This window comes from Acinetobacter sp. 1130196, assembly GCF_000588095.1.
GTDB lineage: Bacteria > Pseudomonadota > Gammaproteobacteria > Pseudomonadales > Moraxellaceae > Acinetobacter > Acinetobacter nosocomialis.
The window spans coordinates 57,672-101,323 of record NZ_JFWX01000010.1 but is presented as its reverse complement, the minus strand read 5'-3'; the positions used below and the strand labels follow the sequence as shown (position 1 = coordinate 101,323).

39 protein-coding genes and 1 pseudogene (1 of these 40 only partly in view) are annotated in these 43,652 nt (G+C 40.6%); 14 read left to right on the top strand and 26 right to left on the bottom strand.

Translation table 11 applies throughout. The annotated features are described in order from the left end of the window. The 5 genes and pseudogenes from J671_RS11535 to J671_RS11515 form a co-directional block, all read right to left on the bottom strand. Nucleotides 1-237, bottom strand: a 237-nt coding sequence (locus J671_RS11535) for a helix-turn-helix domain-containing protein (protein WP_230400570.1), incomplete at its 3' end; no start/stop codon positions are given. 112 nt (nucleotides 238-349) lie between these two features. Continuing rightward, a pseudogene (locus tag J671_RS11530) lies at nucleotides 350-1,264 on the bottom strand (MHYT domain-containing protein); the annotation flags it as partial. A gap of 328 nt (nucleotides 1,265-1,592) precedes the next feature. Beyond that, a complete protein-coding gene (gene ilvC / locus J671_RS11525; RefSeq protein WP_004698717.1) occupies nucleotides 1,593-2,609 on the bottom strand; it encodes a ketol-acid reductoisomerase in 1,017 nt (338 codons plus the stop codon). Nucleotides 2,610-2,641: 32 nt separating this feature from the next. Beyond that, entirely contained in the window at nucleotides 2,642-3,133 is a 492-nt protein-coding gene (ilvN, locus tag J671_RS11520) for an acetolactate synthase small subunit (protein ID WP_001215920.1), read from the bottom strand. Further along, on the bottom strand, nucleotides 3,133-4,857 hold the full coding sequence (locus tag J671_RS11515) for an acetolactate synthase 3 large subunit (protein ID WP_031982314.1): 1,725 nt from the start codon (nucleotides 4,855-4,857) through the stop codon (nucleotides 3,133-3,135). Before J671_RS11515 ends, ilvN begins: the two co-directional genes overlap by 1 nt. Nucleotides 4,858-5,360: 503 nt before the next feature. Between J671_RS11515 and J671_RS11510 the strand changes: the two genes are divergently transcribed. The 7 genes from J671_RS11510 (at nucleotide 5,361) to J671_RS11480 (ending at nucleotide 14,935) form a co-directional block, all read left to right on the top strand. Next, nucleotides 5,361-5,714, top strand: a complete 354-nt coding sequence (locus tag J671_RS11510; RefSeq protein ID WP_022575774.1) for a DUF4124 domain-containing protein — start codon at nucleotides 5,361-5,363, stop codon at nucleotides 5,712-5,714. A 187-nt stretch (nucleotides 5,715-5,901) separates the two neighbouring features. Further along, on the top strand, nucleotides 5,902-8,526 hold the full coding sequence (gene leuS / locus J671_RS11505; protein WP_004883283.1) for a leucine--tRNA ligase: 2,625 nt from the start codon (nucleotides 5,902-5,904) through the stop codon (nucleotides 8,524-8,526). Between the two features lie 27 nt (nucleotides 8,527-8,553). Further along, the gene (lptE, locus tag J671_RS11500) at nucleotides 8,554-9,063 is read left to right on the top strand and encodes an LPS assembly lipoprotein LptE (protein WP_002053498.1); all 510 of its coding nucleotides are present in this window, start codon (nucleotides 8,554-8,556) and stop codon (nucleotides 9,061-9,063) included. A gap of 20 nt (nucleotides 9,064-9,083) precedes the next feature. Next, on the top strand, nucleotides 9,084-10,073 hold the full coding sequence (holA, locus tag J671_RS11495) for a DNA polymerase III subunit delta (protein WP_002053357.1): 990 nt from the start codon (nucleotides 9,084-9,086) through the stop codon (nucleotides 10,071-10,073). Nucleotides 10,074-10,180: 107 nt separating this feature from the next. Then, entirely contained in the window at nucleotides 10,181-11,521 is a 1,341-nt protein-coding gene (locus J671_RS11490; protein ID WP_002053440.1) for a MacA family efflux pump subunit, read from the top strand. A 2-nt stretch (nucleotides 11,522-11,523) separates the two neighbouring features. Next, nucleotides 11,524-13,518, top strand: coding sequence for a MacB family efflux pump subunit (locus J671_RS11485; protein ID WP_004710652.1), 1,995 nt, complete (start codon nucleotides 11,524-11,526; stop codon nucleotides 13,516-13,518). 22 nt (nucleotides 13,519-13,540) lie between these two features. Then, nucleotides 13,541-14,935: an efflux transporter outer membrane subunit gene (locus J671_RS11480; RefSeq protein ID WP_081404876.1), complete on the top strand. Its 1,395-nt coding sequence runs from the start codon at nucleotides 13,541-13,543 to the stop codon at nucleotides 14,933-14,935. Nucleotides 14,936-15,004: 69 nt separating this feature from the next. On the opposite strand, the gene J671_RS11475 is transcribed toward J671_RS11480, so the two are convergent. The 3 genes from J671_RS11475 to orn form a co-directional block, all read right to left on the bottom strand. Further along, entirely contained in the window at nucleotides 15,005-15,808 is an 804-nt protein-coding gene (locus J671_RS11475) for an enoyl-ACP reductase FabI (protein ID WP_002027450.1), read from the bottom strand. Nucleotides 15,809-15,944: 136 nt separating this feature from the next. Next, complete coding sequence (locus J671_RS11470) at nucleotides 15,945-16,676, bottom strand: Bax inhibitor-1/YccA family membrane protein (protein ID WP_002053496.1); 732 nt, start codon at nucleotides 16,674-16,676, stop codon at nucleotides 15,945-15,947. A gap of 154 nt (nucleotides 16,677-16,830) precedes the next feature. After that, entirely contained in the window at nucleotides 16,831-17,397 is a 567-nt protein-coding gene (orn, locus tag J671_RS11465) for an oligoribonuclease (protein ID WP_002053300.1), read from the bottom strand. Nucleotides 17,398-17,522: 125 nt separating this feature from the next. On the opposite strand from orn, the gene rsgA reads away from it, so the two are divergent. The 4 genes from rsgA to secB all read left to right on the top strand — a co-directional run bounded on the left by rsgA (nucleotide 17,523) and on the right by secB (nucleotide 19,850). Next, nucleotides 17,523-18,581 (top strand): ribosome small subunit-dependent GTPase A, encoded by a 1,059-nt coding sequence (rsgA, locus tag J671_RS11460; RefSeq protein ID WP_006580428.1) that lies wholly within the window; start codon nucleotides 17,523-17,525, stop codon nucleotides 18,579-18,581. A 97-nt stretch (nucleotides 18,582-18,678) separates the two neighbouring features. Further along, nucleotides 18,679-19,095, top strand: coding sequence for a rhodanese-like domain-containing protein (locus J671_RS11455; RefSeq protein WP_000443006.1), 417 nt, complete (start codon nucleotides 18,679-18,681; stop codon nucleotides 19,093-19,095). Between the two features lie 11 nt (nucleotides 19,096-19,106). Beyond that, on the top strand, nucleotides 19,107-19,364 hold the full coding sequence (gene grxC / locus J671_RS11450; RefSeq protein WP_000729828.1) for a glutaredoxin 3: 258 nt from the start codon (nucleotides 19,107-19,109) through the stop codon (nucleotides 19,362-19,364). Nucleotides 19,365-19,391: 27 nt separating this feature from the next. Continuing rightward, nucleotides 19,392-19,850, top strand: a complete 459-nt coding sequence (secB, locus tag J671_RS11445) for a protein-export chaperone SecB (RefSeq protein WP_031982311.1) — start codon at nucleotides 19,392-19,394, stop codon at nucleotides 19,848-19,850. A 71-nt stretch (nucleotides 19,851-19,921) separates the two neighbouring features. Here the strand turns inward: secB and J671_RS11440 are convergent, their stop codons facing one another. From J671_RS11440 to J671_RS11375, 14 genes are all read right to left on the bottom strand, one after another. Continuing rightward, nucleotides 19,922-20,578, bottom strand: coding sequence for a 4'-phosphopantetheinyl transferase family protein (locus J671_RS11440; protein WP_006580429.1), 657 nt, complete (start codon nucleotides 20,576-20,578; stop codon nucleotides 19,922-19,924). A gap of 114 nt (nucleotides 20,579-20,692) precedes the next feature. Next, entirely contained in the window at nucleotides 20,693-22,102 is a 1,410-nt protein-coding gene (gene der / locus J671_RS11435) for a ribosome biogenesis GTPase Der (RefSeq protein ID WP_002053398.1), read from the bottom strand. A 188-nt stretch (nucleotides 22,103-22,290) separates the two neighbouring features. Further along, entirely contained in the window at nucleotides 22,291-23,436 is a 1,146-nt protein-coding gene (bamB, locus tag J671_RS11430) for an outer membrane protein assembly factor BamB (RefSeq protein ID WP_004883298.1), read from the bottom strand. After that, complete coding sequence (locus tag J671_RS11425; RefSeq protein WP_002053293.1) at nucleotides 23,436-24,134, bottom strand: YfgM family protein; 699 nt, start codon at nucleotides 24,132-24,134, stop codon at nucleotides 23,436-23,438. Before J671_RS11425 ends, bamB begins: the two co-directional genes overlap by 1 nt. A gap of 28 nt (nucleotides 24,135-24,162) precedes the next feature. After that, nucleotides 24,163-25,455, bottom strand: a complete 1,293-nt coding sequence (gene hisS / locus J671_RS11420) for a histidine--tRNA ligase (protein WP_017393917.1) — start codon at nucleotides 25,453-25,455, stop codon at nucleotides 24,163-24,165. Beyond that, on the bottom strand, nucleotides 25,452-26,567 hold the full coding sequence (gene ispG, locus J671_RS11415; RefSeq protein WP_031982309.1) for a flavodoxin-dependent (E)-4-hydroxy-3-methylbut-2-enyl-diphosphate synthase: 1,116 nt from the start codon (nucleotides 26,565-26,567) through the stop codon (nucleotides 25,452-25,454). The genes hisS and ispG overlap by 4 nt, the downstream gene beginning before the upstream one ends. Before the next feature lie 21 nt (nucleotides 26,568-26,588). Further along, nucleotides 26,589-27,380, bottom strand: a complete 792-nt coding sequence (locus J671_RS11410) for a helix-turn-helix domain-containing protein (protein ID WP_002053491.1) — start codon at nucleotides 27,378-27,380, stop codon at nucleotides 26,589-26,591. After that, a complete protein-coding gene (gene pilW, locus J671_RS11405) occupies nucleotides 27,371-28,171 on the bottom strand; it encodes a type IV pilus biogenesis/stability protein PilW (protein ID WP_004710659.1) in 801 nt (266 codons plus the stop codon). Before pilW ends, J671_RS11410 begins: the two co-directional genes overlap by 10 nt. A 15-nt stretch (nucleotides 28,172-28,186) precedes the next feature. Next, a complete protein-coding gene (gene rlmN, locus J671_RS11400) occupies nucleotides 28,187-29,419 on the bottom strand; it encodes a 23S rRNA (adenine(2503)-C(2))-methyltransferase RlmN (RefSeq protein ID WP_002053401.1) in 1,233 nt (410 codons plus the stop codon). A gap of 122 nt (nucleotides 29,420-29,541) precedes the next feature. Beyond that, nucleotides 29,542-29,973 (bottom strand): nucleoside-diphosphate kinase, encoded by a 432-nt coding sequence (gene ndk / locus J671_RS11395; RefSeq protein ID WP_000963851.1) that lies wholly within the window; start codon nucleotides 29,971-29,973, stop codon nucleotides 29,542-29,544. Nucleotides 29,974-30,086: 113 nt separating this feature from the next. Beyond that, nucleotides 30,087-30,287 carry a Fe-S cluster assembly protein IscX gene (iscX, locus tag J671_RS11390; RefSeq protein WP_000524329.1) on the bottom strand — a complete coding sequence of 67 codons (201 nt, stop codon included), beginning with the start codon at nucleotides 30,285-30,287 and terminating at the stop codon, nucleotides 30,087-30,089. Nucleotides 30,288-30,386: 99 nt separating this feature from the next. Next, nucleotides 30,387-30,938, bottom strand: a complete 552-nt coding sequence (locus J671_RS11385; protein ID WP_004710660.1) for a phosphatase PAP2 family protein — start codon at nucleotides 30,936-30,938, stop codon at nucleotides 30,387-30,389. Between the two features lie 24 nt (nucleotides 30,939-30,962). Then, nucleotides 30,963-32,261 (bottom strand): glycosyltransferase family 4 protein, encoded by a 1,299-nt coding sequence (locus J671_RS11380; protein ID WP_006580432.1) that lies wholly within the window; start codon nucleotides 32,259-32,261, stop codon nucleotides 30,963-30,965. A gap of 137 nt (nucleotides 32,262-32,398) precedes the next feature. Next, nucleotides 32,399-34,582, bottom strand: a complete 2,184-nt coding sequence (locus J671_RS11375; protein ID WP_006580433.1) for a carboxy terminal-processing peptidase — start codon at nucleotides 34,580-34,582, stop codon at nucleotides 32,399-32,401. A gap of 192 nt (nucleotides 34,583-34,774) precedes the next feature. Between J671_RS11375 and nagZ the strand changes: the two genes are divergently transcribed. Both nagZ and J671_RS11365 read left to right on the top strand, forming a co-directional pair. Continuing rightward, the gene (gene nagZ, locus J671_RS11370; RefSeq protein WP_031982307.1) at nucleotides 34,775-35,794 is read left to right on the top strand and encodes a beta-N-acetylhexosaminidase; all 1,020 of its coding nucleotides are present in this window, start codon (nucleotides 34,775-34,777) and stop codon (nucleotides 35,792-35,794) included. 325 nt (nucleotides 35,795-36,119) lie between these two features. Further along, nucleotides 36,120-36,962 carry a class I SAM-dependent methyltransferase gene (locus tag J671_RS11365; protein ID WP_031982306.1) on the top strand — a complete coding sequence of 281 codons (843 nt, stop codon included), beginning with the start codon at nucleotides 36,120-36,122 and terminating at the stop codon, nucleotides 36,960-36,962. Between the two features lie 51 nt (nucleotides 36,963-37,013). On the opposite strand, the gene J671_RS11360 is transcribed toward J671_RS11365, so the two are convergent. Continuing rightward, nucleotides 37,014-38,327 carry an alpha/beta fold hydrolase gene (locus J671_RS11360; protein ID WP_031982305.1) on the bottom strand — a complete coding sequence of 438 codons (1,314 nt, stop codon included), beginning with the start codon at nucleotides 38,325-38,327 and terminating at the stop codon, nucleotides 37,014-37,016. A 299-nt stretch (nucleotides 38,328-38,626) separates the two neighbouring features. Here J671_RS11360 and J671_RS11355 point away from each other — a divergent pair, with 299 nt between their 5' ends. Then, on the top strand, nucleotides 38,627-39,892 hold the full coding sequence (locus J671_RS11355; protein WP_022575781.1) for a glutamate-5-semialdehyde dehydrogenase: 1,266 nt from the start codon (nucleotides 38,627-38,629) through the stop codon (nucleotides 39,890-39,892). A 105-nt stretch (nucleotides 39,893-39,997) separates the two neighbouring features. Here J671_RS11355 and J671_RS11350 read toward each other — a convergent pair whose 3' ends face one another. The 3 genes from J671_RS11350 to J671_RS11340 all read right to left on the bottom strand — a co-directional run. Continuing rightward, on the bottom strand, nucleotides 39,998-41,626 hold the full coding sequence (locus J671_RS11350; protein ID WP_002053334.1) for an NADP-dependent glyceraldehyde-3-phosphate dehydrogenase: 1,629 nt from the start codon (nucleotides 41,624-41,626) through the stop codon (nucleotides 39,998-40,000). 172 nt (nucleotides 41,627-41,798) lie between these two features. After that, complete coding sequence (locus J671_RS11345; protein ID WP_006580438.1) at nucleotides 41,799-42,311, bottom strand: gluconokinase; 513 nt, start codon at nucleotides 42,309-42,311, stop codon at nucleotides 41,799-41,801. Nucleotides 42,312-42,328: 17 nt separating this feature from the next. Beyond that, nucleotides 42,329-43,652 carry the 3' portion of a gluconate:H+ symporter gene (locus J671_RS11340; RefSeq protein WP_002053229.1) on the bottom strand. The gene runs 35 nt beyond the window's last position, so the window shows 1,324 of its 1,359 coding nt (coding positions 36-1,359); its start codon lies beyond the right edge, outside the window; it ends in the stop codon at nucleotides 42,329-42,331.

Below are 43,652 nucleotides of genomic sequence, written 5' to 3'. Positions count from 1 at the left end.
CTGAGGAGACCATAAACAACGGATCGCTTCAACAATAAATTTCCAGAGGATTGAATCGATTTTGAGTTTTCTGTGACCACGTCTACGTCTAGCGAAGGTGTTATCAGAAGCATATCGAGCTTGATAAACGTCATTGATGCTATTTCTTTTAAGCTCACGATAGATCGTACTAGGATGTCTTTTAATGAGTTCAGCAAATTTTCTGGCTGAAAAGCCTTCTTTTCTTGACTCAAGCATTAATGCAGTACGATCTTCAAAGTTAAGATGATGGTATGACAATTTTATATACTCCATAAACCCTTTAAATTAATTAGGTGGTTTATGTCGCACTTCAAGTTTTACTCTGCCCATCATTTACCGATTTAAAACGGTCTAAATCAATATAGAGAAAAGCAATTTTCTGGTCTTTATAACGATGATCTGACAAAAGAACTTCTGCGTAATCAACTAAATAAAGTCGGTTTGGTAATTTAGTTAAGTTATCTTGAATGGAGAGATTGGCGAGTTCTTTATTGGCTTTACGGAGTTCTAAATTTCGTTGGTTCAGTCGTTGTTCCAGCACGGCGACAATAAAACTCGCGACCAGCACCAGACATGTAACTAGAATAATAGTAAACAGCAACAGGTCATGTTCAGCCTGATATTGGCTCACAAATTTATCGGTAATATTAGTCGCAATGAGTGCCGTATAGTGCATGCCCATAATGCTTAAAGTCATCATGACTGCAAAAGCGAGTTTTAAACTTACTCGATTACGCTCGCTCTCTTTTAATTTATAGGCCAACAAAAAAGCTAGACCTGAACCACTCATGGCAATTAAGACAGAAAATAAAATGAGAAATGAGGTGTAATCTTTCTTATAAATATCAATATTCCAGCCCAGCATACTCACATAATATGAAGCTGAAATACCAATGCCCATAATGACTGAGCTTAAAACCAACCTAAATAATGGTAGTGTAAAACGGGAAGTGAGCCAAATTGCGACACTTGAAAGTACAGCACTAATTCCAAAAGACAGTGTAATTAAAGGAACGTTCGAAGAAGCTGCTTCAAATAAATGGTAAGCATGCATGCCGACAATATGGACAATACTAATCGCTGCTGCGAGTAATAATCCATTAAGTAATAGAATAAACGGCTCAATCTTTTTATAAGTTTGCTTAAATATTAACTGCTCCATGGAAATCACAATATAGCAAATAGCGCCAGCCGCAATAAAAGAGCCGACGATCAATGTGCTATCGTAATCAACATGACCCATATTGGACTTCCATGATTATTCAATACTTTTTTTTATTTTGTTCAACTCATTGCACAAAATACAATTAAACACGTTAAAGAAAAATTAGTAAATTCGACTTTTTTAGTCAGTTATAAACAATAACATTATCTAACATTTGGTCAAGTATTTTTTACTTTAGAAATCAATAAAGTAAACAAAAATTAAGCATCCAATTATATGAAAAATATAGGATTTCTTAAATCTAGGTCAATTGACCTTAATGATGTTTTTTTAAACTTGTTTTAGCTGCTCTAAAATAAAAAAACCCTGCATGAAGCAGGGTCTTTTTAAACAATAGAAAAGAGTATTAGTTTTTCTCTTTATCTACGATTTTGTTTGCTTGAATCCAAGGCATCATCGCACGTAACTTATTACCAGTTACTTCAATACCATGTGCAGCATTTTGACGACGACGAGCTGTCATAGATGGGTAGTTCAATGCACCTTCTTGAATGAACATCTTCGCGTATTCACCAGATTGAATACGTTTTAATGCATTACGCATTGCTTCACGAGATTGTTCGTTAATTACTTCAACGCCAGTTACGTATTCACCATATTCAGCGTTGTTAGACACTGAGTAGTTCATGTCAGCGATACCGCCTTCGAACATCAAGTCAACAATTAACTTAAGTTCGTGTAAGCACTCGAAGTAAGCCATTTCAGGAGCATAACCAGCTTCAACTAAAGTTTCGAAGCCCATTTTAACAAGTTCAACTGCACCACCACAAAGAACTGCTTGCTCACCGAATAAGTCAGTTTCAGTTTCTTCACGGAATGAAGTTTCGATAATACCTGTACGACCACCACCTACGCCAGAAGCGTAAGAAAGCGCAACGTTACGTGCATTACCAGAAGCGTCTTGGTGAATCGCGATTAGGTCAGGAACACCTGAACCACGTTGGAATTCAGAACGTACAGTGTGACCAGGAGCTTTAGGCGCAACCATGATTACGTCTAAGTCTTTACGTGGAACAACTTGGTTATATAGAACAGAGAAACCATGAGCAAATGCTAAAGTCGCGCCTTCTTTGATGTTTGGCTCAATCACGTCACGGTAAAGTTGTGATTGGAATTCATCTGGAGTCAAAATCATTACGAGGTCAGCTTGCTTAACTGCTGCTGGGACTTCAGCAACTTTAAGACCAGCGTTTTCAGCTTTCTTCCAAGAAGCTGAACCTGCACGTAAACCTACAGTTACGTCTACGCCTGAGTCTTTAAGGTTAAGTGCATGAGCATGACCTTGAGAACCGTAACCAATAATCGCAACTTTCTTGCCTTGGATGATTGATAAGTCACAGTCTTTATCGTAAAAAATTTGCATTTGTGTTCTCCGCTAAAATACTTTTTAAAAAATTAAATGGCTAAAACTTTTTCGCCACGGGCGATACCTGATACACCTGAGCGAACGACTTCAAGAATGGTGTTTTCTGCAAGCGCATCGATAAAACCATCTAATTTTTCAGTTGTCCCTGCTATTTGAATGGTATAGGTTGTTGGTGTCACGTCTACAATTTGCGCACGGAAAATATCCGCAGTGCGCTTAATTTCAGCACGTGAAGCACCTAATGCTTTTACTTTGATTAGCATGAGTTCACGTTCAATGTGTGAACCTTCTGATAAATCAACTACTTTTACCACCTCAACAAGTTTGTTGAGCTGTTTCGTAATTTGTTCGATCTTATGGTCATCGCCATAAGTCGTTAACGTCAAACGCGATAATGTCGGATCTTCGGTTGGTGCAACATTTAAAGTTTCAATGTTGTAGTTACGTTGGCTGAATAAGCCCACCAAACGAGAAAGCGCACCAGCTTCGTTTTCAACGAGTACAGAAATAATATGTCTCATTAAATGCGCTCCCCTTTAGAAATCCACATGTCACGCATAGATTGACCTGCAACCTGCATTGGATAAACGTGTTCGCTACGGTCAACCATAACGTTGATAAATACGCATTTATCATTGATGGCCATTGCTTCTGCAAGCTTAGATTCAAGTTCATCGGCATGATTAATTTGAATGCCTACATGACCATAAGCTTCCATTAACTTGGCAAAGTCAGGTAATGACTCAACATAAGAACTTGAATGACGACCTTCATAGTTCATATCTTGCCATTGTTTCACCATACCTAAAGCACGGTTGTTCAAGCACAAGATTTTTACGTTAAAGCCATATTGTTTACAGGTTGAAAGTTCCTGAATACACATCTGAATTGAAGCTTCACCCGTAATACAAACAACTTGTTGGTCAGGGAAAGCAAGCTTCGCAGCCATTGCATAAGGTAAGCCAACACCCATGGTGCCAAGACCACCTGAGTTAATCCATTGACGAGGACGTTTGTACTTATAATAAAGTGCACCAAACATCTGATGTTGACCAACGTCAGAAGTAATGATGGCATCACCATTGGTTACTTTATATAAAGTTTCAACAACCTGCTGTGGCTTCATGGTGCCATCAGATGGGTTTTCATATTTCAAACCATGAACTTTGCGCCATTCATTAATTTGAGACCACCAAGCCGCAATTGCTTCAGGATTTGGTTTAGACACATTTAACTGTTTTAACTGTGCCAACATTTCTTGAAGAACAGGCTCTACTGCACCAACGATCGGAATATGCGCCATAATCGTTTTTGAAATGGTCGCAGGATCGATATCGACATGAATCACTTTTGAGTTCGGGCAGAATTTGGCTGGGTTATTTGTTACACGGTCATCAAAACGCGCACCAATCGCCAAAATTACGTCTGCATGGTGCATTGCCATATTGGCTTCGTATGTACCGTGCATGCCCAACATGCCAATAAACTGTGGATCGTCGCCCGGGAATCCGCCTAACCCCATAAGTGTGTTAGTTACCGGATAACCAAGTAAATGTGCAAGTTCGGTTAATAACGCAGAAGCATTACCTTGTACGACACCACCGCCTGTATAAATAACAGGACGTTTTGCAGTAAGTAATTCATCAATTGCTTTACGAATTTGACCAGAGTGGCCACGTGAAGGCGGTTGATATGAACGCATCTTCACTTTTTCAGGGTATTCGTAGGCAAACTTTTCTGCAGGGTTCGTCGCATCTTTAGGAATATCAACTACAACTGGACCAGGGCGCCCACTTGACGCGATATAGAATGCTTTTTTAATAATTGCAGGGATTTCACTCGCGTGACGGACCTGAAAGCTGTGTTTCACGATAGGACGTGAAATACCAACCATGTCAGTTTCCTGGAAAGCGTCTTCACCAATCAGATGTGATGCAACCTGGCCAGACAAAATCACCATTGGGATTGAGTCCATATAAGCTGTTGCAATTGGAGTTACTGTATTGGTTGCGCCCGGACCAGAAGTGACCAGTACTACGCCAGTCTTACCTGTAGCACGCGAGTAGGCATCTGCCATATGACCAGCAGCTTGCTCATGGCGCACGAGGTAATGATTGATTTTGTCTTGTTGAAATAGCGCATCATAAATATGTAATACAGCGCCGCCTGGATAACCAAAAACATGTTCAACGCCTTCGTCCGCAAGAGCACGAACGAGCATTTCACCACCAGATAAAAGTTCCAACGTGATTCACCCTAAAATTTTTATCACTATTTATGGAAGGCACAAATAGTGTTTCATTCATTGAATTGTCTGCACTGTTATAGCACACATATTGTCTAGTTTTCGTTGCAATAGAAAAATTTCTGTTTTTCAGCCGTATAAGCTGTTTTAACATTAATAAAGCATGTCTGGATATACATACTTTAGTAAAATCAATCTCTCGGCTAGAGAGAATGTCTATTACAAAACATGATATTTATTCGAAGGGTGATCGAGTAAATACATATAAAACTAGAGAAAGCATTTTTGTTGTTTCTATATACAAAGTCAAGAATAAAGAAATGGTTTTTCCATAAAAAGTTTTAGCTGTTGTTTTTTTAATCTAATATTAAGCCGTAAATTTGTTCATTCCCTCTCCATTTTTATTAAAAAAACACTCTTTTTTATATAAAACCATGCATTCTAAATTGCTTATTTATAAACTTTATTTAAATATAGTCAGTATTTTTTGGGGAACATCTAATATGAATTTATCTTATTTAAAAACAAGCTTATATACAGCAATCACCACAGCAATTTTTGTTTGCTCAACTCAAAGTCAGGCCGAGCAGTATTATAAATGGGTAGATAAAAACGGCTCGACACATTACACCACGACGCCACCACCTAAGGGTGCGAAACATTTGAACAAAGTTTCAACTTACGGTACCCAGCCTTCTGTGAAGAATCCGACATCAAACCCAGAACAACCAGCTCAGACTAAAACAGATAAAGCCGTACCAGAAGCAGCTAACGCCACGCAGGAAAAAACTGCACCTGCAGTAGCAGCTCCACCTGCTGCACCCGCACCTGCTCCATCAGCTTCAGCACCACGATAAGTAAAATGAGAGTGGTGAATACTTTCACCACTCTTCTCGGATTTAAAATAAAGAAGAATAAGTTGGGAAATTTTTATAGCGCATATTAAAAGATAAAATCGTGATCTAAAAACTGACATTTTCCTCTATTTTGCGCTATGCTGTGCAGCAATCTTTCATTTCAATTTTCGTTGTATAGCTTACGTCTATGACTATTTCTCACATTGACCCAGAATATCAAGCAAACACGATTGAACCATCCGTCCAACAAGATTGGGAAAATCGTAAAGTCTTTAAAGTTGCCGACACTGTCGAAGGTAAACATCGTTACATCCTGTCAATGTTCCCTTACCCAAGTGGCAAACTGCACATGGGTCATGTGCGTAACTATACAATTGGCGACGTAATTAGCCGTTTCTATCGTTTAAAAGGCGAAACCGTACTACAACCTATGGGTTGGGACGCTTTTGGTTTGCCTGCGGAAAACGCTGCAATTGCCCATAAAGTTGCTCCGGCAAAATGGACATTTGAAAACATCGCTTATATGCGTGACCAATTAAAAAAATTAGGTTTATCTGTTGATTGGGACCGTGAATTTGCAACGTGTACACCAGAGTACTACCACTGGGAACAATGGTTGTTTGTTCAGCTTTATAAAAAAGGTTTGATCTACCGTAAACTTTCAACAGTAAACTGGGATCCGGTTGACCAAACAGTTTTGGCAAACGAACAAGTTGAAAATGGTCGCGGATGGCGCTCTGGTGCATTGGTCGAAAAACGCGATATTCCAATGTACTACTTCCGTATTACGGACTATGCACAAGAATTATTAGACGACCTAGACACACTACAAGACGGCTGGCCTCAACAAGTGTTGACCATGCAACGTAACTGGATTGGTCGCTCTACAGGTATGGAAATTACTTTCCCATCTGCTAATACCGAAATTTATGCTGACGGCTTAACCGTTTATACAACACGTGCTGATACGCTTATGGGCGTAACATACGTTGCTGTTGCAGCAGAACACCCTCTTGCGCTTAAAGCTGCTGAAAATAACCCTGAATTGGCTGCATTTATTGAAGAATGCCGCATGGGTTCAGTTGCAGAAGCTGACTTGGCAACAGCCGAGAAAAAAGGCATGGCAACAGGCTTGTTTGTAAAACACCCTGTAACTGGTGAAGAGCTTCCTGTCTGGATCGCAAACTACGTATTAATGTCTTACGGTTCTGGCGCAGTAATGGCTGTACCAGCACATGACGAACGTGATTTTGAATTTGCAAACAAGTTCAACTTGCCAATTAAGCAAGTGATTGATGCCAAAGGCGCTGACGATGCAGACTACTCTGCAACTGAGTGGCAAGAATGGTACGGTTCTAAAGAAGGTAAACTTGTTAACTCTGGCGAGTTTGACGGTTTAGAATTCCAAGCTGCGTTTGACGCATTCCTTGCGAAATTAGAACCACAAGGTTTAGCAAACTCTAAAGTTCAATTCCGTTTACGTGACTGGGGTGTTTCTCGTCAACGTTACTGGGGTTGTCCAATTCCAATGATTAACTGTGATACTTGTGGTCAAGTCACAGTTCCAGAAGACCAACTTCCAGTTGTATTACCAACTGACGTTGTTCCAGATGGTTCAGGTAACCCGCTTAATAAAATGCCTGAATTCTATGAAACGAAATGTCCTTGCTGTGGTGGCGATGCACGCCGTGAAACAGATACATTGGATACATTCGTAGAGTCATCTTGGTACTACGCACGCTATGCATCTCCAGACTTCACTGGCGGTATGGTTAAACCTGAAGCAGCTCAAAACTGGCTTCCTGTAAACCAATATATTGGTGGTGTTGAACACGCGATTCTTCACTTACTTTATGCACGTTTCTTCCACAAATTAATGCGTGATGAAGGCGTTGTACAAGGTAATGAACCATTTACCAACCTGTTAACTCAAGGCATGGTGCTTGCAGATACATTCTATCGTGAAGCGGAAAATGGTAAGAAAACTTGGTTCAACCCTGCTGACATCGAATTAGAACGTGATGAGAAAGGTCGCATCATTTCTGCAAAATATTCAGGTGATGGTCAAGAAGTGATTATCGGCGGACAAGAAAAAATGTCTAAGTCGAAAAATAACGGTATTGACCCACAAGCAATTATCGATCAATACGGCGCAGATACAGCACGTGTATTTATGATGTTTGCTGCTCCACCAGATCAATCTTTAGAATGGTCTGATGCAGGTGTTGAAGGCGCAAACCGTTTCTTGAAACGTGTATGGCGTCTGGTAGCAAGCTTCCTTGAAAAAGGAAACGCTGCAACTGCAATCGATACGGCAAACTTGTCTAAAGACGCTCAAGATTTACGTCGTAAGACTCACGAAACGATTCAAAAAGTAAGTGATGATATTGAACGTCGTCATGCATTCAATACTGCAATTGCCGCATTAATGGAATTATTAAACGCAAGCAATAAGTTTGAAGCAAAAGATGACAACGACGTTGCTGTAGAACGTGAAGCAATCACAACATTGTTAACGTTGCTTGCTCCATTTGCTCCGCATTTAAGCCAGACTTTATTGGCTCAGTTTGGTACGGACTTAACAGAAGCAACTTTCCCTGAAGTTGATGCTTCTGCGTTAACACGCAATACCCAAACGATTGTTGTACAAGTAAATGGTAAACTTCGCGGTAAACTTGAAGTTTCTGTTGATATTTCTAAAGATGAATTATTAGCTCAAGCTAAAGCGTTACCAGAAGTTCAACAGTTCTTAACAGGACCAACTAAAAAAGAAATTGTGGTTCCAAACAAATTGGTTAACCTCGTGGTTTAATTACAGGTATTAATGAGAGGATCAAGCATGCACTTAGCCCAACGTTTAGCCGCTGTTGTTTTAACCTTAGGCCTTAGTGCAGGCTTAGTCGGGTGTGGTTTCCATTTAAAAGGAACTAACCCGACTGCGACTCCACTTGTTTATAAAAAGTTGAGCCTTGAGTTACCGGCAAAAACCGATGACTTAGAAACACAATTAAAAGTGTACTTAACAGCAAATGGCGTTCAGCTCACCAATGACAACGACGCCTATGTTCTTCATGTTTTAGAGTACACGCCTCGTCGCCAACTTCTAAATGGTAAGCTTACAGAAGTTCTATTACGTTTGACTGTGACTTTCCAAATTGAAGACCGTCAAGGGAATAAAATTACCGAGCCACGTACTTTAACCGCAGCTCGTAGTTATCAATACGACTTGGCAACTGTCAACACTGAAAATCAGCAAGAAGGTTACTTGCAACGTATTGTGATTGATGACATTGCTCAGCAAATTACTCGTCAAATTTCAGCTAATCGCTTACCAAAAGCTCAACCATAAGATTTATCTATTCTTTAGTAATGAAACTTGACTACTTACAAGCCCTTAAACGCATTCCGGAAGCTCGGGGTGCGTGGATCCTGCATGGTCAGGAACCATTACTTGAACAAAACTTACTAGATACTTTCCGTAAAAGCTGGCAGCAACAAGACATTGAAAGACAGCGCTATGATATTAGTAGTGTGAGTGACTGGAAAAATGTGTTTAATGCCCTGAACAGCTTGTCTTTATTTTCACAGCAACTTGCTATTGAAGTTCACGGCAATATCAAGCCCGATGCAAATGGTTTAAAACAGCTTAAAAGTTATATTCAGCATAATGAAACCAACCTGCTGTTAATTGTTTTACCCAAACAAGATAGCAGTAGCTTAAAGTCTGCTTTTTTCCAAGTTGTTGAAGCAAACGGCGTTGTTGTTGCTCTTACTGCAAACTATCCGCAAGACCGCCAAAGAATTTTAGCTGCTGAAGCAGAAAAGCTCGAAATTCAACTCGACAATGATGCTTGGCAGTGGCTCATGCAACATCATGAGCACAATTTACTCGCTGCTAAAAATAGTTTGATGCGCGTACGAGATACTTTCCCAGACCAGAAACTGATCCAAATTGAACAGTTATATGCTTGTTTGCAAGATCAGTCTCGTTACACCACTTATGATTTAAGCGATGCTTTATTAGAAGGCAATCTTGCTCAGTCTATTAAGATTTTCCAATATTTAATTGGTTCGGGTGAACCAGAAAGTCTGATCTTATGGACATTAAGTAAAGAAATGCGTTTATTAATGCAGTTGTTTGAACAGCCACACAATGCCTTGCAACTCGGTATTTGGAAAACCAAAGTTAGCTTATACCAACAAGCTTTAAGAAGACTCAATCCACAGCAATTTCTGGGATGGTCTGCTCTACTCTTGCAAATCGATGCGGCAATTAAAGGCATGTCTAATGAAAATGCCGAACATTTAATGCAACAAGCGATTGCCGAGTTGTGTGGGAAAACATTATTTATACAATAGAGCGGTCAAATCCTTTGTCTGCTTTGTTGAAATATCATAAAAATTCACGTTTTATCCTCAATTGACTCTTATACTAATTAAAATTTTAGACTTTTCGACCTCTCGCCATGCCAAAAATAAAGCCCATTAAACTCGTTATTATTGTCGTCTGTATAGCCGTTATTGCTGCATTAGCTTGGAAGTTTTTTAAACCTAAACAGCAGCAGCCTCAATATATTACAGCTGAGGTAACTCGCGGAGATATTGAGAATAATGTACTTGCAACCGGTACGCTTGATGCAACCAAGCTCATTAGTGTCGGTGCTCAGGTATCCGGTCAGGTTAAAAAGATGTATGTGCAGCTTGGTGATCAAGTGAAACAAGGTCAACTTATCGCACAAATTGACTCAACCACCCAAGAAAACAGTTTAAAAACATCTGATGCCAATATTAAAAACTTAGAGGCACAGCGCCTTCAACAAGTGGCATCTTTAAATGAAAAGCAACTCGAATATCGTCGTCAGCAACAAATGTATGCTCAAGATGCGACACCTCGTGCAGATTTAGAGTCAGCTGAAGCTGCTTATAAAACAGCCCAAGCACAAGTCAAAGCATTAGATGCACAAATCGAGTCTGCGAAAGTTACTCGTTCAACAGCACAAACAAATATTGGTTATACCCGTATTGTTGCGCCAACTGATGGTACCGTTGTTGCGATTGTGACTGAAGAAGGCCAAACCGTAAACGCGAACCAAAGTGCTCCAACGATCGTTAAAATTGCAAAACTGCAAAATATGACGATTAAAGCGCAGGTAAGTGAAGCGGATATCATGCGAGTAGAAAAAGGTCAAAAAGTCTACTTCACTACTTTAGGCGATGACAGTAAGCGTTATGCGACATTACGTCAGATTGAGCCAGCGCCAGATTCAATTTCTAGTGAGTCAAACAGTACTACAAGTTCAACCAGTAGCTCAGCTGTCTACTACAACGCTTTATTCGACGTTCCAAATACAGATGGCAAATTGCGTATTGATATGACTGCTCAAGTTTATATCGTATTAGATTCAGCAAAAAATGCCTTACTGGTTCCATCTTCTGCCTTAAGTAGCAAACAATTTTCTGGTCAGAAAAAACCTGGTCAGTCAGCAGATAAAGCGGCTTCAACTCCAAATGCCGAAAGAAAACACTCAGGTAATGGTGCCCGTTTAGAACGCTTAAACTTAACTCCTGAACAAAAACAACTTATTGAACAAGGCAAAGCAACCTTGAGCGTAGTTCGTGTTTTACAAGCAGATGGCACAACTAAACCAACACAAATTTTGGTAGGTATTAATAACCGTGTAAATGCACAAGTACTTGCCGGATTAAAACAAGGTGATCAAGTTGTAATTGCGGATAGTTCAGAAAACTCTGCTGCCTCTGCAAATAGTGGTAATAACCGTCGCCGTAATGGTCCAATGGGAATGTAAGCATGACAAAACAAGCTTTGCTTGAAGTCAGCAATCTGGTCCGGGAATTCCCTGCTGGCGAAAGCACGATTCAAATTTTAAAAGGCATTGACCTGACCATTTATGAAGGTGAACTGGTTGCGATTGTCGGCCAGTCCGGTTCTGGTAAATCAACGCTTATGAATATTTTGGGCTGTCTGGACCGCCCAACAAGTGGTAGTTACAAGGTTAATGGTCAAGAAACCGGTAAGCTAGAACCTGACCAGTTGGCCCAATTACGCCGTGAATATTTTGGCTTTATTTTCCAGCGCTATCACTTACTTGGTGACTTGTCAGCCGAAGGTAACGTTGAAGTTCCAGCCGTTTATGCAGGTGTTACACCTTCAGATCGTAAACAGCGTGCAACTGCCTTACTTACCGAGTTAGGTTTAGGCACAAAAACACAAAACCGACCAAGCCAACTTTCAGGTGGTCAACAGCAACGTGTTTCAATTGCCCGTGCCTTAATGAATGGCGGTGATGTGATTTTAGCCGATGAGCCAACAGGTGCACTCGACTCACATAGTGGTATTGAGGTAATGCGAATTTTGCGTGAACTCAATGCGGCTGGTCACACCATTATTTTGGTCACGCACGATATGCAAGTTGCGAAAAATGCAACGCGTATTATCGAAATTAGTGACGGAGAAATTATTAGTGACCGTCCTAATGTTCCAGACCAATCTACAGAAGAAGTTAAATCTGACCCCGATGCTGCCCCTGCTCTACAAAATAAGCAGAAAAAAGGTAAAAGCATTTCAGCTTGGCGTTCAACTTTAGACCGCTTATCTGAGGCGTTCCAAATGGCTTTGCTGTCTATGAATGCCCACCGTATGCGTACCTTTTTAACCATGCTCGGGATTATTATTGGTATTGCATCTGTGGTGACCGTGGTCGCACTTGGTAATGGTTCACAAAAGCAGATTTTGGAAAATATTAGCGGCCTCGGTACTAACACAATTACGGTATTCCAAGGGCGTGGTTTTGGTGATAACTCCAAGACGGCCAATTTTAAAACATTGGTCCCTGCCGATGCCGATGCATTAATGACGCAGCCTTATGTGAGTGCGGTCAGTCCAATGGTCAGCACATCCAAAACTATGCGTTATCAACAAAATGAAGCGAACGCGACCATTAATGGCGTAAGTAACGATTTTTTTGATGTAAAAGGTCTGGTTTTTAAAGATGGTCAAACTTTTGATCAACGTAGTGTACGTGACCGTTCACAAGATGTAGTGATTGACACGAATACGCAAAAACAATTCTTTAGTGATGGTACTAACCCAATCGGGCAAGTGGTCTTACTAGGTAGTGTGCCGGCTCGTATTATCGGCATTGTTGAACCTCAGACCAGTAGTATGGGCTCAGATGATACGCTTAATGTGTATATGCCATATACCACGGTCATGAGCCGTATGTTAGGGCAAGCGCATGTCCGTAATATTGTTGTACGTATTAATGATAAATACTCGACCAGCGCTGCTGAAAACGCCATCGTTAACTTATTAACGCAGCGACATGGTGCCCAAGATATTTTCACTATGAATAGTGACAGTATCCGTCAAACCATTGAGAAAACAACCAGCACCATGACCCTTCTGGTCTCAGCAATTGCCGTCATTTCTCTGGTAGTTGGTGGTATTGGTGTAATGAACATTATGTTGGTTTCGGTAACTGAACGTACGCAAGAAATTGGTGTACGTATGGCTGTCGGTGCTCGACAAAGTGATATTTTGCAACAGTTCCTAATTGAAGCAATTTTAGTGTGTTTAATTGGTGGTGTTCTCGGCGTATTACTTTCGCTAGGGTTAGGACAACTTATTAACAAAGTAGCCGCAGGTAATTTTGCAGTGGCATATTCAACGACTTCGATTGTGGCAGCATTTGTTTGCTCAACACTGATTGGTGTCGTATTCGGTTTCTTGCCTGCCAAAAATGCCGCAAAACTTGACCCTGTTGCAGCACTATCACGAGAATAAGGAAAATTGCATGTCTTTTTCAATGACTAAACTTAGCGCAGCACTTCTCCTCAGCAGTTCTCTTGTGGGATGTGCAGCAATGGTTAAAACGCCTTACCAAGCACCGTCTGTACAGGTTCCGGGTAGTTTTCAGTACGATACGACTAAAACTAAAACAGCATCAGTTGAACAATACTCTGACCGTTGGTGGACACTGTTTGGAGATGCACAGCTCAACCAACTCGTAAACAACGTATTAGAGCGTAATAGCGATTTAGCTGTAGCGGGAATTACCTTAAAGCAAGCTCGCTTGAAAGCTGATTTAACGGCAAATCAACAAGGCTTACGTACCAGTTCAAATGTTTCTACAGGCCATACTTTCGACTTAAATTCAGGCGATGATAGTGCTAAAGGACTATCCTTAAGTGCAGGCGTAAGTTATGAACTTGATTTGTTTGGCAAGCTTGCTCGCCAAACCGAAGCGAGCAAATGGGAAGCTTTAGCGACTGAACAAGACTTACAGTCTACAGGTCAAAGTCTGATTGCCACTACAGCGAAACTCTACTGGCAACTGGGCTACTTAAATGAACGTTATGCAACTGCACAGCAGAGCTTAGCCACTTCACAAAAGCTTTATCAGTTAGTTCAAACTCAGTATAAAGCAGGTGCAGTTTCAGGCTTAGACCTTACGCAAGCCGAGCAGTCTGTTCAAAGCCAAAAAGCAAGTTTAAGCCAAATTGAACAACAGCTTGTGGAAACACGTACAGCCATTGCAGTGTTATTGCATGAGCCAGTACAGCAACTCAACATCCAAGAACCACAGCGTTTACCACGTACAGCGCTTCCTGCTATTGGTGCAGGTTTACCGGCGGATATTTTGTCACGCCGCCCTGACTTGCAAGCAGCCGAGCTTCGTTTAAGAAAGGCTCTGGCAACCAAAGATGCGACCAAAGCAAGTTACTATCCGTCTATTAGCTTAACCAGTAGTTTAGGTTCAAGCAGCACATCGTTAACCGAGTTATTACGCAACCCTGCCCTCACGCTTGGGGCAAGTTTGAGTTTGCCATTTTTGCAATATAACGATATGAAAAAAGATATCGCGATTAGTAATCTTGATTATGAAAAAGCGATTATTCAATATCGCCAAACGCTTTATCAGGCTTTTGCTGATGTAGAAAATGCGTTATCAAGCCGTACAGAACTCGACAAACAAGTAGAACTGCAAGAGCGTAATCTTCAACTTGCAGAAAAAACCGAACGTTTAACCGAAGTACGTTACCGTTATGGCGCTGTTGCGTTAAAAACACTTCTCGATGCTCAGCAAACTACACGTACTGCGCGCTTGAGTCTTGTTGAAACCAAACAAAGCCAATACAACACTTATGTCACCCTTATGCAGGCATTAGGTGGTTCACCTGTAAAAGAATTGCCACAATAACTTGCGCCCAGTAAAAAAGCCGTAGTCCTTCAACTACGGCTTTTTTTATGTCTGAATAAATCTTAAGACTTATTCATCATCCATCATAGATTGGCTCATACCGACAGTATTGAAACCAGCGTCTACATATAGAATTTCACCAGTAATACCTGAAGCCCAAGGTGAGCATAGGAATAACGCTGCGTTACCCACTTCTTCAATGGTTACGTTACGTTTTAATGGTGCAACTTTTTCGTTAGCATCTAACATTTTACGGAAAGATTTAATACCAGAAGCAGCTAAAGTACGGATTGGACCCGCAGAAATCGCGTTTACACGGATACCATCAACACCTAAGCTTGATGCTAAGTAACGAACACCAGCTTCTAAAGAAGCTTTTGCCATACCCATTACGTTGTAGTTAGGCATAACGCGCTCAGAACCTTGGTAAGTCAAAGTTAATAAACAACCTTGGCGAGCTTGTAACAAAGGTTTTGCAGCACGTGCCATTGCAACAAAGCTGTATGCGCTAATGTCATGAGCAATTTTAAAACCGTCACGGTCAGTCACGTCAGTAAAATCACCATCAAGCGTATGTGCAGGTGCAAAACCGATTGAATGTACAACACCATCTACGCCGTCCCAATGTTTTGCAAGTTCCGCAAATGCATTATCAATTTCAGCATCAACGGCAACATCACATGGAAACACAAGTTTAGAACCGAATTGCTCAGCAAACTCATCTACACGTTTTTTTAATTTTTCGTTTGGATAAGTAAATGCAAGCTCAGCACCTTCACGGTGTAATGCTTGTGCAATACCATAAGCAATTGATAATTTACTAGCAACGCCTGCAATCAAAAAGCGTTTACCTGCTAAAAGTCCTTGTGTCATGCCGATCTCACTCAAAACAATTTCCAGCATAATGCCAATATTCAACATTTTTCGAAATTGCATAATGCATCTTTTTTCAAAAATCGCACGAAAAAAAATCGCCCCGATTTAGGAGCGACTTTTTATCATCTCATTTTTAGTCATCAGACAATAAGCCAAGTAGACGTAAGAAAGAGATATACATCCAAACTAAAGTTGCAAGTAAGGCAATACCACACAACCATTCCATGAATTTTGGAGCACGGTATGCTGCATTGGTTTCGATCAAGTCAAAATCTAAAATCAGGTTAAGTGAAGCAATGACTGCAACAAATGCAGCAAAACCAATACCCAACCAGTTGCTTTCAAAAATATAAGGAATGCTTGAACCAAACGCTAAACGCATCACCATCTGTACAATAAATACAATAAAGATTGCTAGAGATGCCGAAATTACAACTGATTTGAACTTTTCGGTTGCGCGTATAATTTGGAACTTATAGAGACCAAACATCACTAAAGTGGTAACGAAAGTTGCTAATAAGGCTTGAAGCGGAACGCCCGGATATTTCAACTGGAAAGTAAAAGAAATACCTCCAATAAATGCCCCTTCGAATAAAGCATAAGGAATTGCTAAAGTTGGCGCAGTCGTTGGTTTAAACGTTGTGATTAAAGCTAAAACCAAGCCACCAATTGCACCCACAATTGAAGCTGCGTAAGCAATACCAACATTTGCAGTAAAGGCTGCATAGAAAAATAAAGCGACACCCACTGCAGCAGCAATGATAGTCAACATCACAGATTTTTGAATCGCACCTTGCACGGTCATTGGTTGACTGTAGTCACTGACCGTTTCAACGCGAGTCAGTATCGGGTTATTACTTTGCATAAATGCTCTCTTTTTATAATAAATAAACTTAAAACATCATTTTAAGCAAAATGAATATGAAAGCCAAATTACCCCTTGGTATTATTGTAACGATGTCTTATAAGCAATAAAAAAGGAGGCTACTGCCCCCTTTCATATGACTTGAACAACGTAATCAATCTTTACCATCAGTGTTCATAATGAAGAAATATTCGCGGTAGTATTTCAACTCTGAAATTGAATCGCGAATGTCATCCATAGCTAAATGTGATGCATTCTTTTTCAGACCGCTCATAATTTCAGGGCGCCAGCGTTTTGAGAGTTCTTTGATCGTAGACACATCGAGATTACGATAGTGGAAATACTGCTCTAGCTCAGGCATAAGACGATGCAAGAAACGGCGATCCTGACAAATCGAGTTACCACACATTGGTGAAACTTTTGGATTAACCCATTTTTTTAAGAATTCTAAAGTCTGTAACTCAGCGTCACGAGCTGTCAATTTACTACGGCGAACTCGCTCAATTAAACCTGACTGGCCATGCTGGCGAGTATTCCACTCATCCATTGCATTTAAAATACGATCAGGTTGATGAATAGCCAAAACCGGACCTTCGGCAAGTACATTTAAATGATCATCTGTAATAATTGTTGCGATTTCAATAATCTGGTCGTTGTCGGTATCCAAACCGGTCATTTCCAGATCAATCCAAATTAATCGTGTATTTAAAGTACTGCTCATGTATGTACGTTCTAAAATGCCGTAAAAACATCAATAGTAGCAAATTTCTTGCTTCTGCGCTGTAATTCCATACCAGCTTCGTGCTATTTTTGCGGTCTTCAAACAATGGTTTTTTTGGGATATGAATGGCTCTAATTCGTAAGCGTCGTTTAACTGAGCAACAGCAACGTCGTATTGAAAAACAGCATAAAACTCGCCAAGAAGAAGTCGATACTTCACAAGATCTAGATGGGCTGGTGGTACAGCACTATGGCCGTCAACTTGAAGTACAGGCACTTTCTGTACCCGAGCATCACCCAGAAAAACCTCAAGTTGCCGAAGGCGAACCAGAACCATTTTGGAAACCGATTGAACTAAAAAGTATTTGGCGTTGCCACACTCGTACAAATCTTGAATTACTAGTCACGGGTGACAGAGTGAAGTGGCAAGCAGACCCTAACACAGGCTTAGGGATTATTACTGCAATTCACCCTCGTACTTCATTACTTACTCGTCCAGATCGCTATCATAAAGTAAAGCCTGTAGCAGCCAATATTAGTTTAATCGTTATTGTTTTTGCTCCGCTTCCAGAACCGGCACCGACTTTAATTGATCGCTATTTAGTAGCATGTGCAGATGCAAATATTCCTGCTCTTCTAGTACTAAATAAATCGGATTTACTCACTAAAAATGATCCGATTCTCGACATGCTCAAAGAGTATGAAAATTTAGGTTATGAAGTCATGATTTGTCATTCTAAAGGTGATATTTCAGCATTATCTCAACGACTTGATGGTGAGACAGTAGCTTTTGTAGGCCAGTCAGGTGTTGGTAAAAGCTCACTTATTAATGTGCTCATTCCAGATGCCGAACAGAAAACCAATATCATTTCTGAAAACTCGGCACTTGGACAACACACCACGACTTCTACGCGCTTAATCAACTTTGGTAAAAATGGCGCCTTAATTGATTCGCCGGGAATTCGCGAGTTTGGGCTTTGGCATCTCGATTTAGATAAAATTCGTATGGGTTTTCCTGAAATTGAAGCGCATTTAGGTTCATGTCAGTTCCGTAACTGCACGCATACTCATGAAAAGAACTGTGGCTTAAAACAGGCTGTTGAAGCAGGTGAAATTTTGCCGCGACGCTTAGATAGCTTCTTACGTTTAATCGACGAGATTCAAGAAGCGCAGCAAAAAAACTAATTTTCTACCCCTTTTGCCCTTGAAGTGGTGATTTTGATCACCATCTATATACGCTATACTCTAGGTCAATTTTGTTTTTAATTTTTTTAGGTGACTTGTGGAACGCTGGTTAGAGTTTATGGGGAATCACCCCATTTTGTTTGGTACACTCGGAGTCTTGATCGTATTGTTCTTCATTTTCGAAGGTCAACGTAACGGTCGTAAAATTTCTCCACAGTCGCTTGGTATTTTAGTGAAAGCGAAAAATGCTCTTTTGATTGACTTACGCGATAGCAAAGACTTCCGCGAAGGTCACATTAGTGGTAGCCGCAATATTCCTTATAGCCAAATTGCAAGTCATGCTGATGAATTAAAAGCAAGTGACCGTCCATTGGTATTTATCTGTAACCTAGGGCAAGTTGCTGGTAGCGCTTTACAGAAAGTTGCTCACCATGACAGCTATCGCCTTGATGGTGGTATCAGTAACTGGAAAGCTCAAGGCTTACCTCTCGTTAAAAGCAAACCAAAAGCTTAAGGAGAATTGTTATGGCAGCAAATGTCATTGTTTACTCAACTTCTGTATGCCCGTACTGCGTTCGCGCGAAACAATTACTTGAGCGTAAAGGTGTTGCTTACAAAGAAGTAAATCTTTCTGTTGAAGCACCAGAAGTACGTGCTGAATTAATGCAACGTACAAACCACCGTACTGTTCCACAAATTTTTATTAATGATCAGTTTATCGGTGGTTTTGACCAACTTTATGCTTTAGAGCGTGAAGGTAAACTCGACGAATTATTGGCTTAACATCGCATCCATATTAAGGAAAAAACAATGAGCGAAGAACAACAAGTTCAACCACAATTAGCTTTAGAGCGTATTTATACAAAAGATATTTCTTTTGAGGTTCCAGGGGCACAAGTTTTTACTAAACAATGGCAACCTGAACTTAACATCAATCTTTCTTCTGCTGCTGAAAAGATTGACCCAACTCACTTTGAAGTATCTTTAAAAGTTGTGGTTAAAGCCAATAACGACAATGAAACAGCATTCATCGTAGATGTAACTCAATCTGGTATTTTCTTAATCGATAATATCGAAGAAGACCGCTTACCTTACATTTTGGGTGCATACTGCCCGAACATTTTGTTCCCGTTCCTACGTGAAGCTGTAAACGACTTAGTTACTAAGGGTAGCTTCCCACAATTACTTCTTACTCCAATCAACTTTGATGCAGAGTTCGAAGCAAATATGGAACGTGCTCAAGCTGCTGCTGTTGAAGGTCAAGCTTAATTTTATAGCTTGCTCTCAACTCAAAAAACCGCGTAATTCGCGGTTTTTTTATACGTGCTATTTGGCACACTCTATCTTTCAAGTGAATGAAGCTGAATAGAAGGAAACTGAAACCCACGGCAAGACTGCTCGGAACGCCATGCGACCGTTAAAATCATGTTACCTGACATAAAGTTTTGATAAGCAAATGTTCCAATAAGTTCATGTGAACATAATCCGCCATGATTTGTAGGGTGTGCTTGAGTATTTAAAGTATTTAAATCTAAACGTATACCAAGGCCCGATGCTTTTAGAACAGCTTCTTTAGTGGTCCAGACTTTAAACCAATATTCTCTATCTTGTTCTAGATTTTGCCATGTCGCATATTCATCAGGATGAAAGGCATGTTGTGCCAAACTATCTAAACGTACTTTGCGGTCGAGCTCTTCAACATCTATACCAATATCTTTAACTCGCTCACTTAGCGCTAAAGCATAATATTGCTGGCTATGTGAATGATTAAAATGCAACGTATGATTTAACAAATAAGGTTTGCCATACTCATGTTTCGCAAATATCAAATCTGTTGGGGTTACATTTAGCTTTTGAGCTAATAAATTATTTTTAATGTGCTGTATTTGCTGCTTTTTATAATTATTAAATGTACGAAAGTCAGGAAAGTCTTGCTGTTCTTGTTTTAAAAACTCATTGAGCTTTCCTATATAAACTTCAATTTTCCTATCATTCATTTTTTTAAATCCATCTAATTAAGGATTAAAGCTAATATAAAAATACCAATAACTTATTAAACCATATAATAAAAAGCCCAAAGAATACTTTGGGCTTTTTTACGTTTATACAGATTAACGATTAAATTTCTTTTCCGCTTTTTTGAATTTCTGAATATAACGACGGCGACGCGCAGCTGTACGTTCATCAACTTGACTCTTACGACCTTCAAACGGGTTTTCAGAAGTTTTAAAGTCAATACGAACTGGCGTACCTTCAAGTTTATACACTTTACGGAACACGTTTTCTAAGTAACGACGATAGTCCGCAGGTGTCTTATCAACCTTGTTACCATGAATCACAATAGTCGGTGGGTTTTGTCCACCCATATGCGCATAACGCATTTTGATACGGCGACCACTAATCATTGGCGGTTGGTGAGCTTCTGTCGCATCGCTCAAAATTTGAGTTAATTTTGCTGGTGAAACTTTTAAATTTGCAGACTCATAAGCACGGTGGATAGAAGGATATAATTCGCCCACCCCTGTTCCATGTAAAGCAGAAATTAAGTGAATTTTTGCCCAAGGAATGAAGTCAAAACGACGTTCAACGTCAAGTTTACATTGTTTACGGTCGTACTCGCTCATGTTGTCCCATTTGTTAATGGCGATCACCATGGCACGACCAGCTTCAAGCGCATAGCCAATTAAATGTAAGTCTTGCTCAACAATACCTTCACGAGCATCGACCACAACAACCACAACGTGAGCATCTTTCATTGCCTGTAAAGTTTTCACAATTGAGAACTTCTCAATCATTTCATCAACTTTACCTTTACGACGTACACCCGCTGTATCAATTAAAGTGTATTTACGGCCTTCACGTTCAAAAGGAATATAAATAGAATCACGAGTTGTACCCGGTTGGTCAAATGCCACTACACGGTCTTCACCAAGTAAGCGGTTTACCAACGTTGATTTACCCACGTTTGGACGACCAATAATGGCTAAACGTAAACCAGTATCTTTATCATGCTCTTCTGGGTTTTCATCTTCAGGAACATCTTGAAGTACATCTTCAAGCATTTGCTGAACGCCACGACCATGACTCGCTGCAACTTGTAATGGTTCACCCATACCAAGTTTATAGAACTCAACTAAAGCAGCTTCAGCATGTACACCATCTACCTTGTTCGCAACAAGATAAATTTTCTTGCCTAACGTACGAAGTTCACGAGCGATTTGTTCATCAGAAGCTAACAATCCGGCGCGCGCATCAACCACAAAAATAATAATATCTGCTTCGTTGATGGCTGTTTTTGACTGCTCGGCCATGTAGTTATCGATACCGCCTTCACTTTCACCGATACCCCCCGTATCAACAACAATGAAAGACTTATTTTGATAAGTCGCATCACCATATTTACGGTCACGAGTCAGACCCGCGAAGTCGGCTACAAGTGCATCACGACTCTTGGTAATCTGGTTAAATAACGTTGATTTTCCGACATTCGGACGACCAATGAGCGCAATAACGGGTTTCATACAATAACCTTAATTCAAGCCCAGCCATATCTCATGGCATGAGCATTAGAAACAGTACAGGAGATATATTTTAAGGTCAGATATGACCATAATAAAAGACGGGGCTTTGAACTGATTTAATTCAAACACCCCGATATTTTTTAACAGCGTAATTTGTTAAGCGGCTATTTTAGCACAAGCGAACAAAATTAACGATTCTGCCAAATACTTAAATCGCCTTTTCGGGTCGAAACGTAGAGTTGATTCTCAATAACACGTAAAGTATTAACCTCACCACTTGTTTTAGAACGACCTACCAATTTACCAGTTGCTGGGTCGATCAGGTGTAAAACACCATCCAAATCGCCAACAATAAGGTCCGATCCCAACACAACAGGGTTACTTAAATGACGATTCAACAAGCTATCATTTTCCCAAAGCTTTTCGCCTGTAGATAAATCATAAGCAGTCAACTTGCCATCAGTTGATGAAACAAATACTTTATTGTCATAAACTTCTGGACGCTTGGTGCTGCTTGAATCTTCACTCCAAACTACGCGTTGAGAAGCCAAATCAGTCACTGTGACTTGACCTTGGAAGCTGGTTGTAACCATAAGTTGGCCTGCAACAACCGGATCACCATCAATATCAATTAGACGTTGAATATCAGAACGACCTTCACTTACCGCAACACGACGTTGGAAACGTGGGATACCACTAATCGTATCAATTGCATAAACATATGCATTTGCAGAAGCAATTAAAACAGTACGTGGGTCAAGACTTACTGGTGATGGTTGACCGCGTAAACTGAACTGAACGTTTGGCAATTTGTATGCCCAAACTTGTTGTCCTGATGACGCATCATGTGCAAATACGGTACCGTCGTTTGCAATCGTAATCACACGTCCAGATTGAACTAAAGAAGGACTTAATAATGCACCAGATAATTGTGCAGTCCATTTTTGTTCACCTGTCGCTTGATCTAAAGCAAATAATTGACCTTTGCTGTTACCAACAACAACAATACCTTCAGCTGCTTCAACACCAGAGCTTAAGCCCAATTTACTGACTTTTTTCTCCCAAAGACGTTGTTTGCCACGATATGCAGCAACTTCACCCTTAGGGTCAAGCGTAAAAACAACACCGTCACTAGCGTCAAGTTGTAAACGTAACGGATCTGCCTTATTCGTAGAAGAAACACTGCGTGAAAACACCGGTACCAGAGCCTTTTTCGACTCAGTCAATTTCGGTAGTGGATTTGGTTTTGCTTCTTTTACTTTGTTGCTAGAACATCCCACCAGTACAGCTGATGCGATTGCAATTGCCAAAGGCAGTTTGAATTTCTGATTCATTAAGACTCTTCCACCTGTGTTTCCAAAATTGGGCGCTCAATCTGTGGATCTTCAACTAAAACGCCAACACTTTCGAGTTTAATTTGTAAAATTTGTCGCTCTTGTTTACGTTCCAGTAACGAATCCCATGCAGCTTGATACGCTTTTTTAGCAGAATCAATATCTTTCTTAGCAACAAAGATATCACCACGTAACTCTTCTACTGTTGCTTTAAATGCCGGATCGACATTACCAGACAGGGTTTTTAGAGCTTCATCATATTTGTTTTGCGCTAATTGTGCATCTGCTAAACGCAATTTTACAACCTGAATCAGTCCTTCATCTTTTACTTTTGAGTTTTCAACTTTTTTCAAAGCTTTTTCAGCAGCAGCATAATCTTGTTTTTCATATGCAAGCTTTGCTAATACAAATTGAGTTTGTATCGCCTGAACTGAATCAATATCGTCTTTTACAAGTTTATCTGCCGATGCTGTTATTGAAGCTAAAGCATTTGGATTATCAGCTGTTGCATTCGCTTCATCCATTAACTGCTGTACTTTTGCAGTTTCTGTCTGACTTGTTGCAAGGTTTCTTTTTTGCCAATATTCCCACCCGAAAAAGGCAATCAATGCAATGAGAATCCCGCTAATCATGGCAGAACCATATTTTTTGGCGAACGACTTTAAGCTGTCGAATTGTTCTTCATCACTTAAGCTCATGTGATTGTCCTTTTCCAGATGTTTCAGTTTATTTTGTAAATTTTTCAATTAAGAATGGTACGAGTTCAGCTAGCGCAACTTGTGTCTGCTCAGCTGTTGCCAACTCTTTGATAGCAAGCTGCTGTGCTTCCCATTCACGTTCACCCAAAATCATGGCGTAAACGGCCCCAGCCTGATCAGCCTTTTTCATCTGACTCTTCATGCTGCCTTGTGAACCAGTTTTAATGCGAATGTTACTATTTGCAGCTTCTAACTGATCACGTAATTGTTCTGCCAAAACTAATGCTTTAGCTTGATAAGCTGGCTCTGCTACCAAGAAAACTTCACAATCACGTACAATTTCAGCTTTTTCAACTTGCTCAATCAGAAGCAATAAACGCTCCATCCCCATACCGAAGCCAACAGCGGGTACAGATTGGTCTGCCTTACCTTTTAGCTGACCAACCAAGCCATCATAGCGACCGCCACCACACACTGTACCTTGCGACCCAAGTGCTGTTGTTGTCCATTCAAAAACAGTTTTATTGTAGTAATCTAAACCACGAACCAGTTTTTGATTAATTACAAATTTAACGCCAGCAGCAGTCAAATAATCTTGTAATTGTTGAAAGTGGTTTAGACTGTCTTCTTTTAAAAAGTCATTTAATTTCGGCGCATTTTCCAAAATTTTCTGAGTCGATTCAATTTTAGAATCTAAAATACGTAATGGGTTTGTTGTTAAACGGCGCTGTGAATCTTCATCCAAAGCATCTTTATGCTCATTTAAGAAGGCAACCAAAGCATTACGATATTCTGTACGTTCATCTTTTTCACCTAAAGTATTCAGCTCAAGTTGAACCATATGCGCAACGCCCATACGCTTCCATAACCGAGCTGTCATTAAGATAACTTCAGCTTCAATATCAGGAGTTGCCACACCAAAAGTTTCTACACCAAACTGATGGAACTGACGATAACGGCCTTTTTGTGGTTTTTCATAACGGAACATAGGTCCCATATACCACACACGTGGCGTAGCACCACGCAACAAGTTATGTTCAACCAACGCACGTACACAACCTGCTGTTCCTTCCGGACGTAAAGTCAGTGACTCAGGTGGGTTTCCTTTATCGAAGAATGTATACATTTCTTTTTCAACGATATCGGTTGCATCACCAATAGCACGTTTAAACAGTCCCGTTTGTTCAACGATCGGCAAACGAATTTGTTGGTAACCATAAGCATCCATTAACGATGCTAAATGCTGCTCGAGACGTCTCCACGCTGCTGTTTGCGTTGGTAAAACGTCATTAAAACCTTTGATTGCGACAATTGAACTCATGATGAACTACGAATAATTTCTTTAGATTTAGCTTCTTCAAGCTCTTGAACACGTTGACGAACCATACTTTCGATTTCATCAACCAATTGATTGGTATCAATTAAATGGCTTTTCTCACCATTGCGATAAACCAGTGAACGAGGCGCAGCCCCAACAACCCCGATATCTGCTTCTTTTGCTTCACCTGGGCCATTTACCTTACAACCAATAACTGAAACATCCATTGGCGTACGTATATCTTCTAGGCGCTCTTCTAAGGCTTGCATCACCTGAATCACGTTAAATTCTTGGCGAGAACAACTTGGACAAGCAATAAAGTTAATACCGTTAGAACGTAGGCCAAGCGATTTCAAGATGTCAAAACCGATCTTGATTTCATCTTCTGGTTCAGCAGCAAGCGAAATACGCATGGTATCGCCAATACCTTCCATCAATAATCCACCAAGAGCAATCGCTGATTTCACAGTACCTGTACGGTAAATACCAGCTTCAGTCACACCAAGGTGCAATGGATTGTCGATTTGCTGAGAAAGCAAACGATAAGCATCCATGGTTAAAAACACATTTGATGCTTTTACGCTGACTTTAAACTCATGGAAATCTAGACGGTCTAAAATATCGATATGACGTAAAGCTGACTCAAGCAGTGCCTGCCCTGTTGGCTCACCATATTTTTTCTGTAAATCTTTTTCTAGAGAACCCGCATTCACACCAATACGCATAGAAATACCGTGATGGCGTGCCGCAGCAACAACTTCACGAACTTTTTGATCTGAACCGATGTTACCCGGGTTAATACGCAAACAGTCTGCACCATAGTCTGCAACTGCCAAGGCAATTCTATGGTCAAAGTGAATATCAGCCACTAATGGAACTGAAACACGTTTGCGGATCGCACCAAAGGCTTCAGCTGCTTCCATAGAAGGAACTGAAACACGCATAATATCTGCACCTGCGTCAACACAACGCTCAATCTGAGCAACAGTTGCATCGACATCGCAAGTTTCGGTATTTGTCATACTTTGCACGCTAATAGGTGCATCGCCACCGACATAGACCGAACCAACACGGATTTTACGTGTTGGTCGACGTTTAATTGGGTTCTCTATCATTGTATCGCTCAACTCATGGTATTAGCGGGATAAACGGAATTCAGCTTTACCGTTTACCGTATATGGAGACAATGAAATCTGTTCTTGGTTTAGACTTAATGACACAGCTGTTGCATCATCAAGACGAATCTGGAATGGAGACTCACCATTTAAGGTTAAAGTCGATGCCTGACGACCCGTCGCTAAAACCTTGCCTGTTGCATCTACAATATGAACAGAAGTTGGACGGTTAAAGTTTAACACCAATTGATCACCCGCTGTTGCAGAGGCACTTCCTTTCATAGGTAAAACTTCAACATTAGACTGATTGGCTTTTGGCACATCAGCTTCTTCTTTGTTTGAAGTCCATTTTTGGACACCCATCACAATCAATGACACGACAGCAATAATCAAAATCGCAAGTAACGCACGCTTTAACCATTTTTTGTTACGATCACTATTAGAACCCGGTAATTTACCCATGATTTTAATTGGTGAGTTGTTTAAAGCATGATTTGGCAAAAGACCTGTATCGTTCGCATAAATTTCATCAAAACGCTGAATAATTGCAGTTGCATCAGCATTTAAATATTTCGCATAAGAACGATAATAACCTTTAATAAAAGTTGCTTCTGGCAAAGATTTATAATCGTCTTGCTCTAACGCACTTAGCGTTTTAAGCGGCATATTTAAATCTGAAGATACTTGCTCTAATTCTTTTTTCTGAGAAACGCGAATTTGACGTAAATACTCACCAGGACGTTGAATATTTCCTAAAGCAGAAGTCGGTAAGCTTGAGCCAGTTGGCTGCTGTGAATTAGGATTTATTTCCATACGGCCTCAGTACTATACTGTAATTGCAAATAACGTTGATATTCTGGACTTTCCGGGAATAAAGCACGTAACTGGTTTACTAAAACTTGCATTCCCATTTTATCCGCATTGGCTCGAGCCACTCTTAAACCAATCCAAAGTGCGCGAGCACCCTGATTTTTCTGCCCCACTGTACGAACGTATTGTTCATACATTTGTGTAGCAGCCGGAATCTGCTGCTGCAAATAAAAAATTTCTGCTAACTCTAACATTGAAATGTAAGAATCGCGGTTAGCAAGGAGTGCTTGTTTGAATGTTTTTTCAGCACTCGCAATATCACCTAATTTTAAATAAATCCGCCCTAGATTTTCTAAGGCTTGATAGCGTTGATCATAACCTAATGTTGCACCAGCAATACGGAATTGCTCAATGGCATCATTATAACGCTCCATTTGGTACAAATACGTACCATAATTATTACGCGCCTGAGCATTATCTGGCTCAGATGAAATTGCACGTTTAAAATAATGTTCTGCTTTTTCTAAATTGGGTTTACTGCCTTCTTGTTGCAATAAAATGCCCATCATCATATTTGCCGTTGCATCACGGCTATCGACACTTAAAGCTTGGTCAAGGGAACGCTTTGCAGAGTCCAAGTCACCAGAACGAATGTATTCTGCGGCAAGCTGCGTACGCACCTTAACTGCTTTTTCCGGGTCCTTTTTAAGCGTTGGCGAAGACTGACAACCACTGGCCAGAAATGCAACAGCAACCCCCATACATAACATGATCTTTAACTTCGGAGTACTCAAAGTCTGCCCTCAACTTTATCCTTGTGTACGTAAAATCTCTTGTCGCTGCGCTACTTTCTTTTGCCACTGCTCAGCACGGCGCGTACGGTCAGCAACTTGACCCACTAACTGTCCACATGCAGCGTCAATATCATCACCACGTGTTTGACGAATCGTACACACAAATCCGGCATCAGACAAAGTTTTTTGGAACGAGATAATACGATTTCGACTTGAGCGACCATACGGCGCATGAGGGAATGGATTAAATGGAATTAAATTAATTTTACTTGGTAAGTTTTTAAGCAACTTAAGTAACTGCTGTGCATGTTCAGGCTGATCATTTACGCCTTCTAACATCACATATTCAATAGTCACATGTTTACGCGCACTTTCATTACCATCTTTGGCAATATAACGCTGACACGCTGCAATCAACTGAGCCAATGGATATTTTTTATTAATAGGCACAAGTTCATTACGTAGTTCATCGTTTGGTGCATGTAAAGAAATTGCTAATGCAACATCAATATCTTGTGCAAGTTGGTCAATTTTCGGTACAACACCAGACGTTGACAAAGTCACGCGACGTTTTGACATGCCATAAGCAAAGTCATCAAGCATAATGTGCATTGAGCTTAATACAGCATCATAGTTGAGTAATGGCTCACCCATACCCATCATCACCACATTAGTTACTGAACGCTCGCGCTCGGCAACAGGCACTTCTTCCATATAAGAATAGTTTGCCATCCAAAGTTGCCCAATAATTTCATCTGGCGTTAAATCGCGCTGAAAGCCTTGCTTACCTGTTGAACAAAATGAGCAGTCTAATGCGCAGCCCACTTGTGAAGAAATACATAAGGTTTTGCGTGAACCAGTTTTATCTTCGGCAGGAATTAATACAGTTTCTACTAAAGAGCCAGAACCTTCACCTACGCGAAACACCCATTTACGTGTTCCGTCTTTTGAATAATGACGGTGAACAACTTCAGGGGCTTTAATTTCACAAATTTGTTCAAGCTTTGCGCGCAATTTGCCTGAAATATTGGTCATTTCAGCAAAATCAGTGACAAAATATTGATGAATCCATTTCATAACCTGCCCGGCACGAAACTTTTTCTCACCAATATCTTCAAAGAATTTTTCTAATTGAGCGCGTGACATGCCGAGTAAATTCACTTTTTCGGCAGCAGGCGATGCTGGCGTGGACGAAGATTGCTGCTGTCCATCAAGATTTTCAGATGAAACGACCACTGCAGAACTCATGTGTATTTACCTAAACCATGTCAAAAAAAGAATATATTGTTCAAGAATCAAACAATATGCTCTTAAGAGAATAAAAAAACCAGATAAGTAGTATACCACTTATCTGGTTTGAATGCTTTCGATTAACGAGTGCGTGGGCAGATCTCGTTGTCAGCAAAGAAGTAAGCAATTTCACGCTCTGCAGAAGCAACTGAGTCAGAACCGTGAGCAGCATTTTCGTCGATGCTTACAGCGAAATCAGCACGGATAGTACCAGGAGCCGCTTCTTTAGGGTTTGTAGCACCTAAAATTTCACGGTGAGCAAGAACTGCGTTTTCACCTTCAAGAACAGATACTACAACTGGACCAGAAGTCATGAATGCAACTAAGTCACCAAAGAAACCGCGTTCTTTGTGCTCTGCATAGAAACCTTCAGCATCAGCTTGAGAAAGGTGTTTCATTTTAGTCGCAACAATTTTTAAACCCGCTTTTTCGAAACGAGCAAAAATTTCACCGATGTGGTTTTTAGACACAGCATCTGGCTTTACGATAGACAAAGTACGTTCAATTGCCATGAGTGGCTCCTTTATTTTAAGATTTAAACTTTAAAAAATTTGCCGCATTATACCGATGTCATAGGCAATAATCAGCTTTGAATGTGTAAAAGTTGCGATTTTTTCTACTGTTTTTAGCGAACTTCATCTAACCAAGCCATTTGGATGGCTTCTAGCAATCCTTCGGTTGATTTATTTGGGTCATCACTAAAGTCTGGTAACGCACATACCCATGCATGTAAATCAGTAAAACGAATCCATTGCGGATCAACTTCTGGATGTGCTTCTGACAATTCAATGGCAATATCAATCGTATCTGTCCAACGTAAGCCCATAGCGGCTCCTATCTGTTTAATCTGCTAAATCACGAACTGTGTACTTTAGCAAATCCACAAACGTAATCGATAGCTTAAGCTGATAAAAATTACTGTTCGTTATAAAGCAATGCCCAATAATGGCGCGACAAAAATAATCAGACTTGCTACTGCCGCACCAATAAGTGCGCCTACAATCACATCACTTGGGTAGTGAAGTCCAAGCACCATACGAGACAATGCCACAAGCACCATGAATGGCAACATGGCAGCTAGCAACACAGGCTGGATATAACCTAACACAATTGTCACCATCACTGCATGTAGCGTATGGCCTGATGGAAAACTAAAGTGATCAAGTGGTCTCTCCCCAAGCACAATCACCTGATGTACTTGGTAAGGGCGTGGACGCGTAGTTTTATGTTTTAAGAATTTATAAATTGCTGTTCCGACTGAACCGCCAAGTAGCAAATAGATAATTTGCAAACTATAGGTAATGCCATGCATTCCCCATACAATTGCCAGCATGAGGTACCAAAATGGCCCATCGCCCGCACGGCTAATAATTTTGAAAAATAAAGCTACACGCTGTGAATGGGAAAAATGATTGAGGTATAAACAGCCTCGTAAATCTAGATCGAGTATTTTTATTTTTGCATTCTTTAATTTCATGGTTGTTCTCCTATTTTAGGATACTTAGGTGAAGTCCACCGAGGATTCCTTCACTACCTGATAAAATGCCTGTTCTAATTGCTGTACCGGAAGTTGCCAACCGCTTTGCTGTACTTTACGACAGGCTTGTATGCCCATTTCTCTAAGTTGTTGTACTGAAGGGAGTTGATAAATTTGTTGTATAAAATGGTTTTTCTGTCCAAGTGGACTTAACCAGCCACTTACGTTATGGACTAAATATTGATGTGCACATGCATAATCATACGCGATAACAGGCAAACCGCTTGCCATTGCCTCTAAAACTACGTTACCAAACGTTTCAACCTGACTCGCAAATACAAAGACATCAGCACTTGCATATGCTATTGCTAAATCTTGTCCACGCAAACTACCCGTAAAAATGACATTTCTCGCTTCAGGTAATACTTTTAATCGAGCAAGATCTGGGCCATCTCCTACCACCACAAGTTTAGTTTTATGTTGCTGCATATTTTGCATAGCTGCATAGCTTTCAACAATCAATTGAACTTCTTTTTCTGGTGATAAACGCCCTACATACAGCATGACACGAGTATCGGCATCGGCACCCCATTGCTGGCGTAAGCTTTCTGAACGATGTTTTGGTGAAAAGCGTGTGGTATCGACCCCTCGTCCCACCACAACCAGTGGACAGGTAATACCAAAACCACGTAAAGCTTCTTCGGTATCTTTACTTGGCACACAAGTCACTTGAGTATTGTTATGAAACCAGCAAAGATATTTTTGAATTGGCTTAACTAAAAAAGCCAAATCAAAGAATCGGCTAAAATCTTGAAATGGTGAATGAAAGCCACTAGAGACCGGAATATCTTTTGCTTTTGCAGCTTGCATGGCAGTTAAGCCCAAAGGCCCTTCTGTCACGATGTGCACAACATCTGGCGCAAATTTTTCAAAAGCTTTTGAAACTTTTAAATATTGGGGCCAACCAAATTGCAGAGTTGGATATTTAGGAATAGCCTGTGACATGACGAGACATTCTTGCTCTGGTAGAAAATCATGACACTTGGCTTTTTGTTCTGGGCGAACCAGTAGAATTTTATGACCTTGTTTTTGCAAACCTTGACATAACTGTAATAAGGAAAGCGCTACACCATTAATTTCTGGTGGCCATGTCTCTGTCACAATCGCAATTTTTAAACGAGGACGAACCAACCCGTGGAGTTGGTGCAATTCCTGAGTATTAGACAACTGCTGTTTTTGTTTAAAATAGAAGTGGAAGCTTTCAGGGAGTTGCTGTTGTTTTAATAGTGCTGTCGCGTATGAGCCTTGCATAGCGCCATCCATCAATGTATTTATTTTCATGCTTAAAGATTAAGCAGCTTTCTTGACACTTTGATGATAAATGCATGACAGTTTACTGACATGAAAAATTAAAAAAGCACGCTGAGAACAGCGTGCTTTTTTATAAACAGACAAAGAACTTAACGGTTCTGCAATTTTGCATAATCCATAAGTACATTTGCTGCTTCATTCACAAATGTTTCTTCTTCTGGTAATGCAGGACGTTGGTTGGCTTTCATTTTGGCACGAGATTCAGCCAATGCATCTAAGGAAGCCTGATAGCTTTCCCAGTTAGCAAAAGGTTTTTGACCTGTCGCTACACGGCGTTCATTTTCAGCATCTAAAGTTTGCTTTTCTAAACTCAGAAGCTCTGCGCGGCGCTTATCAATATCAAGAACAACTTGTTTCTGATCGCTAGTCACCTTTGCGATTGCCGTACGTTTATTTAAATATTTAAACTGCGGATCGACTGCTACACGTTGCTCTGAAAGTTGAGACAACTTCGCCACATATGGCTGAACAGAACCTTCACGTTTAAATGGTGCAGTTGGAATCGTATCCCACTTTAAGGCATTTTTCGATTTACGCTCACCAAACTCTTCGTTATAAATATCAACAAGCTTAATGTCTGGCACTACACCTTTGTTTTGCGTACTACCACCGGTAACACGGTAGAATTTACGCTGAGTTAAGGTTGCTTGACCATATGCCAAAGTATCAAGTTGGACCTGAGCTGTACCTTTACCTGTGGTTGTACTACCAATGATAATGCCACGCTCATAATCTTGAATTGCAGCAGAGTAAATCTCACTTGCAGATGCCGATGCCAAGTTCACCAATACAGCGAGTGGACCTGTATAGATTTGCTGACCACCATCGTTGTCTTCAAATACACTTACATTGCCATTGCCGTCACGAATTTGCACAACCGGACCTGACTTAATTACCTGTCCAAGCATACGTGCAACTTCTTCTAATGAACCACCTGGGTCATTACGCAAGTCAATAATAATACCTTCGACTTTCTTAGCTTTTAATGCCTCAAACGCATTTGCAGTGTCTTCAGAAACTGAACGATATTGCTGACCAGCACGACGTGAACGATAGTCGAAATAGAAAGATGGAATTTCAATGACACCTAATAGATGTTTTTTACCATCACGTATTACTTCAACTGTACGTGAACGGACGCCCGCATCTTCTTCTTGAATGACATCACGTACCAAAGTCACATTGCGTGCTTGGCTCATTGACGCACCAGCACCAAGAAGTTTCAGCGTTACTTTTGTGCCACGCTTACCACGGATCAACCCAACAATTTCTGAACTCGACCAGCCGACCACATCAATCATTTTACCGCCCTCTTGAGCGACACCAACGATTCGGTCTCCTGATTTCACTTGACCAGACTTACTTGCCGGGCCACCTTCTACAATGGTTTCAATCTTGGTGTAATCTTCATTGCCACGCTCTGGACGAATCGATACCCCAATACCTTCAAGTTGTAAGGTCGTTTGGCGGTTCAGTTCTATCGCATCAATTGGCGGATAATAGTTACTATGTGGATCATAAGTCGCCAACATTGCATTTAATGTTTTATCTAAAACATCGTCGCTTTTCACACGGCTAATTCTTTCAAGCTGACGTGTATAACGCTTGGTCAAAGTCTGAGCCGGTGTTAAATCTTCTGGGCCTGTTAAGTCTTGACCATCAGCAAGTGATGGATTTTCTTTTAATGCCTTTTGTTTCGCCTGCTCTTCTTCACGGCTAATCGTTAAATTAATTAACTGCGAAACTAACATTTTACGCCAGTGATTTTGCTGCTCAGCCGATGTTTTAAAATACGGTGCTTTTTCGCGATCTACTTCAATAAAAGTATTTGGCTGTTTTAAATTTTGTGGTTTCTTTAACTCAGCAAGCATGAACTCATAAAATTGTTTTAAGCGTTCACGATATTGCTGGTGAATAGCAAACGGTCCAGTTAAATTCCCCGCTTTTAATGAAGCACCAAAATTTGAACCATAGAGCTTTTTATAATTTTGAACTTCAGCGTCTAAAAATAATGAATGGTCTGGATCAAGACTATCTAAATACATATCGAGAATACGGTTAGATGTATTCGCATCCAAACGCATATTTAAATAATGTTGGCGATCAACTAAAGTTGCCAGTTGACGAGCCACCAAGGCCTGCTCTTGCGTTGGCTGGATCGATTGAGAAACAGCAGCTGTATTGGTTGCTGCTCTTGCTTCGTTCATCGTATGAGAGAAGAATAAACCGCCAGTCGCGATTGCTACTGCACAAGCTATAGTTTGAAGTTTCATAAATTCTTAATACTTCCTTGGGTGTTCGTATCTTACACGCTCTGTTTTCGATATGAACTAAGCAGATTCAACATCTTAACCAACTAAATTGTTTATACCGTGTAGTTTTATCATATTCTGTACTGACAAAATGTAGCAAATCATTGCAAAATTCGCTTATTGTTTTTCAATCAAAATTCAAATGGAACCAATATGATTGGCGCGTTGATGCTGGACATTGCCGGCACAGAACTTACTAAAGAAGATATTGAACTATTACAAGCTCCGCAAGTCGGTGGCATGATTTTATTTGCACGAAATATTGAATCACCACAACAAGTCCGTGCTTTAACCGACCATATGCGCCAAGTTCGCCCAGATATTTTAATTGCTGTCGACCAAGAAGGCGGCCGTGTTCAACGTTTAAAATCTGGCTTTACGCTATTGCCAGCCATGGGCCGCTTTGGCGAACTCTATATTACTCAACCACAAAAGGCTCTAGAACTGGCTGAACAGTGTGGCTGGTTAATGGCAACTGAAGTGTTAGCTGTGGGGATCGATTTTAGTTTTGCACCGGTTCTAGACCTCAATGCGATTAGTGATGTGATTGGTGACCGTGGCTTCTCTAAAAATATTGAAGATATTGCTCCTCTTGCTGGTGCATTTATGCGCGGCATGAAAAAAGCCGGCATGGCAAATACTGGTAAGCACTTCCCGGGTCACGGTTCGGTCAAAGCCGATTCACATGTCGCAGCCGCAATTGACAGCCGTAGCTATGACGAAATTTACAACCATGATATGCAAAGCTTCATTAAGCTTATGCCTGAGCTCGATGCGCTCATGCCGGCACATGTAATTTACGACAAGGTTGACCCAAATCCGGCAGGTTTCTCACCTTTCTGGATTCAAGAAGTCCTTCGTAATCGCTTGAAGTTTAATGGCGTACTTTTCTCTGATGACTTAAGCATGCAAGCTGCTTGTGTCGCTGGTGGTGCAGATGCGCGTATTCAAGCAGCTCTGGCAGCTGGTTGTGATATGGGACTAGTGTGTAATGACCGTAGTGCAGCATGTACAGCACTCGATGGTATTGCAAACTTAGCGCTACCAAATCAAGAGCGTTTAGAACGTATGCGTGGTCGAATTCCACAAATCCAAGTTGGTGAAATTTTATCACTTGGAAATGAATGGCAAGCTGTCAAAACAGCCATTGAAGAGTTTAAGAATTCGATTTAAGTTAGTAAAAATTTTAATTGGCTACAAAAACCTATTCACTATCTGATACGCGGTTAAGTCATACGCAACCTGCTCATCTGCTGAAGGATATTGATTGCTTCAATATATTTGATAGATGCAGAAAGTGAACAGGTTTTGCGTATGACAATGGTTTTGGTTACTTTTCCCGAAAGAAAAGTAACTCCAACTGAAAGTTCATCCCAGAATGCCAACCTAATTGACAGGACTCCGTCATGCAGGTTCATTCACCATCAATGCATTAGAACCTCTTCATTGTTATTAATAATGAAGATCACACAAAAACAATAAATCGAGTTCAGGACGAATGACACAACACCTTTCAAAACACCGCCACATTTCTTTTACAGCCCACTATACAGGCTATATCTGGTATCAAATGGGGATCTCACACGAAGCACTTGCTACGAGTAAAGGCAAATCTTTGGCATATTTAGTTCACCCATTAGAATCTTGGGCAGAGAAATATGTCGGTGGCAGTATGCGCACGACGCTTAAACAGCGCCATACCATGCTTGATCATGATTTAGAGAAGTTAATTCAAGAAAATCCTGATTTACAGGTGCTTGAAATCGCTTGTGGTTTATCACCACGTGGTTGGTGGTTTAGGCAGCATTATCCTTCTATTAGCTATCGAGAGCTTGATTTGCCCGATATGGCTCAAACAAAACAAAATGCACTAAAACAAATTGAAAAAAATGCACCTGAAATTTTATCGGTCGATTTATTTACCGAGGCTTTCGCACAAGCATTTGAAGTGTTTGACCCTAGCCGTCCATTGGTTATCATCAGTGAAGGTTTAATTAACTATTTTGATAAAGACTTATTAAAGCAACTGATCCAATCCATTGCCCACTATGGTGCTTCTTTTAAAAAGCTTCATTATTTAACCGACCTGTATCCTGAACCCGTTAAGAACAAACTCGCAAGTATTATCTGGAACAGTAGTAGATTACTTAAACTTATGTCTCGAAGCTCATTTAGTTTTCATTTTAAGACTCCACTAGAAGTGAAAGACTTTTTTAAAGATGCAGGCTTTAGTCAAGTTAACGTTGAACAACCTCAAATATTCTTCGGACAAGTTTCTAAAGAGAACGATGAAGAGCATTTAGGTGACTTAGTCTGGACTATCCATGCTCAATTGAAATAAAAAAAGAAGTCTCAATATTTTTGGGACTTCTTTTTTATAAAAAATTAAACTTTATGCTGCTTGCTTTTGGCGGGCAATAAAACGACTTAAACGGTCAGCAAGTTCGAAACTGCCATGTTTAAATAAAGCACGGATTCCTTGTTCAGTAGCTTCAAAGATTAAACATTCAATCGAAAAAGCACCCTCTTCATCTTCTAAATATATTGCCAGATCCCGTGGATGTTCATTTACAAAGTCGAGCTGTTTCACATCATCTAACTTCAAATACATTCCAAAGAAAGTCACATCAACAATCGTCACTGGCACCTCTGTTTGACATTCACGGTGGCTCAGTTTCGTTTTAGGCTGGAGAACTGGTATACGCTCTTCACCTCGGCGTTCCATGTTTTGCATTTGCTCACGCGTCATTGGAATAATGCCATCCAGATTTTGGATAGATTCACCCTTCAAAAATGAAGTGAACAAACTCATAGTTTCTTTACGGCGCTGAAGCTGTGGCACATGATCTGCGTTAGCAATTAGAGCAAATTCCATATCCGGACATTGCAAAGCAAAATTGGCATTTTCATGAGGCAAAGTAAAACTATCGTACTGCCCTGCTGCGACCAGTGTTTTACACTGTGGAATCGGTACATCTGTTAAGCGTAAAAGTCGATTACAGTTAATGTCATAACGTTCACGCTCGGTCCCCGTAAACTCAGCCATTTGCCTAAAAAATAATTTTTTAGCTGTCGGTGACATACGTGTTTTATCTAATTTGGCATGATTCACCAAATATAGAATCACCGCTTGTCCAAACTCTTCCATGCGATTTTCTTGCATGAGTTTGAGTGATTCTTCCAAAATCATCCGCCAACTTTTACGGGTCTTTTGCATGACACCCATTAAAATCATACGGTCCATTAAATCTGGACGGTGATAAGCAAAACAAGAAGCAACAACTGAACCCAACGACATTCCCATTACAGAAACTTTTTGAATTCCCACAATATCTAACCAGCGACCTAACATTGCGGACAAATCAGGTAGTTCTAATGTTCCAGCAGAAATTCCGGTATCTCGATTGGTAATTTGTTGATTTGCGCCCATAGATGGCAAGTCGATTAAAATGACCGGGCCACTTTCAAACAGTTGCTCAACACAATATTTATAAGAGTTAAAATTTTGAAAAGCACCACCAACAATCACAATCGGTGTTTTGTGAATGGTTTTTGGGTCTGCAATCGCCATGTATTCAATTTTCCAACCGTCAATCCATGTCGTACGAGCTGGCTGTTTAAAACTATCTCTATGGTAGATATCGAAAAACCCAAAACCGGCATAAGCTTGGTTTATCTCCGAATCCATTTGAATAATGGAATTCATATCCTTGCTTCCTCCTTGCTGTAATTTTTTTATGCTGCAAGAGTTCCTTCTTGAACATGTAATCTTTTATGCACAAATCTTTAAAATTTGTATTAGTTTGTGTTGCACAAGTCCATTCTAAACAATTGTCTGAAATATACGCAATCGCTGAAATGACCACTCATCTTGTTTAAGCCGCGAATAGTTTGCAAAATATTTAAATGTTTTTTTATAGCGGTCACATTTTTCAAAAAAAGCCATTCATTGTTCCGCATTTGACTGCTACTATCGTAGTCATTGGTAAATGATTAAAAACTGCTATGCAAGATTCAATTGAACAATACATGCAAAAAGTCGGGCAACAAGCACGTGAGGCTTCACGTGTTTTAACAAGTGCTTCGACTTCGCTTAAAAATCATGCACTCTCTGCTATTTACACTGCTTTAGAAAATAATCAGGCAGCGATTTTGGCGGCGAATCAACTCGACATGGAAAAAGGCCGTAGTAACCAACTTGACAGTGCCTTACTTGATCGTCTTGAACTTACGCCCGCACGTTTTAAAGGGATGTTGCAAGGTTTAAAAGATGTGATCGCTCTCGTCGATCCAATTGGGGAAATTACGGATCTTGCATATCGCCCCACAGGCATTCAAATTGGGAAAATGCGTGTGCCTTTGGGTGTAGTAGGTATGATTTATGAATCACGCCCAAACGTAACACTTGAAGCTGCCTCGTTAGCGATTAAATCGGGCAATGCCATTATTTTACGTGGTGGTTCAGAAGCACTTGAGTCAAACAAAGCAATCGCAGAAGCAGTTAAACATGGTTTAAAAGTTGCTGGTTTACCTGAGCACTCAGTACAAGTGATTGAAACTTCTGACCGTGCGGCAGTTGGTCACCTCATTACCATGGCTGAGTATGTAGATGTCATTGTTCCACGCGGTGGTAAAAGCTTAATTGAGCGTGTGACCAACGAAGCCCGTATTCCTGTGATTAAGCATCTTGATGGTAACTGCCACGTGTTTGTAGAAGCACAAGCAGACTTGCAAAAAGCATTACCGATTACTTTAAATGCCAAAACTCATCGTTACGGTGTTTGTAATGCGATGGAAACACTGCTTGTTGATGAAAAAATTGCAGATGTTTTCTTACCACGCATTGCTGAACTTTATGCTGAAAAACAAGTTGAGTTACGTGGCTGTCCAGAAACACGTCGTATTTTGGGTACGACTGTCAAACCTGCAACAGAAGAAGACTGGTATACCGAATATTTAGGACCAATTCTTGCAGTTAAAGTGGTTAGCGGGATTGATGAAGCAATTGACCATATCAATAAATATGGTTCGCATCATACCGATGCAATTGTGACTGAAAACTATACTTTAGCTCGTCAGTTCTTGGCTCGCGTAGATTCAAGCTCTGTCGTAGTTAATGCCTCAACTCGTTTTGCCGATGGCTTTGAATATGGTTTAGGTGCTGAAATTGGTATCTCAACTGATAAAATCCATGCACGCGGCCCTGTTGGCTTAGAAGGTTTAACTTCTCAAAAATGGATTGTGTTAGGTGACGGTCAAATTCGTCAATAAATCCCTTATTTAAATAAAAATGCCTGATCCATATCAGGCGTTTTTATTTTGTTATTTCCCATAAAAAAGCCAGCCCGAGGGCTGATTTTTTTAATCGTATATCAATTAGAAAATAAAGTCGGTATTCACAAACTTCGAATAGTGCTCAGACACCATAGAAGCCAGCATACCTTTACTGTCATCAGTCTGTTTAGCCGCAATCATAGAGCGGATCGAGAATGCACGAAGCGCATCATGCACAGACAGTGTACCTTCTGCAGAATCTTTACGACCACCAAATGGGAATACATCAGGACCACGCTGACATTGACAGTTGATGTTTACACGACAAACTTGATGTACCAGTGTATCGACCAAATGACCAATTTGCGCTGGGTCACTACCAAAAATACTCACCTGCTGACCATGATCAGAAGTAGTGACATAATCCAATACAGTTTCAATATCATCATAAACAGCAACTGGTACCACTGGCCCAAACTGTTCTTCGCGATATAGTCTCATCCCCTCAGTCACTGGATAAACGACAGCTGGATAGAACATGGTTTTGCAGAATTCACCACCTTCCGGATTAACCACTTTAGCCCCTTTAGCTACAGCATCTTCAATCACTTCAGTCATGTAGGCGGTACGGTGCATACCCGGTAACGGCGTAATAGAGACGCCTTTTTCCCACGGCATACCTACTTTCAGTTTAGCCAGCTCAGTCGTTAAACGATTAACAAATTCATCGGCTATTGAGCGGTGTACCATGAGCATTTTCAAAGCAGTACAACGCTGACCATTGAATGACAATGCACCCAGTAGACATTCTTTCACTGTCAGGTCTAAGTCAGCATCCGGCAGAATAATGGCTGCATTCTTCGCATCCAACCCCAAAATCGCACGCAGACGATGGGATTTTGGATGTTGCTTTTTCAAATGATCAGCCACTTTACTAGAACCAATCAGTGCCAATACATTAATTTGCCCTGACGCTAATAAGTGAGGCACTACCAGAGAACCTGGTGCATAGATAGTATTGATTACGCCTTTTGGAAATGAATCTCGGAATGCCTCTAGCAATGGTTCAAATAGTAAAGTTCCAAATTGAGGTGGTTTAAAAATAATGGTATTACCCATTAGCATAGCTGGGATGAGGGTTGCGAAGGTTTCATTCAGTGGGTAGTTGTATGGTCCCATACACAACACAACACCTAATGGAGTACGACGAATTTGACCAATAGTACCTTCAGCAATTACAAAGCGAGAGTTAGCATTATCCAGATCTTTTAAAGCATCAATGGTTTGACGCATATAGGTAATAGTACGATCAAACTCTTTCTCTGAGTCAGCCAAGCTCTTGCCAATTTCCCACATGATCAGCTTAATAATCAGATCTCGTTGCTCTACCATGCGCTGAATGAAATTCTGCATACAAGCGATGCGCTCACCAACTTTCATCATTGGCCATTCGCCGCGACCATTGTTGTAAGCCCGTACTGCCGCTTCCAGAGCTTCATCACTTTCTTTTTCGCCCATGACTGGATAACTACCAAGTTCAACTTGCTGTAGGCTACCGTCAGACTGCTGAATCCAGATCGGAGATAATGTTTTCTTGGTTGGACCAGCCCATAGCTTCAACTCACCGTCCACCAGTGAGACACGTTGATGAATTTGAGATGGCAGACGTACACTTTCAGGAATACTGTCCACTACTGGAAATTTATGCTGTAAATTATTTAACTGATTCATTCTTCTTAATACCTTATTCTTTGTATATCTTTTTATATCTACCGAGCTTTCGCTGTAATCAGGTCTTATTCGGGTCAATACTACTATTATTATCAGTACTCACCTTGCTTGAACCGTAGATGCAAGGTGAATATCTTAAGGCTGTGATAGTTTCGATATTTTCTAGATGAATTTACCCCCGACACACACTATCAGTCACCCCTAGCTTCTGGATGACTTGTTCAATGATCTGTTCTGGTGTGAGAGCAATATCAATTGCTATTGCCTCATTCACATCAGGTTCTTCTAATGTATCTAGTTGAGTTTGTAACAATGCCGGATCAAAAAAATGACCAGATCTTTCTGCAAGTCTTTGCTGTAATAGTTCAAAAGAACCTTTTAGATATACAAACTTAACATTCTGGTCCTGCCCTCTTAAAATATCGCGATACATCCGCTTTAAAGATGAGCATGTAAACACAGCTGTTTCACCATCTCTTTGTTTTGTTTCAATTGCCTGACGAATGGCTTGCAACCATGGCAAGCGATCTTCATCAGTTAAAGGAATACCTTGGCTCATCTTGCTTTTATTTGCAGCGGAATGAAGCGTATCGCCATCAAGAAACTCACAAGCCAAACGCTCTGATAACAACTCACCAATGAGGGTTTTCCCTGTTCCACAGACACCCATAGCTATCACAATCATGGATTACCTACCTCTAATTACAAAACAGCGCTAAGCAACAATGTGAAAGACAAACCAAGTACTGAAATAATTGTTTCCAGTACAGACCAAGTCTTCAGTGTCTGCCCAACTGTCATTCCAAAATATTCTTTGATTAGCCAGAAACCAGCATCGTTTACATGCGAAAAAATTAATGATCCTGAACCTGTCGCTAATACTAAAAGTTCAGGTCTAACAACTACCCCTGCCGCCGCCGCAATAGGTGCAACAATGCTACAAGCCGTAGCCATCGCAACAGTAGCCGAACCTGTCGCCAAGCGTATAAGGGCTGCAACAAGCCATCCTAACAACAATGGTGAAAGGTTTGCTTTTAAGGCAGTAGATACAATTTCATTAGAAATTCCACTGTCTCTTAAAATACCGCCAAAACCGCCACCAGCACCAACAATCAACAAAATACCGGCAATTGAAGCCAAGCACCCACCACAGAACTTTTCGATTTGTTCACGGTTGAAACCCTGCATGGTGCCGAAAGTAATAAAGCTGACCAAAACAGCAATAAGTAATGCAATATCAGAAGTACCAATAAAGCGTAATAACTCATTTGGGAAAGTTTTTGGAGCAAAGAAAACATCTGCCCAACTACCAACTAGCATCAATGCAACTGGCAGCATGATCGTAAATAAGGTAATACCAAAACTTGGTAATTCACGTGTCTTGTTAGCATCTGCTTCAACAAACTGCTTTGCTAAAGGATTATTTTCAGGCAATTTGACATATTTGTTGATCCATAATGCATACAATGGACCTGCAACAACCGCTGTCGGGACACCAACCAACAAACTGTACATAATAGTTTTACCGATGTCGGCGTGGTAAGCCTGCACCGCGAGCAAAGCTGCTGGATGTGGTGGAATCAACCCATGTACGACCGATAAACCTGCAACCATAGGTAAACCTACAACCAACAATGATTTACCTGTGCGTTTAGCAATGTTGAAGGCAATTGGAATTAGAAGTACAAAACCGACTTCGAAAAATACTGGAAGCCCCACAATTAATGCAATGAACATCATGGCCCAGTGAATATGTTTTTCACCAAACCATTTAATTAAAGTAATTGCTATTCGTTCTGCACCACCTGACTCGGCCATCATCTTGCCAAGCATGGTTCCTAGCGCAATCACAATCGCAAGGTGACCTAATGTTTTACCGGTACCAGCCTCATATGATTTAACAATCCCATCCATTGGCATGCCAACTGCAAGAGCTAAACCGAGAGAAACAATAATAAGAACTAAAAAGGGGTAAATTCTAAACTTCGCGATCATAACAATCAAAGCAACAATCGCGATTAAAGTA

Excerpts from the sequence above, each read along its gene's own strand:
- J671_RS11475 (WP_002027450.1), bottom strand. The coding sequence starts at position 15,808 with ATGACACAAGGACTTTTAGCAGGTAAACGCTTTTTGATTGCAGGCGTT.
- J671_RS11470 (WP_002053496.1), bottom strand. The coding sequence starts at position 16,676 with ATGCAAAGTAATAACCCGATACTGACTCGCGTTGAAACGGTCAGTGAC.
- secB (WP_031982311.1), top strand. The coding sequence starts at position 19,392 with ATGAGCGAAGAACAACAAGTTCAACCACAATTAGCTTTAGAGCGTATT.
- J671_RS11485 (WP_004710652.1), top strand. The coding sequence starts at position 11,524 with ATGACAAAACAAGCTTTGCTTGAAGTCAGCAATCTGGTCCGGGAATTC.
- J671_RS11350 (WP_002053334.1), bottom strand. The coding sequence starts at position 41,626 with ATGAATCAGTTAAATAATTTACAGCATAAATTTCCAGTAGTGGACAGT.
- ilvN (WP_001215920.1), bottom strand. The coding sequence starts at position 3,133 with ATGAGACATATTATTTCTGTACTCGTTGAAAACGAAGCTGGTGCGCTT.
- ndk (WP_000963851.1), bottom strand. The coding sequence starts at position 29,973 with ATGGCAATTGAACGTACTTTGTCTATCGTAAAGCCAGATGCTGTGTCT.
- grxC (WP_000729828.1), top strand. The coding sequence starts at position 19,107 with ATGGCAGCAAATGTCATTGTTTACTCAACTTCTGTATGCCCGTACTGC.
- J671_RS11480 (WP_081404876.1), top strand. The coding sequence starts at position 13,541 with ATGACTAAACTTAGCGCAGCACTTCTCCTCAGCAGTTCTCTTGTGGGA.
- leuS (WP_004883283.1), top strand. The coding sequence starts at position 5,902 with ATGACTATTTCTCACATTGACCCAGAATATCAAGCAAACACGATTGAA.
- J671_RS11490 (WP_002053440.1), top strand. The coding sequence starts at position 10,181 with ATGCCAAAAATAAAGCCCATTAAACTCGTTATTATTGTCGTCTGTATA.
- J671_RS11360 (WP_031982305.1), bottom strand. The coding sequence starts at position 38,327 with ATGAATTCCATTATTCAAATGGATTCGGAGATAAACCAAGCTTATGCC.
- J671_RS11385 (WP_004710660.1), bottom strand. The coding sequence starts at position 30,938 with ATGAAATTAAAGAATGCAAAAATAAAAATACTCGATCTAGATTTACGA.
- J671_RS11440 (WP_006580429.1), bottom strand. The coding sequence starts at position 20,578 with ATGAATGATAGGAAAATTGAAGTTTATATAGGAAAGCTCAATGAGTTT.
- J671_RS11375 (WP_006580433.1), bottom strand. The coding sequence starts at position 34,582 with ATGAAACTTCAAACTATAGCTTGTGCAGTAGCAATCGCGACTGGCGGT.
- ilvC (WP_004698717.1), bottom strand. The coding sequence starts at position 2,609 with ATGCAAATTTTTTACGATAAAGACTGTGACTTATCAATCATCCAAGGC.
- iscX (WP_000524329.1), bottom strand. The coding sequence starts at position 30,287 with ATGGGCTTACGTTGGACAGATACGATTGATATTGCCATTGAATTGTCA.
- J671_RS11425 (WP_002053293.1), bottom strand. The coding sequence starts at position 24,134 with ATGAGCTTAAGTGATGAAGAACAATTCGACAGCTTAAAGTCGTTCGCC.
- rlmN (WP_002053401.1), bottom strand. The coding sequence starts at position 29,419 with ATGAGTTCTGCAGTGGTCGTTTCATCTGAAAATCTTGATGGACAGCAG.
- rsgA (WP_006580428.1), top strand. The coding sequence starts at position 17,523 with ATGGCTCTAATTCGTAAGCGTCGTTTAACTGAGCAACAGCAACGTCGT.
- J671_RS11345 (WP_006580438.1), bottom strand. The coding sequence starts at position 42,311 with ATGATTGTGATAGCTATGGGTGTCTGTGGAACAGGGAAAACCCTCATT.
- J671_RS11380 (WP_006580432.1), bottom strand. The coding sequence starts at position 32,261 with ATGGATGGCGCTATGCAAGGCTCATACGCGACAGCACTATTAAAACAA.
- hisS (WP_017393917.1), bottom strand. The coding sequence starts at position 25,455 with ATGAGTTCAATTGTCGCAATCAAAGGTTTTAATGACGTTTTACCAACG.
- J671_RS11510 (WP_022575774.1), top strand. The coding sequence starts at position 5,361 with ATGAATTTATCTTATTTAAAAACAAGCTTATATACAGCAATCACCACA.
- bamB (WP_004883298.1), bottom strand. The coding sequence starts at position 23,436 with ATGAATCAGAAATTCAAACTGCCTTTGGCAATTGCAATCGCATCAGCT.
- J671_RS11410 (WP_002053491.1), bottom strand. The coding sequence starts at position 27,380 with ATGGAAATAAATCCTAATTCACAGCAGCCAACTGGCTCAAGCTTACCG.
- lptE (WP_002053498.1), top strand. The coding sequence starts at position 8,554 with ATGCACTTAGCCCAACGTTTAGCCGCTGTTGTTTTAACCTTAGGCCTT.
- J671_RS11355 (WP_022575781.1), top strand. The coding sequence starts at position 38,627 with ATGCAAGATTCAATTGAACAATACATGCAAAAAGTCGGGCAACAAGCA.
- holA (WP_002053357.1), top strand. The coding sequence starts at position 9,084 with ATGAAACTTGACTACTTACAAGCCCTTAAACGCATTCCGGAAGCTCGG.
- orn (WP_002053300.1), bottom strand. The coding sequence starts at position 17,397 with ATGAGCAGTACTTTAAATACACGATTAATTTGGATTGATCTGGAAATG.
- J671_RS11365 (WP_031982306.1), top strand. The coding sequence starts at position 36,120 with ATGACACAACACCTTTCAAAACACCGCCACATTTCTTTTACAGCCCAC.
- nagZ (WP_031982307.1), top strand. The coding sequence starts at position 34,775 with ATGATTGGCGCGTTGATGCTGGACATTGCCGGCACAGAACTTACTAAA.
- der (WP_002053398.1), bottom strand. The coding sequence starts at position 22,102 with ATGAAACCCGTTATTGCGCTCATTGGTCGTCCGAATGTCGGAAAATCA.
- ispG (WP_031982309.1), bottom strand. The coding sequence starts at position 26,567 with ATGATAGAGAACCCAATTAAACGTCGACCAACACGTAAAATCCGTGTT.